General features: G+C 38.0%; 53 protein-coding genes, 1 tRNA gene, 1 rRNA gene, 1 other RNA gene and 1 riboswitch. Of the genes, 51 read left to right on the top strand and 5 right to left on the bottom strand.

Translation table 11 applies throughout. The annotated features are described in order from the left end of the window. Window positions 1-271 precede the first annotated feature (271 nt). Window positions 272-1,570: a helix-turn-helix transcriptional regulator gene (locus tag N7603_RS00280; RefSeq protein WP_262095307.1), complete on the bottom strand. Its 1,299-nt coding sequence runs from the start codon at window positions 1,568-1,570 to the stop codon at window positions 272-274. A 166-nt stretch (window positions 1,571-1,736) separates the two neighbouring features. Between N7603_RS00280 and N7603_RS00275 the strand changes: the two genes are divergently transcribed. Further along, window positions 1,737-3,029, top strand: coding sequence for a DUF2130 domain-containing protein (locus tag N7603_RS00275; RefSeq protein WP_262095306.1), 1,293 nt, complete (start codon window positions 1,737-1,739; stop codon window positions 3,027-3,029). Window positions 3,030-3,081: 52 nt separating this feature from the next. On the opposite strand, the gene N7603_RS00270 is transcribed toward N7603_RS00275, so the two are convergent. Next, complete coding sequence (locus tag N7603_RS00270) at window positions 3,082-3,996, bottom strand: hypothetical protein (RefSeq protein WP_262095305.1); 915 nt, start codon at window positions 3,994-3,996, stop codon at window positions 3,082-3,084. A gap of 83 nt (window positions 3,997-4,079) precedes the next feature. Here N7603_RS00270 and N7603_RS00265 point away from each other — a divergent pair, with 83 nt between their 5' ends. The 9 genes from N7603_RS00265 to N7603_RS00225 all read left to right on the top strand — a co-directional run bounded on the left by N7603_RS00265 (window position 4,080) and on the right by N7603_RS00225 (window position 10,557). Beyond that, window positions 4,080-4,226 carry a hypothetical protein gene (locus N7603_RS00265; RefSeq protein ID WP_262095304.1) on the top strand — a complete coding sequence of 49 codons (147 nt, stop codon included), beginning with the start codon at window positions 4,080-4,082 and terminating at the stop codon, window positions 4,224-4,226. Window positions 4,227-4,253: 27 nt separating this feature from the next. Beyond that, a complete protein-coding gene (locus tag N7603_RS00260; RefSeq protein ID WP_262095303.1) occupies window positions 4,254-4,550 on the top strand; it encodes a hypothetical protein in 297 nt (98 codons plus the stop codon). Between the two features lie 99 nt (window positions 4,551-4,649). Beyond that, on the top strand, window positions 4,650-5,093 hold the full coding sequence (locus N7603_RS00255; RefSeq protein ID WP_262095302.1) for a DUF2975 domain-containing protein: 444 nt from the start codon (window positions 4,650-4,652) through the stop codon (window positions 5,091-5,093). Window positions 5,094-5,113: 20 nt separating this feature from the next. Then, entirely contained in the window at window positions 5,114-5,884 is a 771-nt protein-coding gene (locus N7603_RS00250; protein WP_262095301.1) for an inositol monophosphatase family protein, read from the top strand. Window positions 5,885-6,014: 130 nt separating this feature from the next. Next, window positions 6,015-7,130 carry an Ldh family oxidoreductase gene (locus N7603_RS00245; protein WP_262095300.1) on the top strand — a complete coding sequence of 372 codons (1,116 nt, stop codon included), beginning with the start codon at window positions 6,015-6,017 and terminating at the stop codon, window positions 7,128-7,130. 56 nt (window positions 7,131-7,186) lie between these two features. Beyond that, complete coding sequence (galE, locus tag N7603_RS00240; protein ID WP_262095299.1) at window positions 7,187-8,176, top strand: UDP-glucose 4-epimerase GalE; 990 nt, start codon at window positions 7,187-7,189, stop codon at window positions 8,174-8,176. 57 nt (window positions 8,177-8,233) lie between these two features. Then, on the top strand, window positions 8,234-8,680 hold the full coding sequence (locus N7603_RS00235; protein WP_262095298.1) for a VanZ family protein: 447 nt from the start codon (window positions 8,234-8,236) through the stop codon (window positions 8,678-8,680). A 160-nt stretch (window positions 8,681-8,840) separates the two neighbouring features. Further along, on the top strand, window positions 8,841-10,019 hold the full coding sequence (locus N7603_RS00230; protein ID WP_262095297.1) for a PrsW family intramembrane metalloprotease: 1,179 nt from the start codon (window positions 8,841-8,843) through the stop codon (window positions 10,017-10,019). Window positions 10,020-10,206: 187 nt separating this feature from the next. Then, entirely contained in the window at window positions 10,207-10,557 is a 351-nt protein-coding gene (locus tag N7603_RS00225; protein ID WP_262095295.1) for a hypothetical protein, read from the top strand. A gap of 35 nt (window positions 10,558-10,592) precedes the next feature. Here N7603_RS00225 and N7603_RS00220 read toward each other — a convergent pair whose 3' ends face one another. Both N7603_RS00220 and N7603_RS00215 read right to left on the bottom strand, forming a co-directional pair. Continuing rightward, entirely contained in the window at window positions 10,593-11,372 is a 780-nt protein-coding gene (locus N7603_RS00220) for a hypothetical protein (RefSeq protein ID WP_262095294.1), read from the bottom strand. Between the two features lie 65 nt (window positions 11,373-11,437). Next, entirely contained in the window at window positions 11,438-12,385 is a 948-nt protein-coding gene (locus N7603_RS00215; protein WP_262095293.1) for an NAD(P)/FAD-dependent oxidoreductase, read from the bottom strand. A gap of 284 nt (window positions 12,386-12,669) precedes the next feature. Here N7603_RS00215 and pflB point away from each other — a divergent pair, with 284 nt between their 5' ends. The 25 genes from pflB (at window position 12,670) to rpmE (ending at window position 43,649) form a co-directional block, all read left to right on the top strand. Further along, window positions 12,670-14,928, top strand: coding sequence for a formate C-acetyltransferase (pflB, locus tag N7603_RS00210; protein ID WP_262095292.1), 2,259 nt, complete (start codon window positions 12,670-12,672; stop codon window positions 14,926-14,928). Next, a complete protein-coding gene (gene pflA, locus N7603_RS00205; protein ID WP_262095291.1) occupies window positions 14,915-15,655 on the top strand; it encodes a pyruvate formate-lyase-activating protein in 741 nt (246 codons plus the stop codon). The genes pflB and pflA overlap by 14 nt, the downstream gene beginning before the upstream one ends. Before the next feature lie 288 nt (window positions 15,656-15,943). Continuing rightward, window positions 15,944-22,564, top strand: coding sequence for an InlB B-repeat-containing protein (locus N7603_RS00200; protein WP_262095290.1), 6,621 nt, complete (start codon window positions 15,944-15,946; stop codon window positions 22,562-22,564). Between the two features lie 129 nt (window positions 22,565-22,693). Continuing rightward, window positions 22,694-24,322: a formate--tetrahydrofolate ligase gene (locus N7603_RS00195; RefSeq protein WP_262095289.1), complete on the top strand. Its 1,629-nt coding sequence runs from the start codon at window positions 22,694-22,696 to the stop codon at window positions 24,320-24,322. Window positions 24,323-24,338: 16 nt separating this feature from the next. Next, window positions 24,339-25,184 (top strand): bifunctional methylenetetrahydrofolate dehydrogenase/methenyltetrahydrofolate cyclohydrolase FolD, encoded by an 846-nt coding sequence (folD, locus tag N7603_RS00190; RefSeq protein ID WP_262095288.1) that lies wholly within the window; start codon window positions 24,339-24,341, stop codon window positions 25,182-25,184. Continuing rightward, window positions 25,177-26,478 (top strand): adenylosuccinate lyase, encoded by a 1,302-nt coding sequence (purB, locus tag N7603_RS00185; protein ID WP_262095287.1) that lies wholly within the window; start codon window positions 25,177-25,179, stop codon window positions 26,476-26,478. The genes folD and purB overlap by 8 nt, the downstream gene beginning before the upstream one ends. Window positions 26,479-26,538: 60 nt before the next feature. Then, on the top strand, window positions 26,539-26,952 hold the full coding sequence (locus N7603_RS00180) for a flavodoxin domain-containing protein (protein WP_262095286.1): 414 nt from the start codon (window positions 26,539-26,541) through the stop codon (window positions 26,950-26,952). Window positions 26,953-27,084: 132 nt separating this feature from the next. Beyond that, window positions 27,085-27,184: riboswitch (purine riboswitch) on the top strand. Between the two features lie 112 nt (window positions 27,185-27,296). Next, window positions 27,297-28,670 carry an NCS2 family permease gene (locus N7603_RS00175; RefSeq protein WP_262095285.1) on the top strand — a complete coding sequence of 458 codons (1,374 nt, stop codon included), beginning with the start codon at window positions 27,297-27,299 and terminating at the stop codon, window positions 28,668-28,670. A 117-nt stretch (window positions 28,671-28,787) separates the two neighbouring features. Then, complete coding sequence (locus N7603_RS00170) at window positions 28,788-29,318, top strand: inorganic diphosphatase (protein WP_262095284.1); 531 nt, start codon at window positions 28,788-28,790, stop codon at window positions 29,316-29,318. Between the two features lie 18 nt (window positions 29,319-29,336). Beyond that, window positions 29,337-30,041, top strand: coding sequence for a YebC/PmpR family DNA-binding transcriptional regulator (locus tag N7603_RS00165; protein ID WP_262095283.1), 705 nt, complete (start codon window positions 29,337-29,339; stop codon window positions 30,039-30,041). A 196-nt stretch (window positions 30,042-30,237) separates the two neighbouring features. Beyond that, the gene (pyrR, locus tag N7603_RS00160; protein ID WP_305071951.1) at window positions 30,238-30,726 is read left to right on the top strand and encodes a bifunctional pyr operon transcriptional regulator/uracil phosphoribosyltransferase PyrR; all 489 of its coding nucleotides are present in this window, start codon (window positions 30,238-30,240) and stop codon (window positions 30,724-30,726) included. Window positions 30,727-30,775: 49 nt separating this feature from the next. Further along, window positions 30,776-32,011: a serine hydroxymethyltransferase gene (glyA, locus tag N7603_RS00155; protein ID WP_262095281.1), complete on the top strand. Its 1,236-nt coding sequence runs from the start codon at window positions 30,776-30,778 to the stop codon at window positions 32,009-32,011. A gap of 16 nt (window positions 32,012-32,027) precedes the next feature. After that, window positions 32,028-33,329, top strand: a complete 1,302-nt coding sequence (locus N7603_RS00150; protein WP_262095280.1) for an RnfC family protein — start codon at window positions 32,028-32,030, stop codon at window positions 33,327-33,329. 8 nt (window positions 33,330-33,337) lie between these two features. Then, the gene (locus N7603_RS00145; RefSeq protein WP_262095279.1) at window positions 33,338-34,414 is read left to right on the top strand and encodes an RnfABCDGE type electron transport complex subunit D; all 1,077 of its coding nucleotides are present in this window, start codon (window positions 33,338-33,340) and stop codon (window positions 34,412-34,414) included. After that, on the top strand, window positions 34,414-35,388 hold the full coding sequence (locus N7603_RS00140) for an FMN-binding protein (protein ID WP_262095278.1): 975 nt from the start codon (window positions 34,414-34,416) through the stop codon (window positions 35,386-35,388). The genes N7603_RS00145 and N7603_RS00140 overlap by 1 nt, the downstream gene beginning before the upstream one ends. 2 nt (window positions 35,389-35,390) lie before the next feature. Next, window positions 35,391-36,353, top strand: coding sequence for an FMN-binding protein (locus N7603_RS00135; protein WP_262095277.1), 963 nt, complete (start codon window positions 35,391-35,393; stop codon window positions 36,351-36,353). After that, window positions 36,350-37,015 carry an electron transport complex subunit RsxE gene (rsxE, locus tag N7603_RS00130; RefSeq protein WP_262095276.1) on the top strand — a complete coding sequence of 222 codons (666 nt, stop codon included), beginning with the start codon at window positions 36,350-36,352 and terminating at the stop codon, window positions 37,013-37,015. Before N7603_RS00135 ends, rsxE begins: the two co-directional genes overlap by 4 nt. Beyond that, window positions 37,012-37,593 carry an electron transport complex protein RnfA gene (locus tag N7603_RS00125; RefSeq protein ID WP_262095275.1) on the top strand — a complete coding sequence of 194 codons (582 nt, stop codon included), beginning with the start codon at window positions 37,012-37,014 and terminating at the stop codon, window positions 37,591-37,593. Before rsxE ends, N7603_RS00125 begins: the two co-directional genes overlap by 4 nt. Next, on the top strand, window positions 37,593-37,796 hold the full coding sequence (locus N7603_RS00120) for a hypothetical protein (protein ID WP_262095274.1): 204 nt from the start codon (window positions 37,593-37,595) through the stop codon (window positions 37,794-37,796). Before N7603_RS00125 ends, N7603_RS00120 begins: the two co-directional genes overlap by 1 nt. Continuing rightward, window positions 37,793-38,104, top strand: coding sequence for a (Fe-S)-binding protein (locus N7603_RS00115; protein ID WP_262095273.1), 312 nt, complete (start codon window positions 37,793-37,795; stop codon window positions 38,102-38,104). Before N7603_RS00120 ends, N7603_RS00115 begins: the two co-directional genes overlap by 4 nt. A 177-nt stretch (window positions 38,105-38,281) precedes the next feature. Beyond that, window positions 38,282-39,487: an FAD:protein FMN transferase gene (locus tag N7603_RS00110; protein WP_262095272.1), complete on the top strand. Its 1,206-nt coding sequence runs from the start codon at window positions 38,282-38,284 to the stop codon at window positions 39,485-39,487. Beyond that, the gene (locus N7603_RS00105; RefSeq protein WP_262095271.1) at window positions 39,471-39,956 is read left to right on the top strand and encodes a NusG domain II-containing protein; all 486 of its coding nucleotides are present in this window, start codon (window positions 39,471-39,473) and stop codon (window positions 39,954-39,956) included. Before N7603_RS00110 ends, N7603_RS00105 begins: the two co-directional genes overlap by 17 nt. Beyond that, on the top strand, window positions 39,956-40,465 hold the full coding sequence (locus N7603_RS00100; protein WP_262095270.1) for a Gx transporter family protein: 510 nt from the start codon (window positions 39,956-39,958) through the stop codon (window positions 40,463-40,465). Before N7603_RS00105 ends, N7603_RS00100 begins: the two co-directional genes overlap by 1 nt. Window positions 40,466-40,639: 174 nt before the next feature. Then, the gene (locus N7603_RS00095; RefSeq protein WP_262095269.1) at window positions 40,640-43,240 is read left to right on the top strand and encodes an immunoglobulin-like domain-containing protein; all 2,601 of its coding nucleotides are present in this window, start codon (window positions 40,640-40,642) and stop codon (window positions 43,238-43,240) included. A 193-nt stretch (window positions 43,241-43,433) separates the two neighbouring features. Beyond that, complete coding sequence (rpmE, locus tag N7603_RS00090) at window positions 43,434-43,649, top strand: 50S ribosomal protein L31 (RefSeq protein ID WP_262095268.1); 216 nt, start codon at window positions 43,434-43,436, stop codon at window positions 43,647-43,649. A 65-nt stretch (window positions 43,650-43,714) separates the two neighbouring features. Here the strand turns inward: rpmE and N7603_RS00085 are convergent, their stop codons facing one another. After that, window positions 43,715-44,677: a tocopherol cyclase family protein gene (locus N7603_RS00085; RefSeq protein WP_262095267.1), complete on the bottom strand. Its 963-nt coding sequence runs from the start codon at window positions 44,675-44,677 to the stop codon at window positions 43,715-43,717. 123 nt (window positions 44,678-44,800) lie between these two features. Between N7603_RS00085 and N7603_RS00080 the strand changes: the two genes are divergently transcribed. From N7603_RS00080 to N7603_RS00005, 16 genes are all read left to right on the top strand, one after another. After that, a complete protein-coding gene (locus N7603_RS00080) occupies window positions 44,801-46,294 on the top strand; it encodes a phytoene desaturase family protein (protein ID WP_305071949.1) in 1,494 nt (497 codons plus the stop codon). Then, window positions 46,287-47,225, top strand: coding sequence for a phytoene/squalene synthase family protein (locus N7603_RS00075; RefSeq protein ID WP_262095266.1), 939 nt, complete (start codon window positions 46,287-46,289; stop codon window positions 47,223-47,225). Before N7603_RS00080 ends, N7603_RS00075 begins: the two co-directional genes overlap by 8 nt. A 43-nt stretch (window positions 47,226-47,268) precedes the next feature. Then, complete coding sequence (locus N7603_RS00070; protein WP_262095265.1) at window positions 47,269-47,931, top strand: diacylglycerol/polyprenol kinase family protein; 663 nt, start codon at window positions 47,269-47,271, stop codon at window positions 47,929-47,931. A gap of 15 nt (window positions 47,932-47,946) precedes the next feature. After that, the gene (locus N7603_RS00065; RefSeq protein WP_262095264.1) at window positions 47,947-48,738 is read left to right on the top strand and encodes a DUF92 domain-containing protein; all 792 of its coding nucleotides are present in this window, start codon (window positions 47,947-47,949) and stop codon (window positions 48,736-48,738) included. A 130-nt stretch (window positions 48,739-48,868) separates the two neighbouring features. Next, window positions 48,869-49,462: a thymidine kinase gene (locus tag N7603_RS00060; RefSeq protein WP_262095263.1), complete on the top strand. Its 594-nt coding sequence runs from the start codon at window positions 48,869-48,871 to the stop codon at window positions 49,460-49,462. Then, window positions 49,452-49,913, top strand: coding sequence for a tRNA adenosine(34) deaminase TadA (gene tadA / locus N7603_RS00055; protein WP_262095262.1), 462 nt, complete (start codon window positions 49,452-49,454; stop codon window positions 49,911-49,913). Before N7603_RS00060 ends, tadA begins: the two co-directional genes overlap by 11 nt. Before the next feature lie 9 nt (window positions 49,914-49,922). Beyond that, window positions 49,923-50,017: signal recognition particle sRNA small type (gene ffs, locus N7603_RS00050), an RNA gene on the top strand. A 157-nt stretch (window positions 50,018-50,174) separates the two neighbouring features. Continuing rightward, window positions 50,175-50,804 (top strand): hypothetical protein, encoded by a 630-nt coding sequence (locus tag N7603_RS00045; RefSeq protein WP_262095261.1) that lies wholly within the window; start codon window positions 50,175-50,177, stop codon window positions 50,802-50,804. Between the two features lie 11 nt (window positions 50,805-50,815). After that, on the top strand, window positions 50,816-52,771 hold the full coding sequence (gene tkt, locus N7603_RS00040) for a transketolase (RefSeq protein WP_262095260.1): 1,956 nt from the start codon (window positions 50,816-50,818) through the stop codon (window positions 52,769-52,771). A gap of 92 nt (window positions 52,772-52,863) precedes the next feature. Next, a complete protein-coding gene (gene mnmG, locus N7603_RS00035) occupies window positions 52,864-54,711 on the top strand; it encodes a tRNA uridine-5-carboxymethylaminomethyl(34) synthesis enzyme MnmG (RefSeq protein ID WP_262095259.1) in 1,848 nt (615 codons plus the stop codon). A 1-nt stretch (window position 54,712) separates the two neighbouring features. Continuing rightward, the gene (rsmG, locus tag N7603_RS00030; protein WP_262095258.1) at window positions 54,713-55,399 is read left to right on the top strand and encodes a 16S rRNA (guanine(527)-N(7))-methyltransferase RsmG; all 687 of its coding nucleotides are present in this window, start codon (window positions 54,713-54,715) and stop codon (window positions 55,397-55,399) included. A gap of 9 nt (window positions 55,400-55,408) precedes the next feature. Further along, a complete protein-coding gene (locus N7603_RS00025) occupies window positions 55,409-56,200 on the top strand; it encodes a ParA family protein (protein WP_262095257.1) in 792 nt (263 codons plus the stop codon). Further along, entirely contained in the window at window positions 56,184-57,020 is an 837-nt protein-coding gene (locus N7603_RS00020) for a ParB/RepB/Spo0J family partition protein (RefSeq protein WP_262095256.1), read from the top strand. The genes N7603_RS00025 and N7603_RS00020 overlap by 17 nt, the downstream gene beginning before the upstream one ends. Beyond that, the gene (locus tag N7603_RS00015) at window positions 57,017-57,199 is read left to right on the top strand and encodes a DUF951 domain-containing protein (protein WP_308699551.1); all 183 of its coding nucleotides are present in this window, start codon (window positions 57,017-57,019) and stop codon (window positions 57,197-57,199) included. Before N7603_RS00020 ends, N7603_RS00015 begins: the two co-directional genes overlap by 4 nt. Window positions 57,200-57,280: 81 nt before the next feature. After that, window positions 57,281-57,365: transfer RNA gene (locus N7603_RS00010), tRNA-Tyr, on the top strand. A gap of 217 nt (window positions 57,366-57,582) precedes the next feature. After that, window positions 57,583-57,671, top strand: a 16S ribosomal RNA gene (locus tag N7603_RS00005); the annotation flags it as partial.

Below are 57,671 nucleotides of genomic sequence, written 5' to 3'. Positions count from 1 at the left end.
AAATGAAGTCTAAAACAACAAAACGGACATATCAGTCCGTTTTCAGACTGTAGACAAAGTATCTCATTTTGAGGTACTTTTGTTTTATAAGGAAAAAAACTAAAAGAAAGTGAATAATATGAAAAAACATCTCTATTTATATGTGTCAATCATGACTTTTAGTGACGTATCTATTGAATATAATTCAAAATATAGTACAATAAAAAAGGCCATTCAGGATCGGGGGAAACTGAACAGCCTATCGAAGGACGAAGCGAAAGCTGAGTCCTTTTTAGTTATAATAGAACTTTTCAGAACGGATTAAACCAAACTCATCAGCGATGTTGAGTTCAACAGACTCACCAGCTAAAAGTTCATAGACATTAAATACAGGATTACCAAGGATGCTAATGGATTTCACTTTTACAAAGCTATAAATCGCGTCAGGATTGATGTTGAAGTTATTCATATTGAGAATGTTATTGATGTTAGTGGATTCAATCAATTGATGGTTTTGATCGTATTCAAAAACATCGATTTCAGTTATGGAACTCACTTCTTCAAAGTAAAGAGTATAAGTAAATTCATGTGAATGATATAGGAGTGGGGCATTTTCATTTTCGTAATCAATCTCGCCACTATACTCATATTTGTTATAGGTTTTTGTCACATATTCAATACCATCGTCATATACGATGCCAATTTTGATCGGATGGATTAATAAATCTTGATTATAAAACACAGTGAACTGCATGTCTGTATGGGTATAAATGACTTGATCACCATACAGTTCATAAGAAAACTCAGAAGCAAAACGGTTATTAATAGTATTTGATGAAGATCCTAAGGTGTTTGATGTAGCATGATTTAAATGGAAGATTATACCTTTATCATTTCTGTTTTCAATGATATCATCGTAACTTTGATACGTCTTTCCATTGGTGACGACGATAACACCTAAAAAGTCACGTTCAACTTTATCATCTACTAAAATAACTTTTGTAATCCATTTTGAACTGAGTTCTACAGCGTATTCAATAATCACAATATCCCCTGTAGAAAGCTTCGATGAATCGATCTTTCTACCATCATATTGGTAAACCTTATTTTGAATTGGACCAAAGTCGAGTGTTACCTCTATTGGGTCTTCATTAGTACTTATATTAGATGCTTTAACGGTGATTGTATTTTCTGTTAAATCCCTAGTCTCAATTTTCGCGTTTATGAATCTTGGTGTCATATCTAACTGTGAAGCATTTGAGCTTGTGGGTCTTAGAAATACAAGAATACCTAAAGTAAGTAAACCAATGAATGTGACACTGGTTAAAGCGATGATTAATTTTTTGAATATTTGGTTTGCTTTAGCGTTATCAATCGCGAGTTCCTTAACTGCGTTTTCTTCAAAGATATCGTTGATTGATACCTCAAATACTTTCGCTAATTTTTCCATACTTTCTAAATCTGGTACAGTGATACCTTGTTCCCATCTTGAGATACACTGACGCGTTACATATAGTTTTTCAGCAACCTCTTCTTGAGTTAAGTTATGCTCAGTTCTAAGCCTTTTGATATTTTCGTGGATCTTGTTCATGAAATCACCTCGACTTAATTTTAAAGAATAATCAATAACTTGTCACGCAATATTTTGTAAACAGAATGTTGCGTGAGGGTATTAATGAAATAGAATTTAGATAATCAGTAATTAGGGCTCATTTTGATGTATAATATCCTTAAAGCAACTACAGGAGGCAAACTCGATGAACCAAATCAAATGCCCACATTGTGGTAAGGAGTTTACCATCGATGAAGCAAGTTACGCAGAGATTTTAAACCAAGTTAGAAACAAGGAATTTCAAACAGAAATCCATGAAAGACTTGAACAATTGAAAACTCAAAGTCAAAAAGACATTGAACTAGAACGTGCCAAAGTAGAGCATGTATTTCAACTGAGAATATCTGAAAAAGAAAAAGAACTGCTCTCTTTAAAAGAAAAAATCAATCAAAATGAACAAGCCAAATCCATCGCTGTGATGAGTGCTGAAGAAAAACTCAAAGAACGTCTTCAACAACAAGAAAAACGCATTATGGAGCTACAATCCAAGCTTGAAGGCACAATAAAGGATAACAAGTTAGAAACCCAAGAAGCACTTGCGAAAAAAGAACAAGCTCTGATTGAACTCTCTAGTAAAATCGAACTAGACAAAAAGCAAGCCGAACTGGAAAAGGCCGCCATTAAAGCAAGATACGAAGAACAACTCAAACAAAAAGATGAAGCCATTGCCTTCTACAAAGACCTTAAAACAAGACTATCAACCAAGATGGTCGGTGAAACCCTTGAACAACACTGTGAGTACGAATTCAACCGTTTAAGAGCTTTAGCTTTCCCTAAAGCAACCTTCGGTAAAGATAACGACACCCAAACGGGTTCAAAAGGCGATTATATCTACCGTGAAGTTGATGAAGCAGGAACTGAGATTTTATCGATCATGTTTGAGATGAAAAACGAACAAGACGAAACCGCAACCAAAAAGAAAAACGAACAGTTCTTAAAGGAACTTGATAAAGACAGAAATGAAAAGAAATGCGAATACGCAATCCTAGTATCATTACTTGAAAGTGATAATGAACTATACAACAATGGCATAGTCGATGTATCTCATCTATACCCTAAAATGTATGTAATCAGACCTCAATTTTTCATCCCAATGATTACTTTACTCAGAAACGCTTCGATGAACGCATTAGTCTATAAACAAGAAGCTGCTTTGATGCGTAAACAAAACATCGACATCACAACTTTTGAAGAAGACCTAAACGCGTTTAAAACAGCATTCTCAAAAAACTATGAACTTGCGAGCCGTAAGTTTACAGACGCGATTGATGAAATTGATAAGACCATTCGTTCACTTCAAAAGACTAAGGAATATCTATTATCCAGTGAGAATAACTTAAGACTTGCGAACGATAAAGCAGATAACCTAACCGTTAAAAAGTTAGTCAAAAACAACCCAACCATGAAAGCAAAGTTTGACGCACTAGACAAAGAATAATAAATGAAAATCTCTAGAATGACATTTCAGTCTATCTAGAGATTTTTTGTTTTCAGTAATTCTTTTTACGACTCGTCATTAAGGTTTCAAAATCGAAACCAAAATCACCGACGATGATTTTATTGTATTTCTCAAAGGCACTCATATTAGGTTTAACCTTTAACGCGTAATACATTTTTTCTAAGTAGTGATGGGCTTTTTCCATATCTTTTAAGTGTTTATAACTTAAGGATAAGTAATAGTAGGCTAAATCTAAGTTGTAATAAGAGTTATAGTTCTCACAAGAGCGAACAACTTGTTCGCACATCGGAATCACTTTATCAAAATCTCTTAACATACCGTATTCTCTAGCGAGTTTAAGTCTTACGAAATTTAAAGTATAAAAATCTTTATTGATGAATTCAAATGCTTTTTTCGTAACGATTTCATCGAGTTTATCCATCACAGGACGACGGTCTGATTGAGGAAGAAAGTTTAACATCATCGATAAACCACCAATTTCCACCGCACTGAGCATGTCGTGGTTTAAGATTTCTGGGTATCCAATTAACTTTGCACAAGCATTGGCATAGTGGTGATCAGGGAATTCTTTCTTATAAAAACTCATCAATAGGATCAAAAGCTCGAAATAAGTTTCATTTGCTTTATCGAGTAGTGTTTCTTCTCTTAACTGCTTGATTAAAAGGTTAGCTTGAGTGTAATCATTGGTAATTACTGCTCGATTTAGATCATCTAAAGTGGTAAGCTGTTCGATGCGCTTGCGTTCTAGTTCGAAGATTAAGTACTGCGGGTCGATATGAATTCTCGCACATAGCTCAACAAACATTTTAAAAGGCATCTCAGAGGTACCATATAAGTAGCGTTTATATTGTCTTAACGAAACAATCTCATCGGTGAATTTAATCATCGAGAGTTTTTTCTTTTGTCTAAAATCATCTAATAAAACACACATTTCCCGAGAAATCATTGAGTTCACCTCCGAAAGTGTCACATGTGCACTCACGTACCCCTTAATAATCCTTGTAAACTTTGCATGTCGAGGGAGAAGACATGAAAAAGAAAATCATCAGCGTCGTTTTAATGGGCGTATTGATGACAGGTTATTTAATACACCTTGTATCAAAACCTGTAAAAAATACCCCTGAGATCGTCTTAGAGTTTGATGAAGGCGATCCAATATTTAAAGTCGGTGGCTAGAAAAACAAAGGAAGGCTAATAATCTCTATGGATTGGACAAAATACCAAATTGAATTAACAGGCATGACCAAAACAGTGGAAAACATCACTAAGGATCCCTATATTATAGGATACATGGAAATCCTTAAAAATTCAATCTACGATCAAGAGATAAAGCTTGTCAATCTAACCTCAAATAAGATGGTAGATTGGTACCAAAGTCACCTAAATGACATATTGTGTGATCAATTTGTTTATGACAAGGAGAATCACAAGAAAACTTTCGCGTTATTGGTAGAACTCAAGAATGAATCTTCAAAGTTAATCGCGAACGCACTATCGTAAGTAAGACTTCCCCACAGGTCTTATGAAATTATCCCCACATTCCCCCAAATGTGGGGATTTTATTATCTTAATAACGTATAATAGAAAGTAGGTGATCGGATGAAAAAGACAACTTATCTTAAGATAATGACATGTTTAGGCTTAATACCAGCGATTCTGGCAGCATTTTTCATTTTACCTGTGTCGATGATGGACGCTTGGATTGAAATTGGCAACATTAAAACTTATCTACTCATTGTCATCTTTAGCATATATATCATACTGATACCTTATGTTTATAGCCTGTATTTAACGTTTAGACTATTGATGTTAATAGATGAGAATAAATACTACAGTGATCAATCTAAGACCTACCTGAGTCATATTGGTACCTCTGGATATGTTATCGGAACGATTTTATTGTTTGATTTGCCATTCATCTTTGGGTATGGGGATTATAGTGATGCACCAGGTATTATAATAATATTCGGATTCTTAGCTTTATTTTCGTATGCGATTGCGATATTCGCGAACCTATTAAAAGACTTACAGACTAAAATATAATTTGTAGAAAGAAGAAACCCATGAACTATTCAAAAGAATTAGAACTCCTCAAAACCCACGTACCTAGAATTTACCGCGAAATCGATTCAAACTTAAAAGAAGTCTCCTTTAAATCTGGAGATGAAATTGTTACGACCACCGATTTACACATTGAATCAGAACTCATTAAAGTCATTAAAGCACACTTTCCAACAGACACTTTTTTAAGTGAAGAATTTCATAAAGATGGCAAGCTAGTCAATCGTGCTTGGTTGATAGACCCAATTGATGGTACCAGTAATTACGCTGTGAATCTTGACTTATTCGTTGTTCAAATCGCGTTATACGATCAAGATGATCTCGCTTTAGCGTTCATATATAACCCAACGAACCAAAAGATCCATTACGCGATTAAAGGTCAAGGGGCTTATTTAAACGACAAGCGCATCCATGTACTTGATAACAAAAAACCTTCAAACTCAATGATGTCTATCGTGGGTTATACGAATAAAAATACCGATAAATCCTATTATGATAAACTCATTAAGTTTGTTTTTGATAAGCAGATTAAAATGCGGATTATGGGCAGTATTGGATTAGAACTCTCGTTAACCGCTGAAGGGATCTTTGGGATGTTTTATACCTCCGTTAAAAACTTATGGGACCTAGGTCCGGGTATCTTGCTTTGTAAAGAAGCAGGCGCCCTATTGTTTAATGAAACAGGGGCACCCTATCAAATCGGCGATAACCACTTATTTGTTTCAAAAACTGAATCTGAAAAGAAGGCTTTATTAAAAGCCATTCAAGGATAAAGAACTCCGGTTCTTTTTCTTTCTGTAGTCTAGAAACTTCATAATTCCTTATTTTCATCATTTTCTGACATCCTAAGTGTCCTAAATCGTTTACAATAAGAGTAGATAAGCAATTCTAATGGAGGTAAGTATGGAACGACCTTATATGTCTTGGAACGAAGCGAAAGCATTCATGATGGCCGCCTTTATGAAAGTCGGTGTACCTGAAAAAGACGCAGCGATTTGTGTAGATGTCCTACTTGAAAGTGATCGTCGCGGGATAGAATCGCACGGTATCAATCGGTTTAAACCTTTTTATATTGACCGTATAATAAAACACATTCAAGAACCCATCACTCAGATTGAAATACTCAAAGATACCCCAACCACAGCCGTCATTGATGGCCATAATGGTATGGGGATGGTCATCGCGCATACCGCAATGAAAATGGCGATCACCAAAGCGAAACAATTGGGTTTAGGCATGGTCGTTGTCAGAAACAGTACCCATTTTGGGATAGCAGGTTACTACGCAACTATGGCAACAGAGCACGGTTTGATTGGGATGACAGGAACCAACGCGAGACCATCCATCGCACCAACCTTTGGTGTAGAAAACATGCTAGGGACAAACCCACTGACTTTCGCTATTCCAACAGATGAAGACTTTCCTTTTGTTTTGGATGCCGCAACCTCCATCACACAACGCGGTCGAATTGAATATTATGCACGAAATAACCAAGAAACCCCAGCAGGTTTAGTCATTGGCCGTGATGGTACCCCTCAAACGCATAGTAAGCAGATTCTAACTGACTTAGTTAGTGGGAAAGCTGCTCTTACGCCCCTTGGTGGTATAGGTGAGGAACTCGCTGGTTATAAAGGCTATGGTTACGCAACCGTGGTTGAAATATTATCGAGTGCATTACAGGCAGGGTCATTTCTTCATCAGCTCAGTGGTGTTGCTGAAGATGGCTCAAATAAGCCAATTCCAGTAGGTCATTTCTTTCTCGCCATCAACCCAGATTTCTTCATGGGTTTAGAAAACTTAAAACACACCACGGGTGAAATACTAAGACAACTGAGGGCTTCAAAAAAGGCTCCGAACCATGATAAAATTTATACCGCAGGTGAAAAAGAATACCTTACTTGGCTAGAGCGTAAAGATAAGGGTGTCCCCATTGGTGATGACCTTCAAAAAGAGTTTAAACAAGTCAGAGATCAATTAAAACTCGATTTTGTATTCTCATTTGAAAACCGTTCGATATAAGAACAAAGATTGTGTATAATAATAGTATGATAAAAAATATAGAGAGGTTAAATCATATGAGAATTTTAGTATCTGGTGGACTTGGTTTCATCGGTTCACACACCGTAGTTGAACTTATTAATCACCACCACGAAGTGGTCATTATCGATAATTTCTATAATAGTCAACTCAGTACTTTATATAAAATTGAACGCATCACTGGAAAAAAGCCAGCTTTCTACGAAGTGGACGCAACTAATTTAGAAACATTGGAAAATGTATTTCAACGTTATGATTTTGATGGTATCATTCACTTCGCCGGGTATAAAGCTGTTGGCGAATCGGTTAAAAAACCGTTAGACTATTATTTCAATAATTTAGTTTCAACCATGAATTTAGCCCGTCTAGCAATAGAAAATAAAGTTCCGAAATTCATCTTCAGTTCATCTGCAACCGTTTATGGAGATGGGGTATCTCCGTTTAATGAAACCATGGAATTGTTAGAACGTACGAACCCTTATGGTGAAACCAAAGCCATGAGTGAGCGCATTCTAACAGATACAGTCAAAGCTAATCCAAACTTTAATGTTGTTTTATTGAGATACTTTAATCCAATCGGTGCACACCCATCTGGTTTAATTGGAGAAGTACCTAATGGTACCCCAAATAACTTAATGCCTTATGTTACGCAAGTTGCGAAAGGCATTCGCGAAAAACTCTTTGTGTTTGGTAATGACTACGACACAATAGACGGTACAGGTGTCAGAGATTATATTCACGTAGTCGATTTGGCGAAAGGTCATGTTGCAGCACTTGAGGCGAAAATAGTAGGGGTTGAAGCAATCAACTTAGGTACCGGTAAAGGGACTTCAGTATTAGAAATCATTCAAGCCTTTGAACATGCAAATAATATCCGCATTCCATATGAAATCGTAGACCGAAGACCTGGTGATATTGCAACCTCTTTCGCTGACACAACCAAAGCGAAAAGACTACTTAACTGGGAAGCGAAACTATCCATCTTAGATATGGTTAGAGATGCTTGGAATTTTGAAAAGAACTTATAATTAGTATAAAAGCACATATCCTTGCTTTTTTCACAAATATATCCGTGCGAGGTCTATATGAAAAGAAGAACAGTTGTTTTAGTCCTAGGCATCCTATGGCAAATCTTTATCTTTACCCAATCGATGTTAACGGGTGAGATTTCATCCAATCAAAGTGGGTTTATCGTGGATATCCTTTATCCCTTTGTACATAATATCGGAATTCCAATCGATGTGGATAACTTTTCATTACTCATAAGAAAACTCGCACATTTCACAGAGTACGCTATTCTAGGATTACTTTGGTACTATATCTACACGCTATTCAATTTGAATAAATTCCTACCTTGGATTGTTGTTATTCACGGCGTTTTAGCAGCCACCCTAGATGAGACTATACAACGATTCACACCGAACCGAAGCGGCGAACTTAGAGATGTCTTAATTGATACATTAGGCGTACTTACCGCTGTGATCCTTATATTATTAATACAAAAAATAAGAAGAAAAGAAGTTTTGATATAAAGTAATAGATAAGCCAAAATCTGCGGATTTTGGCTTTGTTTTCGATTAAACATAAAAGGATGGTTATTCAGCCAAATTATCTTAAAAAATAGATAATCTAGAAATTTCTTTAGATAAGATGCTAATCAAGTATAATTAAATTACGATTGTAGGTGAAATTATGACACAAAGAGAACGACAAGCCTTAATTAAAGAACGTCTCTTACAACAAACTCTAACACCCAATGAGTTTATGAACATGCTTGGGATTTCTAAAGATGAGCTTAATCAATACGTTTCTGGAAAACCCTATTTTGATGATATGAAGTATTTGAGTTTTCTAGCTGCATTAGATCTAAATAAGTATGCATTAGGATATATTGAACCAAAACTAGAAAAACCACTTCAATCTCCGATGGACTTGTTGAGACCACAGGATTCTAATCAAAACAAACCAATCAGTGCATTTAAGAAATTGCTCTATAACATGCGTCAAAGAACAACTAAACACTATCGTGAAGAAACTTTGAAGAATCATTTATTCGAACTTAACTTTGGGTACACCATTCCTTTTATGTATAAGTACTTTTTCATTGGTGTATTATTGGTCTTTATCACAAACTTATTGTTAGCACAAATGGTTGTGATTGATAATGTCTTACTCAGTTTTTCAGTACCGTTTACACTGTTATTACTGGTTTATGAACTTGATCAACATGACCAATTGAATCTTAAGGATATCTTATTCTTGTTTGTTGCTGGTGGCATCCTATCCATCGGTGTCACTTTCTTTATACGAGATATCACGGGTTATCCAACTGGAATGGTTGGAGACATCGTGACAGGATTTGTAGAAGAGACTGCCAAACTTCTTACGTGTATGTTTCTAGTCCGAAAAGTTAAGTTTAGAAATGTTTACACAGCATTTGTTTTTGGATTCGCAGTAGGTGCTGGCTTTGATGTCTTCGAAACCATGGACTATGGCATCAATGCGATTCTAACAACAGGGGTAGCAGAAACAGGTACCATGACCTTGATTACACGCTCTTTATTCGCACTTGGGGTAGGACATCACTTTTGGACAGGGATTATTTTCCCTTCACTCGTCGGTTTATCTAAAACCAATCAAATTGACTTCCAAAAGGTATTACATCCGACATTCATCGTGGTTTTCCTATTCATATCGTTATACCACGCACTATTTAATTACAGTGTTTATGTAGTACAAATTGGACTCGCAATACTAGGAGCATTCCTCTTCAATTATATCGGGTATCAATTCTACTTAAGACGATTTACAGAATTACCAAAAGAAGAAAAAGAAGACCTCTATGTCGAAAGTTTCTCATACTTCAATTAAACTGCCAATAAAGCCAATCAATTATACGTATATTGGGTGAGTGCCAATTGGACTAAATAATGACGCTAAAATCAATCATAATTTACCAAAATCCCATAGTATTACATAGATAGACTTCAGGGTTGATTATTTAATTTGGCGTGATATAATTTAAAATGTCGTAAAAAGTAAGAAAGAGGTTTTTCCTATGAGACTTAATAATAAATCTACAAATACCATTATCGCTGGAACGATAGCGATTTTACTCCTCGGAGTACTCCATATTCTATTGGAGTTTCCCATATTCGTTTTACTAGGGTTATTGGTAATCATCGGAGTAATCACTTCATTCATGGTCACATATTTTCAAAAAACAGAACAACCCGTTTGTAAGAAATGTAAGAAGCACATGGATTGTACGGATAAGATGTTATTGAGTCAAGAAGAAGAAATCAGAAATCGTCAGTTTGTATTCTTATATAAATATGAGTATACCTATACTTGTAGTCATTGTAATGAAGTAGTATACATTAATAAAACACAAAAAAACAAGTCGTAAGCTGTAAAAGCAAACGACTTTTCTTTTGGATAAATTTAGTTACTAGAACGTCTAGAGTTTTCTGAATACATAATGGAATATAACATACCTAAACCAAGCATCACAAGCATGTCATGGTACTGTTCATCCATGATTTTTATTAAGGATAAGCCATGGACATAGGTTGTTTTAAGCACCTTAAACTCAAATGTACCAATCAGGATTTTTTCTTGTTCAAGATTAATGGTATAAGCTTTAAAGACACTACCATCCTGTTCAAGTGAATAGTTGTTGGTCATTTCTATCGGTTTATAACGATATTTTTTCATGAAATAATCCAAACTAAACTTCATGATTTTTTCGTCATATCGGTAAAGTTCAACTTGTCTAACAAAGGTTTTAAGTTTATAAGAATTAAAATCTTGTGTGAAGTAGGCTTTATCTTTATTAATACTGGTTACGCGATCATCTTGAGTTGAATATACTTGGAAGGTTTTGAGGATTCTAAATGCACCTGATAATGCATTGGTAACCACAACTTGGTCATAATTTTTGGTGTACTTGGTAAATGTTGGAGAAAATGAAGAAGGTTCGATAGAGAGCAAACGAGATAAGTACTTTGGGGTATTGTATACCTTTAATATTTTCTTCTCTCGGTTCTTCACATATCGATAACCAGACAATAAATCAGCAATCATTTCGATATCTGATCCATTGGGTAGAAGTTCAGTTACTAACCTGTCAATTATATCTGGATAATAACGATCCCCATAGGGGTAATCAATTTGCTTGAGAAATGTTCTTATTTTGGTTAAGAATCCAGTTGTTACAATCATCCTCATCACCTATTAACATCATATCACAAATAGACCATAATGACTTTTTTATTAATCGAAATAGTTTAGTGTTTATAACCTTGGGTTTTCTCTGGAAATAGTAATGCTCCAATGGTTGATATTGCCGTAGCAGCTTCACCTAAGCCAGTCGAAATCATCTTTTTCTTACCATGATAAATGACACTGTTTCCTACTGCGAAAATCCCTTTTCTAGTGGTTTCCATATTAGATGACACTTTGATTAATCCTTTGTCTAATTCAAATCCCCATTCTGATAGATTGTGTTTGGCTGGACTGGATCCATAAAATACGAATAATGCGTCACATTTCACATCCATAATAGACTCGTTTTCAACATGTTTAATGGTTAAATACTCAACACGATCATACCCTAAAAAACCAACAGGTATGTAAGGTGTCAATATAGACCCAATAGACTTCATTTTCTCAACACTGTATTCGTGAGCTCTAAAGTCATTACGTCTATGAATGAGGGTTACTTTTTTCGCAACCTCAGCAAGGGTTAGAGACCAATCGACAGCGGAATCTCCACCACCTAGGACAATCAGTTCTTGGTCCTTAAAGTCTGAAATATTTTTGACATTATAGTAAATATTGCTCATAGAATCTGCATTAGGTACTTCTAATAAACGGGGTTCAAATGTACCCCCACCGTTTGCGAGTAAAATGGTTTTGGTTTTGAAAATCCCACGCGTTGTTTCTAGAACATAATGATCATCTACATAATCAATTGAAATGGCTTTGGTATTAAGATATAGTGGTACAGATTCTTGGTACTCACTGTATTGATTGTAAAGGTTTTGAATGAGTTCACCAGCAGATATTTTACTGTATCCCGGCATATCGTAAACCATCTTTTGTTTATAGAGGTTTAAAGTACCACCATATTCAAAAGCGGATTCAATCAAACAAGCATTCAATTTGTGCATGCCCGCCAAGGTAGCTGCGTATAATCCAGCTGGACCGGCACCAATAATAATAGTATCTAACATAATAAGACCTCACATACGGATTAGTATAACACCAAATATTCAATAAGAGAATAGGTGAATGTATTGAATATCAAAGTAATTGTTTTCATCGTGTACATTTAATAAATCGGTAATCTTATTTAGAGTATTTTCAAACTACAACAAGAGTGATAACGTTATCATAACTAAGCCTTTTTCTCAAAAACGTTTTCATTATAGAAACGAATGCATTTCAGTTGAAATCTCGATATAATGGCCTTGTCGCAAACGATAATAAAAAAGAATACTTTTATAGGAGGAATCTCATGAAGAAATGGGAAGGTTTTAAACTCGGTAATTGGGCAGAAAGCGTCAATGTCCGTGACTTTATCGTCGAAAATTTCGACGAGTATTTAGGGGATGAATCATTTTTAGTAGGTCCTACAGAAGCATCCACCAAACTCAATAACATGTTCATTGATTTATTGAGACAAGAAAAAGAAAATGGTGGGGTATTAGAGTGTGATACCGATGTGGTATCAAGCATTGTATCTCATGGTCCTGGCTATATTGATAAGAGCTTAGAAAAGATTGTCGGTTTACAAACAGACAAACCTTTAAAACGTGCATTCTTCCCTTATGGTGGGATTCAAGTAGCAGCTAAAGCTGCGGAATCGTACGGTTTCCATATCAATCCAGAATTAGTTCACATCTTTAATGAATACCGTAAGACACATAACCAAGGCGTTTTCGACGTTTATAACGACGAAATCCGTGCTGTCCGCTCATCTGGTGTTGTTACGGGGTTACCAGATGCTTACGGTCGTGGCCGTATCATCGGTGATTACAGAAGAGTTGCTTTATACGGGATAGATTTCCTCATTGAAGAAAAACAAAAAGAAAAGAAAACTTGGGTTTATCCAATGACCGAAGAAACCATTCGTGCCATTGAAGAAACCACAGAACAAATCAACGCATTAGAAAGACTTAAAAAATTAGGCGAAATCTACGGATTCGATTTATCCCGTCCAGCAGAAACCGCTCAAGAAGCAATCCAATGGTTATACTTTGGATACCTTGGTGCGGTTAAAGAACAAAATGGTGCGGCGATGTCCTTAGGTAGAACCGCAACCTTCTTAGACATCTACATTGAAAGAGATATTAAGAACGGTGTATTAACTGAAGTCGAAGCCCAAGAATTAGTGGATCATTTCATCTTAAAACTCAGAATGGTTCGTTTCGCAAGAACTCCAGAATACAACGAATTATTCACAGGAGACCCAACCTGGGTAACTGAAGTTTTAGCCGGTATGTGCGATGACGGCAGAAGCTTCGTAACCAAAACCACATTTAGATACTTACAAACTTTATATAACCTAGGTACGTCTGCAGAACCGAACTTAACGGTATTATGGTCTGATAGACTCCCTGAAAACTTCAAAAAATTCGCTGCGAAAGTATCCATTGATACGTCCTCGATTCAATATGAAAACGATGAAATCATGCGTCCGGAACATACCGATGACTACGCGATTGCGTGCTGCGTATCGCCTATGACCATTGGTAAAGAAATGCAATTCTTCGGTGCGCGTGCGAACGTTGCGAAAGCCTTATTATACTCCTTAAATGGTGGTAAAGACGAAATCTCAGGTAAACAAGTAGCGCCTAAGACTCCAGTATATCAAGGTGAAGTCCTCGATTACGATACTGTTATGGCACAATACGACAAGACTTTAGACTGGTTAGCAGAAGTCTATGTGAATACATTAAATATCATTCACTACATGCACGATAAATATGCTTATGAAGCGTTCGAAATGGCATTACATGACAGAGATGTTGTTCGTAATTTCGCAACCGGTATGGCTGGATTATCTGTTGTAGCTGACTCCTTATCTGCTATTAAGTATGCGAAAGTTAAACCAATCTACGATGAAACCAATGGCTTAATCGTCGATTTCGAAACCGAAGGCGACTTCCCAATGTATGGCAACAACGACGACCGTGTCGATGACATCGCTGTTGAACTTGTCCATAACTTCATGAATAAAATCAGAAAACACCCTACATACCGTAAGAGTGTTCCTACAATGTCTGTATTAACCATTACCTCAAACGTTGTTTATGGTAAAAAGACCGGTAACACCCCAGATGGTAGAAGAAAAGGTACACCGTTCGCTCCAGGTGCGAACCCAATGCATGGTAGAGATAAATCAGGCGCGTTAAAATCCTTAATGAGTGTGGCTAAGATTCCATGTGAGTCTTGTGCTGATGGGATTTCTAACACCTTTACGATTGTCCCACAAGCCCTCGGAAAAGAAGAATCCTATGACTTCGAAAACGTCATGAGAACCGATATCAAGAGTGAAAACTTAGTTTCCATTCTAGATGGATACTTCCTATCCGGTGGATACCATTTAAATGTCAACGTTCTACTCAGAGAAAAGCTGATTGAAGCGATGAATAATCCAGCTTTATATCCGAACCTAACCATTCGTGTATCTGGATATGCTGTAAACTTCAGCTTACTCACGAAGGAACAAAAACTCGACGTTATTGCGAGAACGTTCCATGAAACCATCTAATTTAAACGTTCATTCGATTGAAACCATGGGCGCTTTTGATGGTCCTGGCATTCGTTATGTTTTGTTTCTTCAAGGTTGTCCATTTAAATGCCAATTTTGTCATAACCGAGATACCTGGGATACAGCAATCAACAAAATCAAAACGCCTGAAGAAATATTTGCTGATTTCAATCGATACAAGTCCTTTTATAAGCATGGTGGAATCACCGTTTCCGGTGGTGAACCCCTCTTACAAATTGACGTATTGATTGAACTGTTTAAATTATTCAAATCCCATAATATCCATACCGCAATCGATACTGCGGGGGGGACATTTAATCCAAATAACACGGAGAAAATGGATATCCTCATGCAGTATACAGACTTAGTGCTTTTAGATATCAAACACATGGATGAATCGGCTCACCAAACCTTAGTCGGTGCTTCTAATAAAAATATTTTAGCTTTCGCGAAGTATTTGAATGCGATTGATAAAACAGTCTATATCAGACATGTCTTATTACCTGGGATTACAGGTACACAAAAACAATTATTCGCTCTAAGGGAATTCTTAGATACCCTTTCAAATGTTAAACAAATTGATATACTACCTTACCACACCAAAGGGATATCGAAATGGAAAACCCTTGGGTTTGACTATGAACTCAAAGATTTGAAAGAACCGTCTAAAGAAGAAATCTATGAAGCACATGATATTCTAAAGACTGCGTACATTTACAAGAAATAATTAACTTACAAACGATATTGGACTAATCCAGTATCGTTTTTTTCACAAATCGAACTGAATATGGACCATCGAAACCAAAACTGATGTTATTTATATTGAAAACTGGCCTGTTTATATCAATAATTGACAAAAATCCCTTCATTTTGTTATAAATAGGAAAAATGTTCCTCCTAAAGGGTTTACTTAAAATGAACGATGATATAATGAAGGTGAAAACACCATTCCTTACAATCGAATAGGGAGAAAGAAGGCAATCCAGTGAGAAAATCATTGTATTTTGTAGTATTGATGATTTTTTTCGTGTTAGTAGGTTGTCAGCCAAATCAAAAAGTCGAAGTCACCTTTGAAACCAATAGTGGGTCGACCATTAAAGCTGTTACCTCAATCACACAACTAAGAGAGGGTATGCCTACCACCACCAAATCCGGTTACGAATTTGCTGGTTGGTATACAGATGAAACATTGACTCAAGCATTCGATCCACTTACGAATCGAACGAACTGGGTATTTACCATTTATGCGAAATGGACACCTAACGATGCCATCTATCACATTGAACACTATCACGAATCACTTACAGGATCCTTCGTTTTATTTGAAACTGAAGACAAAGATACCGTCGTAGGGGCTTCGGTTTCGATTGAAACGAAGAACTATACAGGCTTTACGTATCAAACAGGAAACGCTTCAAATGTGAGTTCTGGTGTCATCCCGACAACCGGTGAACTCACCTTAAAAGCGTATTATGAACGTAACACATACAGTGTCATCATTGATGAAAATGGTGGCGATACGGTGTCTGATCTAGCCGTAAAATATGAAGATACAATCACACTACCTACTCTCAGTAGAGTGGGGTATACCTTTTTGGGTTATGAGTCGAACCCAACCACGATGGGGAGTTCAAACATAACTGTAAAAGCGCTTTGGGAAGCGATTCCTCAATATACAATCACCTTTGATTCTAAAGGTGGTTCAAATATCTCGAACCAAACGATTTATAAGAATTCAAAAGTTACACTACCAACCCCGCCAACCAAAGTAGGCTATACCTTTAATGGTTGGAAGAAGCTGGGTGAATCTACAAACTATAATTTCGATACCTTAGTTCAAGGGGCGTTTACCCTTGAAGCGGTTTGGGTTCCAGCTATGGTCGATGTTAAAACCGAAATCTATACTGAAGGTTTAGATGGGTTATACGTACTAGCTCAGACAATCACCCATCAAGCCTTAACCGAATCGATAACGAACGCGTCTAATCCAACCCTAAATGGATTCATTGAAGACCAAACCCACACCAACCGTAACGTGAGTGGTACGAGTTTAGCGGATGGGTCTTTGGTGCTCAAACGTTACTATAGCCGTTCGTCTTTCACAATTTCTTTTGAATCGAACGCAGCCGTATCGATTGAATCGATCACAGCGAAATTTGAAAGTGTGATTTCTAAACCAACAGACCCAATCAAAATGGGTTACACATTTAATGGTTGGTTTACAGATACCTTTTTAACTGTCGCGTATACATTTTCAACCATGCCTTCTGAAAATAAGGTACTCTATGCGAAATGGACGCCAGAATCGATGTCCTTGCATTTCAACACACTAGGGGGATCAACGATCGAATCGATTGTTGCGCCATATCAAAGTAGTGTATCTAAACCAACAGATCCAACAAAATTAGGATACACGTTTGATGGTTGGTATTTAGAAGCCACTTATGAAACTGCGTATAACACATGGGTCATGCCTTTAGGTAATATCACAGTATATGCGAAGTGGACACCAAATGATTACACACTCGTATTTAACACAAATGGCGGGTCTACGTTAGCGGATTTGGTTGCGCCATATTTAAGTGAAATCAACCCACCAGCTAACCCAACGAAACCAGATTACATTTTCTTAGGTTGGTATAGCGATATTTTACTTGAAACAGAATTTGAATTTGACGTCATGCCACTCAATGGTACGACGATATATGCGAAATGGATTTCAGTTGAATCTGAATTATCGCTTGCACTTGTTAAGGGATTAGATGATTATACAGAAGTTAAAGTCCGTGGTGAAATTGTATTACTATCCGAAAACGTGGATGGGTTCTACATTTCAGATGGTACTATAACGATGTTTGTTCTTTATTATGATGAAACCTTGGTTATGGGGGATACGCTCGAATTTGACGCGATTTTAACAACCGTTAGAGGTATCAGAATGCTCGCGAGAGTTCAAAACCTCTTACTTACAGAAGATACATTTGATAGTCTAACCCCTGAAATTCTCACCATTGATGAAATCAGCACCTTAAACATTCAAAGTGAAGGTAAAGTGATTCAAACTACCGGTATCTTAGCTTCAGAAAATGGATTGATGCTAATCGACTTAGACAATTATCAATCACTCATCATTTCTAGAAACTACAACTACCCACTTTATGCACAAGCGATTGGTAAATACGTGGAAGTAACCGGTATTTTACACGCCTACTCAGACACTTGGGTAATTGCGTTAACAAGCGTTGAAATATTACCATTAGAACAGTCCACAGTTGAAACGATGATTATCGATTATTTAGATACTCTATTTACAGGGCCATTCTATTCTAAAGATGAATTTAGTTTTGTGGATACCGACCCATGGTTCTTAACCTGGATTGAATTTATGGAAACCGCATCTTTATTAGATTACTATGAGCCAGTTGAACAACGATTCAATTTATTGACAGAATCCGTTGAAATCATCCTTGAAGCCACCATTCATATGGGCGAAAACACAGTAAGTTATAACAAAACGATTACGGTTCATGCACACGACCCGCTTACCATTTTAGAGTTTAACAACTTAGAAGAATCTGGACGTGGTGTCGTTACAGGGCTCATCACACTGGCTGAACCGGATCACGACATTTATGTTATTTTTGATGGTACGAATTACCTTTATATCGAAGGTAATGCTCAAATGAACTATGGCGATACGGTCGAAATATTACTCACAAAAGATACCTATCAAGGTATGCCTTATGGGTATTATCATGAAGACGACTATCTCGTTATTTTAAGTGAAAATAACCCAGTTCCTGTAGTGGAAAGCTACGGTATGGATGAATTAGATCATGCCTCAATCGGTGAATTTATTGAACTCAGAGGCTTTATGACCAATACAGCACCGATTGAATTCCATGGTGAGTTCGCTTTATTTGATGGAACGCACACGGTAGTCATTCAACCGGCAAGCTATTCTGGCTTTGAAAGTTTATTCCAGTATCAGGGTCTTGAAGTCATTTTAAGAGGTTATTTAGCATCCAATGATGGCGCGTATTACATCTATTATGCAGGTGAACGAAACGAAGTTAGAATACCTGAATACAGCGATGAAGAACGTGTTCAAATGATTTATACCGTATTTAGTAATCTCTATGGAGAACATCAATTTGAAGCGTATGAACCATTTGAATTAACCCCTTATCACCCATACTTAGGCGGAGAGATTACGTACACATTCTTAGAAGGTGGTTCGTATTATGACTATGAGCATGAATACTTTACCTATGCACATACAGATCAAACGATTAAGATTTCTATGGAGATTACAATCGGTTCAGTAAGCTCAACGTTTACTTACGAAACACACTTAAAGAAACCTGAAATTACCACAGTAGAAGATTTTAAATCCAGTGATTATGGATTCTATTATGTGAGTGGTTTAGTTGTATACAGAACACCAAGTTTCGCCTTTCTTGAAGATGAAACTGGCTTACTCATGATTGAAGGTTACGACCTACCACTCTATAAAGGTGACCGTGTGGTTGTTTATGGAAACGTATCGAAAGCCTATCCAGATTATGTGAATACCACACTATACTTCGATTCGAGAGACCGCGATATTCCACTAGTCGTGTACCGTTTAGAACCTGAAACCAATGTCGAAATGACGTCTACTCTAATGACTTGGGAAGATATCTTGACTTGGCGTAGTAACATGGGTGTAGTCTACCACCGTTATTTTGAAATCAGTGGTTATTTAACCGCGAGTGGTGATGAATACTACTTAACCTTTGGTAATCAAGTCCTTACAATCTACGCAGTGGATTGGTATACACAAAATAAACTCATTCCACATCTCAATCAATATGTAACGATTAAATTATTAACAACAAGACACGATGGTTCTGGTTTCGAATACCTCTACTTAGGCAATGAGGGTGATATCGAAACCATGAACTACAGTGAATCTGAAATGAACCAACTCATTAATGAATGGATCGATGCTTTGTGGGCATTACCGTTAAATGGCAATCAACAATTAAGAACGATGAAACAACCACAGAGCACAACCATTACGTATGAAATGGCAGAAGGCTATGAAACCTATATCGACTTTGATTTCTCATTTGTTAAACCAGTGAATGAACCAACAGAAGTTCACGTTATCGCAACCTATACTTTAGGTGAAACGGTATATACGCATCCAGTTACTGTGTTGATTATACCGACATCGGGTGCGACCTATCTATCCATTATGGATGCGAAAGCATCTATTGGACAAAAGGTCACCATTGAGGGTAATGTGATGGTAAACTTCCCATACGATTCTAATTATTCAGGCTCTATTCTATTTGATGGGTCAGATTATGTACTGGTTAAATACCCTAAGGGAACCTATTTATATGGTACATCTAATATCGGCTATAAATTAACGGCGACAGGTATTATGCGGTATGAACAAGACCGCTATACCTTTGAAATTCAATCTTCGTTAGTTTCCTACCAAACCTTTGATTTTGGTTCATTAGATGTGTGGTTTAGTTTAGAAACACTTTACACAACCGACCATACCCTAGATACTTATTTAGGTAAGTTCGCTGAAATAGAAGGCTACTTAACCTATGACAACGCGTACTATTACCTCACTCGTGACGGTATGACCATTCGTTTAGAAACCTTCTACGATACCGATTATTTCTTATACCCATTAACGGGATTGAAAGTACGTGTAAAAGGCTTTGTTATTGGTAGAGCACAAGACGGCAGTGACAACATCAGCTTAGCGGTGAGCCATTATGCGTATATCTATTCTGAAAACAGCATCGAACTTGCGGAAACAGACATCCTTACTGTATTAGATAAGATTGCGGATCAAATGGTAGGTAATCGCTACGATGAACCGTATATACCAGGAGAATACATCAGTTTCACGACGTATCAAACCGTTTTACCGGACGCGACGATTACATATGAACCTGTAGTTGCACCAAAAGAATCCACAGTGGATATGTATGATTCTTACTGGATTTATATGGGCGATTATGAAGATCAAATCATTGATGTATTACTCACTGTTTCATATAATGGTGAATCGGTTTCGAGAATCTTTAGGATTGAGCTTATTGGCTTGACCCCGACCAGTCTAGATGCCTTATTCGATCCGACTCTACCATTTGAAGACATCACATTAATCGCTACAGTCTTGTATGAAGGCTTTGATTTCTCTTATTATGAAATTGATGGCGATGTGTACTATTACAATGGGTACATAGGTGGCTACTCTGAAATTGGCACCATCGTACTTATCAATGGTAAGAAATCGACTTTAGATGGTGTGACCAATTACAGCTACAATGTCATAACTTCAACACTATTTGATAATGAAATACCAAACTACTCTGTTATCCAACTTGATATCGAAGACATTCTTAATATCAATTTATCAACTCAAGATATTAGGAAAAATGCCATCTTGGTAATGGGTAAATTGGGTTATGACCCTTATTCAGACTACTTCACACTAACCGATGACTTAGGCCATATGATTTACATCAGACACCATATTGAAGACGAATATGAAACTAAGAATGATGATCGAGATGGCACGAACTTCTTGCATAGGTATTTGGATGACTATATCATCATCGAATTGTTCTATCCAAATATGTATACCCAATATGATCAAGTTCTCATGGATTTCTTAGGTGGTAAAGACGCAGTTATGTTACCAGAATGGACCATTGAAGAAGAACTAGATATCGTTGAAAGTATCATTAAGACTCGATACGATGGCAAAACGTATATGTCAGGCGAATCGCTTGATCTGCCGCACTACAATGAGATTCATGATATTGAACTTACCTACACTAAAAAGAATTCTTTAGACACGGGTATATATCTAGAAACCTATTATTCATGGGCTCTATGGGTCGAACAAGAAACCAGTGTCGATGTAACGGTAACGATGAAAATCTATAACCCATTGACACAATTAGATGAAACTAGAAGTTTTGACATTACCCTAGTCATTCAGCCAATCGAAATCAGTACGATTGTTGAAATCCTATATGGTGTGACAGGAGATACTTATGTATTTGAAGGTATCGTCGAAGCGATTGACCCGACAACATTCATGATTATCAAAGACGACACAGGTAGAATCTATATTGAGCTCAACAGCAATCGTGATTTACCAACCTTATCGATTGGTGATGAAGTACGTATCCTTGGTTTGAGAAATCTATACGATTATGAAGATTATATTCCAGTCATCAGTGAAATTTATGATCTCCAAATATTATCCACAGGACACATAGTTAATCCAGTATACATACCAACTACCATGGCAGATATTCTAGCCATCGATTACTTATTACCGGATGTCTATAATCAAACGGTATCGATCACAGGTACGGTCATTTTTACAGGAAATAGTTGGTATCCATCCTATGATTTAGTCATCGATGATGATTATTCATCGACTTATTCGATTCAATTGATCGGTCAAGATTACGACACATTTAACGCCTATATGGATCCACTCGTTGGACAAACCATGACGATTGAAGGCTATTTGATTGGATTTACTTACATTTATGATTTATTTGACTGGAAAGTCGTCGTCATAAACAGTACTGTAATCTCTTAAGGAACTAACTTAGATTTTGGGGGTGCCACTTGGCACCTTCTTTATTTTGGCTTTATCATAAAGGGATTAAACCCACACCTTCGGTATGTTATAATTAAATTAGAAAACTAAAAAAAGGATGGCGATACCATGAAAGACGACGTAACAATTTCTTTAGAAGCAGAAAAACTGCACGTCCGTGAGATTGCGAAAAAGTATGATATCTTTGAATCCGAATTAGAACCCTTCGGCAAATGGGTTGCGAAGATTGAATCTTCCGTTTATGACCGCTTAAAAGACAAACCAAATGGCAAACTCATATTAGTCACTGCGATTACACCGACTCCATTTGGTGAAGGTAAAACCACCATGACGGTTGGTTTAGTCGATTCCCTAGCCCGTATTGGGAAAAAAGTAATGGGGGCTTTAAGAGAACCTTCTTTAGGACCAGTCTTAGGGATGAAAGGTGGCGCAACCGGAGGCGGTTATGCTCAAGTTTTACCGAAAGAAAAAATCAACTTACACTTTACCGGCGATATTCACGCCATTACCACAACACATAACTTTTTATCCGCAGCGATCGATAACTCGATTCACTTCGGTAACCCACTAAAACTCGATTTAGAGAAAATCACATGGCCAAGAACCCTGGATATGAATGACCGTGCCATTCGTGAGATCGAAACGGAATATAGAAAAGACAAATTCATCATTACGGCCGCCTCAGAAATCATGGCGATTTTATGTTTGGCTAAAGACATCAAAGATTTAAGATCACGTTTAGGTGACATTCTCATTGGGTACGATACAGAAGGTAATGAAGTCCATGCGAGAGCATTGAACATCATCGATTCGATGATCATTCTATTACAAGATGCGTTAAAACCGAATCTTGTTCAAACCTTAGAACACAATGGTGTTTTAATTCATGGTGGACCTTTCGCAAACATCGCACATGGGTGTAACTCAATCATCGCTACACAAACGGCCCTTAAACTCGCCGATTATGTCGTTACAGAAGCTGGCTTCGGTGCGGATTTAGGTGCAGAAAAATTCATTGATATCAAAACCCGCTATTTGGGTGAAACCCCAAGTGCCGTGGTTGTGGTAGCGACGCTTCGCGCTTTAAAATACCACGGAATGGTGGAAGGCTTAAGTGATTTAGAAGCCCTTAAAATTGGGGTATCTAACCTAGAAAAACATACCCAAAACTTGAAGAACTTCAATCTACCTTATATCATCGCGTTGAATAAGTTTGAAAATGATTCCAAAGAAGAACTCGAATGGTTACTCAATTGGGCTAAAGATAATAATCACCCAATCAGTCTTGCAGAAGTATTCTTAAAAGGCTCTATAGGCGGTGAAGATTTAGCGAATCAAGTGGTAAAACTCGCGGAAACTAAACGTGAAGTAAATCGTGTTTATGATTTATCCGATGACTTATTTACCAAAGTAAGTAAGATTGCAACCAACATTTATGGTGCGACTCAAGTGGTGTATTCACCCAAAGCAGAACGTAAGTTAATAGCGTTAAATGAAATTTATAAAGACTATCCAGTCTGTATTGCTAAGACGCCATTATCCTTCTCAAATGACCCTAAACGAAAAGGTTTACCACATGTCTTTGATTTAGCGATTGAAGATGTCAGAATTTCACGTGGTGCTCGTTTTGTAGTTGTACTCACTAAAGGGATCATCACAATGCCGGGTCTTCCTGAAGTCCCGAACGCCACTAAGATGTTTATTGACGATTTAGGCAATATTTCAGGCAAATTATAACAAGGAGGGTTTACCCATGATTTTAGACGGAAAAGGCTTAGCCAAACAAAATGAAATAACCCTCAAAAATCGAGTCATAGAATTAAAAAAGAAGTTCGGAATTACCCCGAGTCTTCGGGTTATCTTAGTGGGTGAATCCCCTGCGAGTATCGCGTATGTGAACTCTAAGAAGAAAGCTTGTGACCGAGTGGGGATTGATGGGGAAATTATCCGATTACCTAGTGATATCTCTGAAGAAGTATTAATCGATAAAATCGAATCCTTAAACCATGATGATGCTGTCGATGGGATTTTAATCCAATTACCCCTACCCAAGCACATCAATGAAACTTTTGTTTTAAACAAAGTCTCGCCAAGTAAAGATGTCGATGGTTTACATACCATCAACGCTGGGAAACTGTTTACAAAACAGCCAGGTGTTGTACCTGCTACCCCACTCGGGGTGATAATGTTACTCAAACACTATCAAATCCCTCTAGAAGGAAAATACGCAGTGGTTGTCGGTAGATCGAATCTAGTCGGAATGCCGCTTGCGAAACTCTTAAATGATGCCGATGCAACCGTGACGGTTGTTCACCGTAAAACAGAAGATATTACCCGATTCACCAAAGAAGCGGACATCCTTTGTGTCGCGGTTGGTAAACCCAATTTCATCACGAAAGATATGGTCAAACCCGGTTCGGTTGTAGTTGATGTTGGAATTAACCGTGTCGGTGAAAGTCTAGTTGGCGATGTGGATTTTGAAGAGATTAAGGATATCGCTTCTTACATCACACCAGTTCCGGGTGGTGTGGGTCCGATGACCATCTCAGCCCTTCTATTTAATGTCTTATTTCAGTATGAGGTAAAGTATCATGATTGATCGCTATTCACGTAAAATAATGAAGGACTTATGGAGTGAAAAATCGCGCTATGATGCGTTATTACTGGTTGAACAAAAAGCATCTGAAGCTTGGTATAAACTAGGATTAATTACGCAAAGCGAACTCCATGATATCCTAAAAGCAACCTATGATTTAGAAGCCGTAAAAGCCCTTGAATTAGAAACCAAACACGACATCATCGCGTTTACGAGAAACCTATCCGAACGGATGGAAAGTGATGCGAAAAAGTGGATCCATTATGGGCTCACCTCAACCGATGTGGTCGATACAGCATATGGGGTTATTTTTAAACAAGTCAATGAAGTCCTCACTAAAGATATCGAAGCTTTTATGAGTGTTTTAAAACAAAAAGCTTATGAATATAAAGATACGATTTGTGTTGGTAGAACCCATGGCATTCATGCAGATTTAACATCATTTGGACTTAAATGGGCTTTGTGGTACGACGAGATGGCTCGTAATCTTAAACGATTTAAAGCTGCTTGTGAGGAGATTGAAGTGGGTAAAATTAGTGGTGCAGTAGGCAATTTCGCCAATGTGCCGCCGTTTATTCAAGATGACGTTTGTGCATCGTTAGGCTTACAATCCGCTGCGATTTCTACCCAAGTTTTACAAAGAGATTCCCACGCGCACTACATCCATGTTCTCGCTTTAATCGGTTCTACTTTAGAGAAGATTGCTGTCGAAATTAGACACTTATCCAGAACAGAAGTCGGAGAGGTCCGTGAACCGTTTGGTTTAAAACAAAAAGGATCTTCTGCAATGCCTCATAAAAAAAATCCAATCACTTCTGAGAATATTTCAGGGTGTGCAAGACTCCTTCGAGGCTATACCATTCCTGCATTTGAAAACATCGCTTTATGGCATGAACGAGATATCTCACACTCATCTGCTGAAAGGGTCATTTTCGCGGATTCCACAACACTTTTAGACTATATGCTTAATCGGTATGCAGACACGCTAAAGAACTTAAACGTGTATCCTGAAAAGATGTTACAAAATATCGAACTTACCCAAGGTGCCCTTTATGCCCAACGCTTTATGAATGTTTTGATTGAAAAATACCATTACCATCGTGAAGAAGCCTATGACTTCATTCAAGGGGTTGCGGCTTATGCGATTGAACACCATATTCATATGAAAGATTTGTTACTAAAACATGAAGATTTTAAATTGATTCATCCGATGTCCGAAGGCGATATCGAATCTGCAATGGACAACCCATATTATTTAAAACAGGTGGATACCATTTATGCAAGGGTCTTCCAATAGCATATCTTTTGACTATGTAGAGTCTAATTTATATAATGTATGCGAAGAGGTGAATAACGTATGAGTAATGTATTAGTAGTATATTGGACTGCAACAGGCAACACACAAGCTATGGCTGTTAAGGTTGCTGAAGGCGCTAACGCAGATTTAAAAGAAATTAGTGAAATTGCACCTGAAGATGCACTTAAATATGAAAAAATTGCATTCGGATGCCCTGCAATGGGAGACACATTTGAAGAAGCAGAAGAATTCCTAGAATGGTATCTTCAAGTTGAACCAGGCCTAGAAGGCAAGAAAATTGCAATTTTCGGTTCTTTCGGTTGGGGATCTGGGGAATGGATGGAAGACTGGTCTGAAAGAGTAAGCCAAACCACCTCAATTCTATTCGAACAACCATTAATGGCAAACGAAGCACCAAGTTCTGATGATGAAGAAGCTTGTGTCGCATTCGGTCAACGTTTCGCAAAATTCTAATTCAAATTGAACACCTTAGGGTGTTCTTTTTTTGTCGGTGTAAACGTAAAGTTAACCAATTCTTAAGATGATTGACTTTACATTCACTGAAAGCGTTTTAGGGGTTTACAACCGATTATGTATTGATATAATAGGGATGTATTCAATAGATATCGTATAATCGGCCTAATATGGTGGCCAAGTTTCTACCGAAAGACCTACTCTTTCGACTACGGTATGAAAACTCGTTTTTTATTTTTGTTTTCATATGTAGAAATGCCACCTTTAGCAATAGAGGTGGCTTTTTATATATACCGTTCGATGATATGAATACATCCATTTAAGAGGAGAAAAGGAGAACAAAAATGGAAAAGTTTTTCAATTTGAAAGGGAATAATACATCCATTTCGACAGAAGTGTTAGCTGGTCTAACTACATTCTTCGCGATGGTATATATTATTTTCGTCAACCCATCCATGCTCGAAATAGCAGGCATGCCATGGGGTGGTGTATTCTTAGCAACCATTTTCGCAACTGCAATTGGTACGCTTGTTATGGGATTATTTGCTAATGTCCCATACGCATTAGCACCTGGGATGGGACTTAATGCTCTATTCACTTTTACTGTCGTTGGTACATTCGGATTCACTTGGCAAGAAGCCCTCGCCATCGTCTTCATCTGTGGTATTATCAACATTGTAATTACTGTGACTAAAGTGCGTAAGTCTATCATTGTGTCTATTCCAAAATCGCTTCAAAATGCCATTTCCGGTGGTATCGGTCTATTCATCGCATACATCGGATTGAACAATGTTGGCTTCATTACATTTGGTAGTGTACCTGATTTAACAACTTTCAATAATTTACCAGCAGCTTTAACTTTAATCGGGATTGTTATGACCATTATATTGTTACTCATGAAGGTCAAAGGTGCGATTCTTATTGGGATCATCGCAACCACCATCATCGGTATTCCTATGGGAGTAACAAACCTTGAAGGGATCAACATCAGCTTCAGTGCAATCGGTGCACCATTCAATGATTTAAGTACTACTGTGTTCGCTGCATTTAAAGGCATGGGCACACTGTTCTCAGACATCAGCAGATTGCCACTTGCATTACTCGCAATCTTCGCATTCTCACTTTCCGATACTTTCGATACCATTGGTACATTCGTTGGTACAGGTAGACGTTCTGGCATCTTCACAGATGAAGATTTATCCACATTACAAGTTTCAAAAGGGTTCAAATCCAAAATGGAAAAAGCCTTATTCGCAGACGCCATCGCAACCTCGATGGGTGCCTTACTGGGTACCTCAAACACAACAACCTATGTAGAAAGTGCTTCAGGTATAGAAGAAGGCGGTAGAACCGGTCTAACTTCAGTTGTTGTTGCAGTATTATTCTTATTAATGATTTTAGTTTCACCTCTTGTGGGGATTGTTCCAGCAGCTGCAACCTCACCGGCTTTAGTCATCGTCGGAATCATGATGGTTTCAAGTTTTGGAGAAATCAACTGGCAGGATTTAGAAGAATCCATTCCAGCGTTCTTTACAGTCATGGTCATGACCGTTGCTTATAACATTTCTTATGGTATCGCATTTGGTTTTATCGCTTATGTGATTGTTAAATTAGCTAAAGGTAAAGCGAAAGACATTCATCCAATTCTATGGGGCGCAACCGGTCTATTCGCCATCTATTTCATTTTAACTGCATTTAATGCAGCGAATATCCTATAATCTGAATAAATATTCATATTTTCAGCGTAAATTATATAATTATAGAAAACACCTATCGATAATGGGTGTTTTTTTTAGATAATAATGATAAAATATCTAATGACAAGGAGGGCGTTTATGAATATTTGGCACGATATTGACGAAAAACGAATTTCAAAAGAACGCTTTGTTGCATGTATCGAAATATCTAAAGGTAGTAAGAAAAAATACGAACTCGATAAAGAGACGGGTATGATTATTCTAGATAGAGTTCTCTACACCTCCGCTCACTACCCCGCAAACTATGGATTCATACCGAGAACCTACGCAGGGGATAACGACCCCTTAGATGTCCTCGTTTTATGCCAAGAAGATATTGAACCATTAAGCTTAGTGAACTGTTACGCGATTGGTGTCATCAAGATGATTGACTCAGATCAAGTTGACGAGAAGATTATCGCCATCGCGATTGGAGACCCATCGCTGACCCAATATAAAGATATTTCAGAACTACCGGCCCATTTACTCAATGAAATGGGACACTTTTTTGAAATTTACAAGTCACTCGAAGGCAAAAAGACATACATATTAGATATAGGCGACAAATCTGTTGCTGAAGAAATTATTCAAGATTCCATGAAACGTTACGACGAAATTTTTAAAAAATAATAGAAGGGATTTAATACAATGGGAAGAGCATTTGAAGTAAGAAAAGCATCCATGGCGAAAACCGCGGCTGCGAGAAGTAAGGTATACGCAAAGTACGGTAGAGAAATCTACATGGCAGCGAAAGCAGGTGTACCTGACCCGGAAATGAACCAAGTTTTAAAACGCGTCATCGAAAGAGCGAAGAAAGACCAAGTCTCTGCCGATGTCATTCATAGAGCGATTGAAAAAGCGAAGGGCGGATCGGACGATAACTATATCGCTGTTCGTTACGAAGGCTTTGGACCAGGTACTTCACAATTGGTTGTAGAATGTCTAACAGACAACGTAAACCGTACAGTTTCTGAAGTTAGAACCTGTTTCAATAAAACAGGCGGTAAACTGGGGTCTGTATTACATATGTTTGAATCCAAATCGGTATTTACATTTAAAGGCACAGAAGATGAGGTCTTGATGATCTTATTAGATGCAGGCGTGGATGTCTCAAACTATGAAATTGATGAAGAATACATCACCCTTTATGCAGAACCTACTTCCTATAGTGAAGTTAGAAACGCATTAAAGAATGCGATGCCAGATTTAGAGTTTGAAGAAGACGGCGTTAAATGGTTGCCACTAGCAGCTACTGAACTTACCGATGAGAAAGAATCCGAACAATTCCAAAGATTGCTCGATATGTTAGACGAACTTGATGATGTTCAAGACGTTTATCACAACGTTAAATAAGGTTATGAAAACTTGCACACCCTAGCGGTGTGCTTTTTCTTTTAGATATCTTTTTTTCCTAATGTAAAGTAAAATGCACCAAAATATGAGAAAAATTATAAAAAGGTAGTGGTTTTAAATGAAAAAATCATGGTTTAGGTAGATTATTTGACAGACCTAATATATAATATTACAAGGTGATAATGTGAAAGAATTAATGGATTCAATCCAAGTATCCAAGACGCTTAAAAGAATCTCGCATGAAATCATTGAGCGACATAGTTCACTTGACCGTGTTGTATTGATGGGTATAAAAACCAAAGGTACACCGATTGCGAAAATGATTGGAGCTTATATCGAAGAGTTTACCGGCAAAGCAGTACCTATCTATGAAATCGACATCACGGCTTATCGTGATGACGATAAAAAACAAGCATCTGACAGATTACACGCCGAAGCTGAACAAAAAGAAGTGATCCTAGTGGATGACGTTCTATTTACAGGAAGAAGCGCGAGAGCCGCTTTAGATGCAGTCTTAGATATTGGAAGAGCGTCCCGTATTGAACTCGCCGTCTTGATTGACCGCGGTCATCGAGAATTGCCAATCCGTGCCGATTATGTGGGTAAGAACTTACCTACAGCCTTAGATGAAATAATCTACTTTGATACCCAAGCACTCAAAGTATACATCAAAAATAAGGGGTAGAATTGATGCCTTATTATGATATAATAGCCGTGCTTATGAGAGGAACGTTATGCTAAAAGATACTGCTGTATTAGAAGCCATTCGTCTTGAAAAACAAAGACAAGAAGAACACATCGAACTCATCGCCTCAGAAAATTTTGTCTCTGAAGCGATTCTCCTTTTACAAGGATCTGTCTTAACCAACAAGTATGCTGAGGGTTATCCAGGTAAAAGATATTACTCTGGTTGTGAATATGTCGATATCGTTGAGACACTCGCTATTGAACGCGTTAAACAGTTATTTGGGGCTAAATTCGCGAATGTTCAACCACACTCCGGTTCACAGGCCAATATGGCTGCGATTCGAGCGCTCATCAAACCAGGAGAAAAGATTTTAGGGTTAGGCCTCGCCGATGGCGGACACCTTACCCATGGGTATAAACTTTCTTTCTCAGGGATTGATTACGTCGGTGTTACTTATGGGGTAGACCCTAAAACAGAAACCCTCGATTACGATCAAGTCTTGGAGATTGCTAAAAAAGAACAACCAGCCTTAATCATTGCTGGAGCGAGCGCGTATCCTCGCACCCTCGATTTCAAAAGATTTAGAGAAATCGCCGATGCAGTAGGTGCGAAACTCTTAGTCGATATGGCACACATCGCAGGTTTAATCGCTGCGAGGGTTCATCCAAATCCAATGCCTTACGCCCATGCTGTAACCTCAACGACACACAAAACATTAAGGGGACCACGTGGTGGACTCATCTTAACCAATGACCCTGAACTTGCTAAGAAGATTGATAAAGAAGTCTTCCCAGGCATTCAAGGTGGACCACTCATGCATGTAATTGCTGCTAAAGCAACTGCATTCTATGAAGCACTAGATCCAAGTTTCATCACGTATCAACAGCAAGTCGTAAAAAACGCAATTACGATGGCGAATAAACTTCAAAGTTTAGGCTACCGTATCGTTTCCGGCGGTACCGATACCCACTTGATGCTCATTGATGTCAAAGCATCCATAGGTTTAACTGGTAAACAAGCTGCAGATATATTAAGTTCAGTAAACATCACATGTAATAAAAACAACATTCCATTTGACCCAGAAAAACCGATGGTTACCTCAGGCATTCGCTTAGGTACGCCTGCAGTAACTACTCGAGGGTTAAAGGAAGCAGACATCGAATTGGTTGCGATATTGATCGATAAAGCCTTACGCAACTATCAAGATTCAAATGTATTGAATGAAGTCAAAGAATCTGTCATTTCATTGATGAGTCGGTTTCCGATTTATCAGTCATTATAATGAAGGGGTGAACTAAATGATTGAGAAAACAAGACACATTCCCGATGGGAAAAAAGAACGCAAGAATCAACCAGTCAATCACTACCTAGAAGCAGAATACTTATATTTCCCGACCACAGACTTACGCTGCCCAGCTGGCGAGTCCTGTGTAATCGATGGACAATATGTTAAAGTAGGCGAACTTATTGGTACGAGACACGGTGGATTTTTCGATCAACCGATCCATTCAACAGTGAGTGGTTACGTGGTCGGATTTGAAAAGAAAGTGCACTCGTCAGGTCAAACTGTCGACTGCCTCATCGTTAAAAACGATAAGAAGTATGTATTACACGAATCCTGTGTTTCTAGAACAGATGAGGAGATTGCTGCATTAACTAAAGCAGATTATGTTCAAATCATTAAAGATTCAGGATTATCTGGTTTAGGTGGGTCTGGATTCCCAACCTACATCAAACTTGAAACCAAACACCCAATCGACGTGGTCGTAGGGAATGGTGTTGAGTGCGAACCACACTTGATTTCTGACTACAAGTTAATTCTTGAAAGATCACACCGCATCATCGAAGGCTTAACCTACGCTATGAGAGCAACTGGTGCGAAAAAAGGGATCATCGCAGTTAAGAAAAAATATCCTGAACTGTATGAAGTCTTAGAAAATGCTAGACACAGCTTCACTGAATTCGACATCGAAATCAAACGTGTTGGCAACCACTACCCACAAGGTTGGGAATTGGACACCATTAAACACGCTACCGGCATCAATGTACCAATTGGTAAATTACCTGCTGAATACGGTGTTACGGTTTTCAACGTCGCAACCCTTTACGGATTCTACCGTGCAGTAAAACGTAGAATGCCAATCACAGAACGCTTCGTGACCATCTCCGGTAACGGTATTAAGACCGAACGTAATTTCTCCGTTCGTATTGGTACCCCAATGAGAGACTTAATCGAAATGTGTGGTGGCTACAACGAAAACGGTAAGAATAAAGTCGTGATTTGTGGTGGACCTATGATGGGAACAAACCTTCAAAATGATGATTTAGTCATTACGAAGACTGTTACCTCACTCATCGTATTAGATGAAGAACCCATTCAAACTGAACCTTGTATTCACTGCGCATCCTGCGTTTACTCTTGCCCAGTTGAAATTCAACCTGTTCAAATCATGAATGCTTATAAAGATAGAGATAAAGACGCCATTGCAGCGCTCAATGTTAACAAATGTATCGAATGTGGCTTATGTTCATTCACTTGCCCATCCAAGATTCATTTAACTGAAACCATGAGACAAGCTAAGCGCTTTATCAGAAAATAGGTGACCATATGAACTACGCAAAACAAACCGCACCTTATGTGCGCAAGGAAGCAAGCACAAAACGCATGATGGTCGATGTCCTCATCGCCCTTACACCCGTTGTTGTGTTCGCTATTTATCAATTTGGTTTTGATGCAATAGCGCGTCTTTTGGTTTCAGCGATTGTGTTTGTTTTAGGGGAAGTTGTCACAACACTTTTCCGCACTAAACCACATCCATCCATTAAAGACAAGAAAGAACGTTTCAAAGTACGCTATAAAACACTAACTGTCAACAACTTCACAGCACCGCTTGTTTCTGCTGTCATCTTCGCGATGATTATTCCAAGCACATTACCACTTTACGCAACCGCTATTGGTGCCTTATTTGGAATCTTAGTAGCGAAAGCAGCCTTTGGTGGACTTGGATCAAACATCTTCAACCCAGCGGCTGCTGGCCGTATCTTCATTGGCTTATCTTTCACTAGTCAGTTCAACTATACGGGTATTGATGCGAATGTAGGTGCGACTCCACTAGGTGCAATCAAAGATGCTTTAGTGAACATTCCAGTAGTATTAAAAGACTACTCTGTTCTCGATTTATTCTTTGGTAATATTCCTGGCTCCATGGGTGAAATCTCAGCAATCCTAATCATCATCGGTGGTATTTACTTAATTGTGAGACGTGCCGCTGATTTCAGAGTGATCGTATCCACACTATTAACCTTTACTGTATTTATGTTTATTGCAGGACTTGCAGTTAAACCAAACGCAGTTTGGGATATCGTAACGTATCAATTATTATCTGGCGGTTTACTATTTGGTGCCATCTTCATGGTCACAGACCCAGTCACTTCACCGGTAACCAAACCTGGTCGTTGGATTTATGGTTTAGTGGTCGGTTCAATTGTAGCTCTCATTCGCTTATTCGGTTCTTACCCAGAAGGCATGGCTTTCGCGATTTTATTAGGTAACATCTTTGTGCCATTAATGGATTACTATAAATGGGCTAAAGTTCGCTACTCAGTTAAATTTGTCGTTGGCTACATTGTCGTATTAGCGATTTTAGGATTCATCGTATTAATTGGTTTAGGAGGGCTTAACTAATGAAAATATTTAAAACAGCCTTAGTACTAACCCTAATTGGTATTGTCTGTGGTATTTTGATCGGGTTATCCCATCAAATCACAGACCCAATCATTCAAGAAAACCTTAGAAAAAAAGAGTTAAAGGCATTCTCATCCTTGTATCCGGATTTAGATGAAGCGAATAAGATTGAGGACTTAACTCAAGGTTCAATCTTTGAAGCGTTTGAAATTGTCGAAAATGGCACAGTCGTTGGTTATGTTTACAAAGGCTTCCATAACAATTCCTACAGTTCATCCGTTGAAGCATTAGTAGGTATCAATGTAGATGGTACATTCGCAGGGGTTGAATTACTTGCGTTAGTCCAAACTACCGCAGCACATAGTAACGTTGTTATTGACAATGCGAAAGTATTCAAAGGCAAAAACGTCTCTGAAATCGATTTAGAGAAATTGATTGTGTTACAGAATGCAAGTAACATTTACGATACAGCTGCAGGGGCTTCTTACGGATCACAATCCATGAGAACCATCGTTAGAGATGCCATTTTATTATTTAACGAAAATACACCTCCTGTCGTATCCACACCGTATAGTAAGATTTTTGGACCAGATGTCACTAACACTTTAGATACCACATTCACAGCTACCGATAAAGTCATTAAAAAAGAAATCATTAAGAATGCTTCTGATGAAGTCATCGGTTATGCTTATACATTAAGTTCAATAAAGAACACAGGTTCAAGTGTAGATTATCATGAAAGTGAAGACTGGAAATTAACCTTACTCGTCGGTATCGATATGAGTAATAAGATTGTTGGTGTTGAAACTGTTGAATCAGATCATACGAACAACTTCTATAGCAACCACTTAGCTTACTTCACATCGTTAAAAGGTGTCGATTCCAAAACATTCCCTGTGGATGCAGTTACGGGTGCAAGTTTCTCAAGATCACACATTAACGAATTGTTAGACGCATTGAAAGGGGTATTGTAATCATGACACGCGAAAATCGTAATCTCATTATTAATGCCCTATCGGCTATCCTATTTGGGGTTGTATTCCTATTTGGATACAATGCCGTAATGGATTTACAAACTAAGAATCAAAATGTTAGTATGTTAAAAACAGTCTTCACAGCCGCAAACGGTTATGAAGTCGTGAAAGAAAATCAAACCGAATTAACCTCAAAATGGTTAGTTAAACAAGGGTCAACCACTATTGGGTATTATTATGAAGGTGAAGGCACTGCCATCATCACACCAATGGACCCAACCACACCAAAGAAATTGGTCATTCAAGTATTTGTCAGAAGTGACAAACAAGTGATCAATGTTTCTGTTAAGTATTCAGAACATACAGAAAGCTATATCAATGATAATTTGAAACCAGACTTAGCATTGATCAAGAATGTACAAATCCAAGACTACTTAAGTATCGATTTAGCTGGGGGAGCTTCTGCATTCTCCATGCCGATCGTTCATAACATCTTAGCAGCCGTTTCTAGAGACTTAACAGGTGCGAATCCAAATCCTGCGGTCACTGTGGATCCAATTGAAGAAATCTTTGGTGAATATGGTACAGCTACAGTAGATACAACCTTTGTAGCAACCGATAAAGTCATTAAGAAAGAAATTGTAAAAAATGCATCCGATGTGGTCATTGGTTATGCATACACTTTAAGTTCAACACGTAACACAGGCTCAAATGTTGATCATCACGAGGATGAAAACTGGAAACTAACCTTGATGGTTGGTGTTGACTTAGATGGTAAGATTGTCAGTGTATATACTGTAGAATCTGATCACACATCTAGTTTCTATAACAATCACCAAACATATTTCACATCCATAGAAGGCTTAGATGCCAAAACATTCCCTGTGGATACTGTTACAGGTGCAAGCTTCTCAAAAGCACACATTAATGAATTATTAGACGCGTTAAAGGGGGTACTCGCATGAACGAAGCTGTCGTATTAAAGAAAAAAGACATTTTCATGACGGGTGTCATTAAAGAAAATGCAACATTCAAAATGATGTTAGGGATGTGTCCAGCACTTGCTGTTACAGGTTCCTTCGAATCCGCATTTGGGATGGGTTTAATGGTTATATTAGTTTTAGGACTAACCAACGCAATCATCTCGGCACTTAGAAATTTAATACCGAACGATGTGCGTATTCCAGCCTTCATTGTCATCATCGCCTCTGTCGTTACAGCATTATCCATGTTTGTTAACGCATTTGCGGGTGAATTAGCAAATTCATTAGGGGTTTTCATCCCCTTAATCGCGGTTAACTGTATCGTTTTAGGACGTGCAGAAGCGTTTGCTGCGAAAAACTCAGTATTAAATTCATTTATTGATGGTTTAGGTTCTGCAACAGGATTCACCTTATCGATTTCCTTAATCGGTTTAATCCGTGAAGTACTTGGAAAAGGTTCACTATCATTAGGTGTTTTATTACCATTACCGTTCAAAACTACACTCAACATTTTCCCAAATGATTTCGCATTAGGTGTGCTTGTCTCACCTCCTGGTGCATTCTTGGTAATTGGATTGTTATTAGCATTATTCGCTGCCGTTGGTAATGCGAAACCTAAAAAGAAAGTGGTGGCTAAAAAATGACATTAGAAGTATTTTTCGTCTCATTGATTAGCTCCATGCTGATCAATAACATCATCGTTATTAAGTTCTTAGGGATTTGTTCATTCTTAGGGGTTTCTAAGGAGATGTCCAACGTATGGGGTATGAGTGCCGCAGTCATGTTCGTCATGATGGTCTCCACTGGGATTACTTACCCTCTATACTATTATGTACTTGACCCACTAGGGGTTGGTTACATCGATACCATCGCCTTCATCTTAGTCATCGCAGCCGTTGTTCAATTGGTTGAAATGTTACTCAAGAAATATGTCGAAAGCTTATATCGTGGTTTAGGGGTTTACCTACCACTGATCACCACAAACTGTGCTGTATTAGGGGTTGCACAAACCAATATTACTGAAGCTAAAAACTACGCAGACGCATTAACCATTACATTCGGTACGGTTTTAGGTTATACCCTAGTCATCGTTGCATTCTCTGCAATCCGTATTCGTTTAGATTCAGCTAACGTACCAAAAGCATTCAAAGGTATGCCAATCGCGTTAGTCACTGCAGGTTTAATGTCACTTGCATTCTTAGGTTTATCCGGGTTAATCTAATGAATTTATTGATTGGATTAGCGTTCTCGTTGGCCTTCATGGCTGTATTTGTGGTCATCTCTGTATTAAACAAGAAGACACCAATCCCAGAAAGTTGCCAACACGCCTATATGGAAGCACAAAGTTGCGAAACCTGTGCATTAAGTGGTGGATGCTCATTTAAAGAAGCGATCGAAATTATGAAGGAGACTACTAAAAAATGATACAAGCAATTCTCGTATTAGGTGGCCTTGGATTACTTTTAGGCGTCGGCTTAGCTGTCGCTGCTAAATATCTTGAAGTATTTGAAGATGAACGTATTGCCGCAGTTGAAAAAATGTTACCAAACTACAACTGTGGTGCTTGTGGAACGCCTGGCTGCCATGCTTTCGCAACTGAAATTGTTTCTGGTAGAGCCGGAAATGTCTCTCGTTGCAAACCTGGTAAACCAGATAAGAACTTCAACCCAATTCTTCAGTACCTCAAAGACCATCCAAATCCAGATGGAACACCTGTAAACATCAAGTTATAATTCTAAAACACGAGCCTGTCCGGTTCGTGTTTTTTTTTTGCGTTTTTTTTCCCACAATTGATCTATTTGAAAACACTTACTTCATAGATAACCTCTTACCATAAGACCCTCCACTTAAAAATACTTTTTTCTTAACCCAAAGCATGTTATAATAACGTGGAAAAAGGACGATTACATATGAAAAAAATACTAGGACTATTGTGCATCTTAAGCACTGTCGTTTTATACAACTCAAACTTATCATTAAAAGCGGAAACGTTCGTTTTAGAACAGGTCTTCAACTACATGAATACAGATATATTGGTAACCCTATATGAAGGAACACAAGAAGATATGGATGCGATTGAAGATATCTTAAAAACCTATAGTCATTTAGCTGATAACTATAAAGGACCTGATTTAGACCATGAAGATACACTTTATCACCAACCGAATGTCGTTTCAATCAATGAAGCTAGAGGACAAAATGCCGTGGTTGTAGATGAGAGACTTTACGATTTATTGAAACAATCGATTACATATTATGAACAATCTAATGGGTACTTTAATCCAGCGATTGGAAATGCTATTGACATATGGAAAAGTGCGATATTTAGCGATTATATGTACGATGAAATACCAGACTCTGAATTCCAAAGAGTCACAAATGAACTCGCATTAATCTCTGAGGATGTGGATCCGAATGACATCGTCTTTAATGATGAAGAGCACTCTGTATTTATTACCAATGAAAATTTAAAAATAGACTTAGGTGCGGTTGCGAAAGGCTACGCGAACCAACGCATTTATGAGTATCTTCAAAGTAAAAATATTACGAAGTTTAAAATCAACACAGGTAACTCAAGCTTAATCTTAGGTACACATCCAGATGATAGTGAAACTTTTGATAGACCTTTCCGTGTAGGATTAGAAGACCCACTTAGAAAATCCGATTCTGGCTATTTTGGTATTTTAGAAGTCCGTAATAAAGCGGTCGTTACTTCGGGGAATTATCTTCAATATGTGACTTATAAAGGTAAAGTCTATCACCACATCATCAGCCCATTTGATTTCGTACCTAAACAATACTATACCGTCATTACGATTATTGGGGATGATTCATCCTTATTAGATGCGATGTCAACAGCGATATTCTCGATGCCTCTAAATGAAGCGAAAGCGATGGTAGATGAACTCGGTATTGAAGCTATTTTCTATATGAATGATGGCTCAATTGAAACGGCGAATTTAACCCATAACCTCATTGTGGATGATAAACCAAAAGATTCAAAAGGTCTTTATTATATCTTAGGTGGCGTTGTCATAGTCGGTGGAGCTATTATCCTTGGCTTATCCATATATGACAAACGTAAAAAGGGGGATGACCGTGCAGACCAAGTCTAAATCGGATATCCTTGTGATAGGCATCTTACTTATTTTGTTTGGAGCCATTTTAATCATAACGATGGCGACTCGCAAAGCGGGCGAACAGGCGTTTGTGAAGTTTAAGAATGAAATACTATTTACGATTAATCTTGAAAATGGCCGCTTTACAAAAGCAGAAAGCCAAACCGTTTATGAAGTTGACAGCTTACCGGATATTAAAGGAGATGAACTCGTAATCGATGGGACACCATTTACCAATCTTGACTTGGGTAAAGGGATTGTTAAATACGAAGATCATTATTTCATTTTAGGGAATTTGGGATTCATCTGGATTGAATACAGTAATCATAAAGTGCGTGTTAAGGAAGAAACCAGCCCATATAACATTTGTAGTAGAGTAGGCTTTTCAGATGTGCAACCTATCATCTGCTTACCGAATTTTGTTACGATAGAATTTCGTGACTTAGGATTGGATGTGATTATCTAATGACTGTAAAAAAAATGGCGATGATCGCTATTTTCACCGGTGTCGCATCCATCATTAATATTCTAGAATCGTATGTACAATTGGTTCCAGGGACAGCCTTTAAAATTGGGTTTTCGAACATTGTGACCTTGATCATATTATACGTATACGGACCCAAAGAAGCAGTTATGGTTGTTTTATTAAGATTGGTTGTAACTGCATTGTTCGCGCCTGGCACATTCAATGGTGTTACCTTTACGCTTTCAATATCTGGAGCAATATTCTCGCTTTTAACTCTGATTATTCTAAAGAAAGTTAATATTTTAGGTATCCTTGCTGTTTCATCCGTCTCATCGGTCATGCATGTCATCGGCCAAATTGTAGCGGCGATGTATATTATTGCTGAAACGGCACTGTTCTACGCACCTATTATGTTATTTTTATCGGTACCAGCAGGCATTTTGACAGGCTTACTTGCTAAACGATTCTTAGATGGTACGAAAGATTTATTTATCGAGAAAAAATTTTAATAAATAGGACAAAACGGGATTATATCGTCATAAAGCGATAAAGTCCTTTTTTTTCTAAATCGTTTCAAAAAAAAGTGTAAGCCTTTCCATATTCTGTGTAAAATATGCTTTTATATGCAAAATATCTATGCTATAATGAGCATACGCAAAAAAATCGGAAGAAGGTATTTTTTAATGAAGTTTTCAAAGATTTTAGTTTTACTCTTCATCTTGATCTTGGCCGGATGTACCGAGTCAGACATCCCAAAAATCAAAGATGATATTCTGCTTCAATACACCAGTAACAGCACTCAAAACGCAGTTACCAGTGACATCATTCTCCCTAGTTTAGTGAACGATTTAGCAATCACGTGGGAAAGTGATAGCGAATTCGCAAAAATCGAAGGTTCAAGAGTGGTTATTAACCGTCAAGATTCTGACGTTAAAGCAACCCTTACCGCTTCATTTAAAGTGGGCGACAAAACCCATGAAAAAGCATTTGAAATCACAATTTCAAAGTCTACTTTTGACTTTAATAGTCTTTTCAATGCAATAAGTGTTCCACTAGAGACCAGCACATCTATCTTTTTACCTGCAAGTATCAATACCTATGATATCGTATGGGAAAGTTCAAATGAAGCTTTCTTAACCTCTACAGGTGTTGTCACCCCAGGTAGTACAAATCAAAATGTATCCCTATCAGCAACCATCAAGGCTGATAACGCAAAAAGAACACATACATTCCAAATTACGATTCTTTCACCAGAATCCTTTGATCTTAATGCATTTAGATCCTTTTTAAATATTCCAAGCTCGACTGAAGTAGACCTTACTTTACCGGTATCCTATGAAGGCAATACCATTACTTGGTCCTCATCATTGGTGAATGTCTTAAGTAATCAAGGTTTAATCACAAGACAATCAGTAGATACAACCGTCGAACTCAGTGCCAGCGTCACTGTCAACGGTCAAGTTCATCAAGTAAAATTTGATGTAGTTGTCTTAAAAGAAGACGTTGTTAAACCAGATTACCAAGCTATTTTAAACAAAATAACGATTCCATCTGTGACTTCAGTTAATTTAACATTACCAAGTGTGGTTGATGAGGTTGAAATTGTATGGGAAAGCAATAATGCAGCTATCTCGAATACGGGTATCGTAACCAGACAAAATAAAGACATTGTGGTTACGTTAATCGCCTCAATCAAAGACGAATCAACCATCACGAAGTCATTCTCAGTAACTGTACTACAAATCACAGATTTCCCAGTTAGCGGATACATGTCGATTGCTGATGTGAGACAAATGGCACAAGCTACAAAGGTCACTGTACAAGGGGTTATCACCAGTTTAATGACCAATGGTAACTTCACCATTCAAGATTCAACCGGCGCTATTCCTGTTTATATGAATAACAACACAGGTCTTAAAGTTGGTACAGAATATATTATTGAAGGTACACTAGGTGCCTTTAATGGCTTAATTCAAATTTCAGCACCAAAAATTATCGAAACTAAAGGAACCGTTACTCTAAGTGAAGGTATCGATTTAACAGGGTATTCACTTGATTTTGAAGACGTACTCGCTTATGAAGCACACGTGATTACATATAAAGGTTTAGAGGTTACATCGAAAACCACACCAAGCAACGCAACGGAATTATATTTAAAGAATGCTTCTGGTGAAACCACTTTTGTAAGACTAGATACACGTGTAAACGCGACAAACCCCTTCACCAATATTAACGTGGGTGAAATTGTCGACTTATTTAATGTGACTGTCGGACAATATAACAGTAAAGCCCAATTACTATTCTCAAGTAGAAGTACTGTTGTTGCTAGACCAAAGAATCCAGAAATTATTAGTATTTATGGTGCAGGCAATAGAAACTTTATTATCGGGGACCCAACACCAAATCTATTAGAAGGTATCACGGCTAAGAATGGCTATAATGTAGACTTTACATCTCAATTAGCATATGATGCTCCAAATTTAGATTTAAGTAAAGCCGGCGACTATGAGATTACAGTTTATCTAACAGGTCATTCAGATGTTTATACGACCTACACATTATTTGTTAGAAAAGAAATTGAAGTCGGTGTCTATGAAGGTTATTATGCAAGCCTAAGTAATTTAAGTGGTTCAAGCCTAGTTAACGCAATTAAAGCATTAATCGTAAATACAGGCCGTTCAACCGGTTCCACAGGGGAAGTTCAATCGGTAGACAAAGTCGGAAGTTCTTACTATCTAATTTACGATGGTATGGGTTCCTATGGAAACCGTGAACACGTTTGGCCAGATTCCAAATTAGGTTCGGTTAAGTATGACTTACACAATTTAAGAGCAGCGAACTCTGGTACGAATTCAAGTCGCGGTAATATGCCGTTTGTTGAAGATGGCAAGACTTTCACAGGTAGCCAACCTTATGGTAAATTCTCTGGCGGATGGTACCCAGGGGATGAACACATCGGTGATGTTGCGAGAATCGTACTATTTGTCGCCATTCGTTTCAACTTAGATCTTAAACTCGTAGGTGATCTCCAAATGTTCTTACAATGGCATCAAATGGACCCCGTCAATGAGTTTGAAATCAATCGTAATGATAAGATTTTTGGTATTCAAAATAACCGAAATCCATTCATTGACCACCCAGAACTAGTCAATGCTTACTATGGTGGTGGAGCTCAAAAACTTCAAGTATCGATTACAATGGTATCCCATACAATCGAGCTGTTAGTTGAAAATGATTTAGCTTTAATTACAGAAATTAAGAGATTCGAAACGCTATTACAATAAGTCTAATACCACCACATTTTGACTCAAAGTGGTGGTTTTTCTCTGAATTATTTGTATAAAGCCACAAATAAATGCATTGCGGATCGTCTCTAAAGAAGATTTGAAGAAAGTGTTTGTATATTTGATTTAACTATGTTATAATACCTACGCAAACTTACTATGGACGTATGTCTATGGCGGAAGGAGAATGGAAATGAAAGCTAAAATTCATCCAAAATACCAAGTGGCTAAAGTTCACTGTGTAACCTGTGGTAACGAATTTGAAGTTGGAACTACTGCGAAAGAAATTCGTGTGGATACTTGTTCAAATTGCCACCCATTTTACACTGGCGTTGAAACATTCAGTCAGGCAGCAGGCCGTGTTGAAAGATTCAATAAGCGCTATGGTGTTGAAAAAAACTCAAAATAATAGAGAAACCAAACACGGGAAACCGTGTTTTTTCTTTGTATAAGCAAAAAAGCCCACAGGGGCTTTTATTTTTTCATGATTTCAATTCCGGCTTCTAGACCAGTATCTTCATATATCAATTGATTCTTGTAGTATAACTTTACATTGACTCTACCGGACAAGCCTTCCTTAATGGTGTGAATCATCGCGCCGTTAATTGGGGAGGGGAGTTCAATTTGATCTTCTTGAATCGCTTCCATCTCGAGCATATATCGACCTTTTTTCAATTGATAGAAAGCCCGTTTTGGACTAATCTCTTCCTTTTTTACTTTAGTGAAGTTATAGGTTGCGAAACGATATTCTTTTTTGTTGTAGTAAAGGGTACAAATTAGTCCTTTAAAATAGAAACCTAAGAAAGGAATATCTGCGTATGAGAACATCAAACTCGTGTTATTGTCTTTAAAGTGATTGGTTTGCGTCCAGACATAAGCCCTAGGAAAACTTTTACCCCAGTCTTTTTCAATATAACCCTTACCACCCTCAAAGGATATGGTTTCACCATCAATCTCTAAACTACCTGATAACGATGAGGTCATTGTAATAACGCCATGGTAACATTCCATAAAGTTTAGATAGCCAAACGGACCCATGATGTTGGGTTGCCATAGACTTTTTTCTAGAGGAACAAGCCCATTAATCGTGATGTTGCCAGTCACAGATAGGTAAGCATCTTTTAAAGAAACATTTATCGAGGATTCACTGAAAATATTGTTTCCAATATGAACTTCAAACGGTGTATTCTCAAAACTAAAGTCTTTCGAATCATATCTAAAATAGAATGTTTTTAATGTTGGTGAAGGTTTTTTCTTTGAGAGGAAAACTTGTACAAATGTATGGGATTGATCACCAGCCATACTGATACCAGGAATGAACGCGATTTTCACTTGCTCATCTTTAGAGACCATCTTGTAATACCAACCTTCAAAATAGCGATTTTTCTTCTTATAACCTTGGAATAATACAGGATTTAAAATATGTTTCAAGCCCATCGTTGAGACCTCCATTTAAAATCAGTGTAATGATTCTTATTATATCATTAAGTAACAAGATATCACATTTTGATGCTAGGTTAAAAGTGTTAAAAATGTTACAATAAAAAAGAGGTGTTACTTATGAAAAAAGTGATTATCATCGGGGCCGGCGTAGCCGGTTTATCCGCAGCCATTCGATTGAAAACCTTAGGGTTTGATGTTGAAATATATGAAAAAAATGAAAAGGTTGGCGGTCGAATGTTCTCTATTGAAGAACGCGGGTTCAAGTTTGATGTTGGCCCGACTATCGTCATGATGCCTGACTTTTATAAAGAAGTGTTCTCTTTCTCAGGGGTTAATCCAGACGACTATATTAAAATGGTTCAAGTAGATCCTTTAAACGTCATCCACTTTCAGGATGGAACCTCAGTCAGAGTGTCCTCAAATTTACCTAAGTTGATGTCTGAACTCGAACAATTTGGTATGAAAGAAACCGATGGATACTTAGCGTACCTTGCAGATGTTTATGAACGTTACGCAATCGTTAAAGAAACTTTTTTAGATAAAAGTTATCGAAAACCTCGTGAGTTCTTTAATCCAAAGACACTTCACTCTGTATTAAAACTCAGAACATTAAATAGTGCCTACTCATCCATATCCAAGTTTGTTAAAGATGAAAAATTAAGACAAATTCTATCCTTCCAAACCCTATATATTGGTGTTTCCCCTTTTTCAGGACCTTCAATTTATACCATCATCCCTATGATTGAACTCTTATATGGTGTATGGTACATTCAAGGTGGGATGTATCAAATGGCGAAAGCCATGGAACGTCGTTTCATTGAAATGGGTGGAAAAATCCGATTGAATTCGCCTGTTGATGAAATTTTGACACTTTCTGGCAAGGTAACTGGAGTATTGGTGAACAATAAACCAATTTATTCGGACATCGTATTATGTAACGCAGACTTTCCGTGGGCTTTAAATAATCTCATTAAAGACGATAATATCAAGGGTAAATATGTACCTAAAAAACTGGATAAAATGGACTATGCAGCCTCATCGTTTGTCATTTATCTAGGTCTTAAGAAAAAGTACAAAACGTCGGTTCATGCGATACGCTTCGCGAAAAACTTCAAACAGAATATTGATGAACTTGACAAGGATATTCTCCCTGATGACCCATCCTTCTATATGTATAGCCCGTCTCAAATTGATTCAAGTGTCGCACCGGATAATAAAGAGTTGATCTACGTACTTGTACCAGTTCCAAACATGAAAAGTGGTCAGTTTGAATGGGATTTCGGGATGACAGAATCTTATAAAGATAAAATTATCGATCTAATCGAAAAGATACCAGGCTTTGAAGATATAAAAGCAAACATCGAAGTACTTAAAATATACACACCAAAGACCTATGGCTACAAGTTTAATCTTGAACATGGTGCAACCTTCGGATTGAAACCAACTTTATTACAAAGTGTCTATTTTAGACCTCAACCTAAATTTAAGACGATTGAAAACCTGTATTTCACAGGCTCATCGACCCACCCTGGTGCAGGGGTGCCTATTGTGATGGCTGGTGCTAAACTGGCTGTAAATGAAATATTAAAGGACCACACAACCCATGAATAATGTGATTTCGTTTCTATCAGAAAATATGTATTTGGTTTACATTTATATAGGTATCGTAATTCTCTTGATTTTATTACAAGCGACTAGACCCTACTTTGATGACCGTAAATGTAAAAAAATTATTCAAAAAAACTCATTAACATTTTATAAAGCATTTTCGAAAATTGGTGATAAGAAGAAGCGTAAAGCCATTTATGCAGTGTATGCATTTTGTCGATACGCAGACGATTTAGTCGATGAATATCAAGACGAAAATAGACTCAATCGACTTGAAAAAGAACTCACTATATACATTGAAAAAGGTCGTACACCGAACTTTATTTGGCGAGCACTCAAACGACATACAAAGGGTATCTACAAAGATCATCACTTTAAAGCATTTTACGATATGATTGAGGGTCAAAGAATGGACCTGCATTTTATTGGTTACGAGACCTTAGATGATTTATTGAAGTATTGTTATCATGTTGCGGGAACGGTTGGTTTGATGTTGAACCCTATCCTAGCCCCTGAAGACGATGAAAAACTATACTCCTTTGCAGTACATTTGGGTCACGCCATGCAAATCACCAACATTTTAAGAGACATTGGTGAAGATTATAAGCAAGGCCGTATCTATTTACCAAAAGCCATTCTTAGAGAAGCAAACTACTCACTATCTGAATTAGAAAATGGTAAAATCAACAATGAATTGGTTCTCGTTATTGAGACACTTTCTAAAGTAGCTGAGAACTATTTTGACCAAGCCCTCAAAGACTTACCAATTTACCCAAAAGATACCATGAAACCACTCGGTTTATCGATAGTATTCTACCGTGCTATATTGGACGCGATTAGAGATAACGGGTATGACGTATTTAAAAAACGTGCAGTGGTATCGAATGAAAAGAAAGAACATATCATGAAGGAATTTTTAAAGAAACTGTCATAGACGTTTTCCGTTAAAAATCAAATATTACAAAAGGAGATTCTATATGAACTATTGGGGTTTAGTATTGTCTTATGTTTTAGTATTCTTGATTATCGGGATTTCAACCGTTTTACAAAAAGCTAAACTGGTAGGCGATGAGGGTGCGCGTAAGTTTATCCACATTGGGGTATCCAATTGGTGGATCTTGGCGATGATTGTCTTCGAAGGTGAAATGGCGATTTGGTTCGCGATTGTTCCCCCGATCACCTTCATTTTATTAAACTATTATTCATATAAAACCAATTTGATTAAGTCGATGGAACGTAGCGGTAATGGTAATCTTGGTACTGTTTATTTTCCAATTTCATTACTGATATTGGTTATCTTAACCTTCGGTGTTATCAACAAACCAGAAGTTGGTGCAGTTGGGATTCTCGTCTTAGGTTATGGGGATGGACTCGCAGCCGTTGTCGGAAAAGCATTTGGCAAACACAAATTGGTAGATAATAAATCCTTAGAAGGCTCTCTAACCATGGTGGTTGTTAGCTTCGTTGTGGTCACCCTAATCTTGAGCTTTTCTGGTTATAACATTATAACAGCATTGTGGGTCGCAGTGGTCGTTTCGATTATATCTACTGTGATTGAATTATATACACCAAAAGGACTAGATAATCTCACGGTTCCGCTATTATCTAGTTTACTCGTCTATTTATTATTACTACTCTAAATCTAGGAGGTGCCTATGGCGATTCAATTTCTTTTAGGCTTCATATTCAGTTTTATCGTCGGGTTTGCAGCTTATAAAAAACACTCATTAAATCAATCAGGACTTATTGCAGCAACGCTATCGGGTACACTCATCTATGGTTTTGGGACATATATCGTATGGGGTTCGTTGATTCTATTTTTCATTTCATCTTCGTTGATTACCAAATTTGGTGAGAAGAAAATTAAGCATCATTCTGAAGGACGTAACTACATTCAAGTATTATCGAATAGTTTTATCGCGACCCTATTTTCGATTTTCTACTATTTTACAAAAAATGAATTATTTATGGTTGCAGCCGTTATTTCAATTGCATCCTGCAATTCAGACACCTGGGCAAGTGAACTTGGAGTGTTATCTAAAGGGAAAACCTATTCTATCTTAACCTTTAAAGAAGTGACAAGAGGTGTGTCAGGTGGGGTTTCACGATTGGGTACTCTAGCATCTGTTGGGGGTGCACTATTTATTGGATTCTCATTTATGGGCTTATATGCGTTCTCACCGATTTATAACCCAAATAAACTGTTCTTATACTTCAGTGTTGTTTCGTTTGGCGGTTTTGTGGGTTGTTTAGTGGATTCCTACATGGGGATTTTATTACAAGCCAAATACCGCGGGGAAAAATCTGGAAAGTATACTGAAAAACCATTTTTGGAAAATGAAAAAGCGATTTTGACCAGTGGGCTAGCATGGATTACAAACGACGCTGTGAACTTCATTAGCGGTTTTGTCTCCACAGCGGTTTCCATGTTAGTACTCGTTTTCTAATAACTTTTTAAGCAATAATCACGACTTTTTTAGTCGTGATTTTTCTTAATTAAGATGTAAGTGACTTTCATCTTTTTGGGGGTTGAATCGGTTGTTGTAAATCCGTATACTAGTTGTAGGGAGTGATACTATGCATCAACCGTTATTTGGTGGTTGGATTGAAGTGGTCTGTGGACCGATGTTCGCAGGTAAAACAGAAGAAATTATTCGTCGCATTCGTAGACTTGAATACGCGAAAAAAAATGTCTTGGTATTTAAACCAACGATTGACGACCGCTATTCTTCGTCGGAAATCGTATCACACAATAAAACAAAAGCAAAATCGATTAATATCAATAAAGCCATAGAAATTCTAGATTATATCAAAGAAGGCGTTGACGCAGTCGTCATCGATGAAGCACAATTTTTGGACAACGATGTCATTTGGGTCTCTGAAACCTTAGCTGACCGCGGTATCCGTGTCATCATTGGTGGACTTGATCGTGATTTTAGAGGTGAACCATTCGGTCCAATGCCACAACTCTTGGCGATCGCTGAATTTGTTCAAAAATTAACGGCAGTTTGCGTAGTTACAGGCCAGCCTGCTACAAGAACTCAACGCTTAATCAATGGTAAACCAGCCTCTTATAATGACCCAATCGTCCTAGTTGGTGCATCCGAAGCTTATGAGCCTCGTAGCCGTGATAGCCACGAAGTTAGAAATAAACCGAAACATGACGAATAAAGACGACATCTATTACATGGGCTTAGCCCTTAAAGAAGCGAAAAAAGCTGCTTTAAAAAATGAAGTTCCCGTAGGGGCAGTCATCGTTTTAGATGACAAAGTGATTGCGAAAGCTTATAATAGAAGAGTTGAAAAAGAACAAACCCATGCGCATGCTGAAATGCTTGCGATCATGAAAGCCAACAAAAAGGTCGGTTCTTGGATACTTGAAGAGTGTAAACTTTATGTGACACTCGAACCTTGTCCGATGTGTGCAGGTGCAATCATTCAATCTCGAATCAAAACAGTCTATTACGGAGCGAAGGACCCTAAGGGCGGCGTTGCGGGATCAACAATCAATTTATTTGATGTGAAATTTAATCACCAAGTTGAAGTAATTGGTGGTATACTAGAAGAAGCCTGTTCGACAGAGCTAAAACAATTTTTCAAAAATTTAAGACAGCCTAAGTAGTATCCCTATGAGGCACCGTCATCCAATGCTATCGTGTGAACCTGGTCAGGTCTTGATCGAAGCAGCCATAAGCATGGGTAGGATGTGGGTGGCGGTGCCTGATAGGGATACTTTTTTATTTTTTAAACTGGCATTAGAGGTTTTTCTAGTTTTTGTTCCATTTGTAGTATTTTTATTGATGTGCTTAACGGTTTATTAAGGCGATTTTTATCTCTTATATATAAATATATGTGGTATAATTATTATCGGAGGAATTATTCTATGAAACTACAATACGGCATTTTTAAACAACTCAATAATCCTAAAGAAACTTACCAACTCGAAGGTAAAACCGTCGAGATTCACTCTATGAATGATACCAAATTCTTATCTCGATTCGCTGGTAAAGGCCAATTCGCCGTTTGGACAAGCGACTCTAAGAGCTATAAATTATTAATCGAAGACGGTTACTATCAAGTCATGAAAGACCTGTATTCCAAACGCGTGAATCAAGTTTGGATTACATTCTATGAAAAAGCGGATAAAGTTCGTTTTGGATTAATGTATAAAATGGTATTCCCAATGATTGCGGTATCTATGGTATTAGCGATTTTATTCTCAACCCTTGAAGCGTTGAGAGATTATCAAAACTTCGCGTTAATCGGTATCTTAGGTGTTGTTTTGGTAACTAATATGTTACAAACCACCATTATGCGTAAGAAGGTTGAAGAAGCGAGAACAACCGCAGTTAAAGATATTCAAATGATTATTGGTGAAAATAAATTCAATGATTTACTCGAAAAACAAGGTAAATACTACGAAGACTATTTCAAGTTTGAAGAAAAAGTAGAACCTGCAGTCGAAGTTAGCGAAGAACCAAAAGCTGAAGAAGAAAATCCAAAATCAAAATAGAGAGGTAAATTATGGAAAAGATGGATCATTTAAGTATTCAAACATTACGTTTCCTTGGTGTTGACGCGATTAATCAAGCGAACTCAGGACACCCAGGTATTGTATTGGGTGCTGCTCCTATGGCACACGTGCTTTATACTCGTTTTTTAAAAGCATTCCCTAAAAAATCAAACTGGTTTAACCGTGACCGATTCATTTTATCCGCAGGTCATGGGTCCATGTTGTTATATGGACTAAACCACCTATCTGGTTATCAACTAACCATGGATGATCTAAAAAACTTTAGACAAATTGGCAAGACCCCAGGTCACCCTGAATATGGTCATACAGATGGCGTTGAAACGACTTCCGGTCCACTTGGCCAAGGGATTTCTAATGGGGTGGGGATGGCGTTAGCGGAATCTCATCTTGCTGCGAAATTCAATAAAGAAAATTATCCTATCATTGACCACTATACCTATGTACTTTGTGGTGATGGTGACCTTCAAGAAGGCGTTGCTTTAGAAGCGTTGTCCTTAGCAGGACACCTTGGATTAGGTAAACTCATTGTTCTTTTCGACTCTAACGATATCCAATTAGATGGTAAAACGTCATTGGCTTTCTCCGATGACCACAAGAAAAAGTTCGAATCCATGAACTGGCATTATCAAAAGGTTTCGGATGGTAATGACTTAAATGCAATCACCAAAGCGATTAAAAAAGCACAAAAAGAATCCGATAAACCAAGTGTCATTGAAGTTAAGACCATCATCGGTTATGGTACTTCCTTAGCGGGTACTTCAAACGTCCATGGTTCACCAATCGGATTAGAAAAAGCAGAAGAGCTCAGAAAAAATTTAGGTTGGGATTACAAACCATTTGAAGTCCCACAAGATGTCTATAAATACTACAAGACCAAAGTTTACAATAGAGGATCTCGTTATTACCGTAAATGGATTCAAATGATTACGGAGTATCAAGAAAAGTACCCTGTTGAAGCTGCATTACTCAAATCCTTTATCGTCGAAAGCCGTGAAGTTGATTTTAAAGACCTACCGAAGTTTGAAGTAGGATCACAAATCGCGACGCGCGCTGCTTCCGGTAAAGTCTTAGATGAATTATCTAAACTCATGCCTAATATCATCGGTGGATCCGCTGACCTTACCGCTTCAACTAAAGCGAAAGGCGCCGATGGACACTTCTCAAAAGAAAACCGTCTAGGACGTAACATCAACTTTGGTGTTCGTGAACACGCCATGGGTGCGATTACGAACGGTATGCAGTTACATGGCGGATTAAAGGCTTTTTCAGGTGCTTTCTTCGTCTTCTCAGATTACATGAAACCATCCATTCGTTTGGCTGCACTTATGCAAATCCCATCGATTTTCGTTTTCTCTCACGACTCAATTGCAGTCGGTGAAGATGGTCCGACCCATGAACCGATCGAGCAATTAGCCGGTTTACGTGTTATTCCGGGATTAAACGTGATGAGACCAGCAGATGCGAATGAAACCAAAGCGGCTTGGTATTGGGCAGTTAAGCAACACAAGACCCCATCCGCAATCATCTTAACGAGACAAAACGTGAAGACTTTACCAGCAGTTTCTATGGATGTCTTTGAAAAGGGTGCTTATGTGGTATCTCCTGAAAAAGGTCCTCTTGATGGTGTATTATTAGCTGCAGGTTCTGAAGTTGGATTAGCCATCGAAGCGCAACAACTTCTAGAAAGTCATAATACATTTGTTCGCGTCGTATCGATGCCTTCACATTACTTATTTGAAAGACAATCTGTAGCCTACAAGTTAGAAGTCTTACCTAAAGGTGTTAAGACTTTAGCCATCGAAATGGGTTCCTCACAATCTTGGTATAAATATACCCCACACGTTTATGGTATTGACCGTTATGGGTTATCCGCCCCACTTGAAGTGGTCATCAAAGCGTTTGGATTTACCAAAGAGAAAGTCGTACAAGCTTATCAAAACATCTAAGAGGCGAGCAATCGCTTCTTATTTCTTTAGAGCGTTTTATGTTGTAAACATAAGGGGTTCTTGGTAGAATAATACATCGGGAAGTGATATTTATGTTAGATGTAATCGTGGTTGGCGGCGGTCATGCCGGAATCGAAGCAGCCCTCGCAGCGGCTCGTATGGGCGCGAAAACCCTTCTTGTCACAGGTAAACTTGATAGAGTAGGGACCATGAGTTGTAACCCTTCAATTGGGGGACCAGCCAAAGGTATCGTCGTTCGTGAAATTGACGCTTTAGGAGGTCAAATGGCACGAAGCGCTGATAAAGGACAAATTCAAATGAAAATGCTGAACCTTTCCAAGGGTCCAGCTGTTTGGGCTTTAAGAGCTCAAATTGATAAATTAGAATACCCAAAAATCATGTTAGAGGTACTACAAAACACCCCTAATTTAACCTTATTAGAAGCTTTAGTGGATTGTCTTCATGTTGAAAACAATGTAGCTAAAGGAATTATTTTAGAATCCGGTGAAAAAATTGAATCCAAGACGGTTATTATTACCACCGGGACCTATTTACACTCCCGTATTCTCATTGGTCACCAAACTAAAGAAAGTGGACCAGATAATCAACCAACAACCAAAGGCATCAGTGCACAACTAGCAGCATTGGGATTTGAAATCGTCAGACTAAAAACAGGGACACCACCCCGTATTTTGAAGAATTCAATTCACTATGAACTTACCACACCTCAATACGCGGATGACAAATTCCAAACCTTCTCCTATGATCCAGAAATTACGACCATGGGACATCAAGAACCATGTTATTTAACCCACACAAACTTAATCACCCATGGCATTATCAATATGCATTTAGGTGATTCCGCCATGTATGGGGGTATCGTCGAAGGGGTCGGTCCAAGATACTGTCCTTCAATTGAAGATAAAGTCGTTCGTTTTAGTGATAAAGAACGCCATCAAATCTTCCTTGAACCTGAAAGCATGAGCCTAGATGAAATCTATGTTCAAGGGCTCTCATCCTCGATGCCACGGGATGTTCAAGAACGTATCGTACACTCTATAAAAGGGCTTGAAGACGCGGTTATCGTGAAACATGCCTATGCGATTGAGTACGACGCTATCAATCCGACACAACTCTATCAATCCTTAGAAACACGGTTAGTCGAAAACCTCTTTTGTGCCGGCCAAATCAATGGTACAAGTGGCTATGAAGAAGCTGCCGGACAAGGCATTATGGCAGGGATTAATGCTGTACTAAAAGTACGCGGTAAAGCCCCTTTTGTACTTAAACGTAACGAGGCTTACATTGGTGTTTTGATTGATGACTTAATTACGAAAGGTACCAAAGAACCCTATCGCTTATTAACATCAAGAGCTGAACACAGACTATTACTCAGACACGATAATGCGGACCTCCGTTTACGCGATTATGGGTATCAATATGGCTTGGTGGATGAACAACGTTATCAACGCTTTTTACAAAAGAAAGCGGATATCGCCAAACTCATTGAAGAAATCAAAACCGTATACATTATGCCAAGTGAATCAAACAACCAAATTATCCGCAGTACAGGCTCATCAAGAATTAGCGACCGTACTTCATTATATGAACTACTCAAACGACCAGAAATTCGGTATAATATAATCAACGAGTTTTATAAGAATGACTATGCTGAAGCCGTCCTTGAACAAGTTGAAATTCAGGTAAAGTATGCTGGGTATATCGATAAAGCAGCTAAAGAAGCCGATAAAATGATAAAAGTCGATGAAAAACCAATCCCAAACGATATCAACTATGACTTAATCAAGAATCTCGCAAACGAAGCACGTGTCAAACTTAAAAAAATCAGACCAACTACACTCGGACAAGCCTCACGCATCAGTGGAGTCAATCCAGCTGACATTTCGATTTTATTGGTCTACTTAGAATCCTTGAGGTAATATGGATATATTTAAACCCCTTGGGCTCACACTTAGTGAGGCTCAACTTAAAAAACTCAACACATATTATGAATTTTTGGTCAAAGAAAACGCCGTTATGAATTTGACCGCGATTACTGACCTAGAAGGGGTTTATTATAAACACTTTTACGATTCATTAACGCTTTCTAAAGCCATTGACCTTAACCAGGTATCCACACTATTAGATATTGGTTCTGGGGCTGGTTTTCCAGGTATTGTTTTAAAGATTGTTTATCCGCACATCCGTTTAACCATCGTGGACTCACTCAACAAACGCATTCTCTTTTTGGGTCGCCTTTTAAAGGCACTTGATATCGAAGGGGTTGAATTGATCTGTGATCGTGCCGAAGTTTACGCCCTCAAAAAGCGTAATTACTTTGATTTGGTCACTGCTAGAGCCGTTGCTCCAATTGATATATTGGACGAACTCGCACTGCCTTTAGTTAAAGTAGGCGGGTACTTAATCGCGATGAAAGCTCAAAATTTTCAAGCAGAACTTGAAAAAGCAAACAAAGGCATCACCATTTTGGGTGGTGTAGTCGAAGACATCATTTCGTTAGAACTACCCAATGATTTAGGCGAACGCCATTTACTAAAGATTAAAAAGGTTAAAGAAAATAACGCCTATCCAAGGCCATTTAAAGATATAAAGAATAAACCATTATAAGGAGCTCACATGGGAAAAGTCATTTCGATCGCCAACCAAAAAGGTGGCGTGGGAAAAACAACTACATCCGTCAATCTCGCAGCTTCACTCGCTTTTTACAATAAGCGTGTATTGTTGATTGATTTTGACGCACAAGGCTCCGCAACGACCAGTTTAGGGATTAACCGCAGCCAATTAAAAGGAAACCTATATGACGCACTGATGGGGGATAAGAACCTCGAAGAAGTCATGTTAAGTATTCCTGTATTAGATAAGTATCATATGCACATGGTACCCGCTACCATCGATTTAGCTGGGATTGATATGAAATTAATCGGTTTAGATGACCACGTATACATCCTAGATAAACTCATTCGAAAAGTTAAAGACAGTTATGATTATGTATTGATCGATTGTGCACCAGCACTTGGCATCTCGACATTGAATGCTTTATATGCATCAGACTCGGTTTTAATCCCGATTCAATGTCAGTTTCTCGCAATTGACGGTTTAACTCAATTGTTGAATACCGTTAGAGTCGTCCAAAAGAATTTAAAGATTAACCACCGCGAACTCACCATTGAAGGTGTCTTACTAACGATGTTGGATAAGCGCACCAAAGCAGGATGGGCAATCGTAAACGAAGTTAAAGAGTATTTTCAAGAAGGCGTATTTAAAACGTTTATTACCAGCAATGTGGCAGCTCAGGTTGCACCGACGTATGGCGTACCCATTTTAACGTACGCACCGAAGTCGAGTGCGGCTTCGCTATATAAGTCATTGGCAAAGGAGTTAATCGAGAATAATGAAAACAAACACTAAAGTATTAGGGCGCGGATTAAGAGATTTACTCGTTGAAAACACCATCGATGAAATTCAAGAAGGGGAAAAGATTGTTGAAATTCCACTATCGGAAGTCACCCCGAACCCCTTCCAACCTAGACGTATTTTTGATCCAGAAAAAATCAATGATTTAGCCGCATCCATCAGCGAACATGGGATATTCCAACCTATCATCGTTAAACAAGTCAAAGATGGGTATATGATTGTATCCGGTGAACGTCGTTTTAGAGCGGCCAAACAAGTCGGATTAAAGACCATCCCTTCCATCATTCGTTCTTACGATCCTGCTAAAGTAGCAGAAATTTCATTGGTTGAAAACCTTCAACGTGAAAATTTAAGTCCAATTGAAGAAGCCGAAGCGTACGCCAATATCATGCGTACAATGGAGATTACTCAAAAGACACTTGCAGAAAGAATTGGGAAATCTAGAAGTTACGTAACCAATATCATCGGTTTGTTAAACTTACCAGATGAAGTTCAAAGCATGTTACTTACAAATGAAATCTCTATGGCGCACGCACGCGTATTATCTAAACTAGATGATCCACTTCGTATAAAGACCTTAGCAAAAAAGATTGTCAGTGAACAACTCTCTGTGCGTCAAATCGAAGCATTAGCTGAAAAAGAAGAAAAGACTAATAAGCAAAAACGTGAGCCAAAACCAAAGACCTTTGTCGTCTACGAGCAAAGTCTCAATCAAAAGTTTGGATTAAAGACCGTTGTCACAGCGAACAAACTCACGATTAAAGTGAAATCGGAAGCTGAATTGAAACAACTGGTAGAAAAACTACTACAATGACCACTTATGAAGTCGGGATGCAAATCCAAACTAAGAAGCCTCACGTATGCGGGAGTAACGCCTGGACTGTCATACGCACAGGCGCAGACATTAAAATAAAGTGTAACGGGTGCGCACGCGAAGTAATGATCCCAAAATTTGAGTTAGATAAGAAAATAAAGGCCGAAAAACAGCCATAAAAAAGAAAATGAAAAAAATGTAACAATAAGGGTTGCATTTTTTTATTGGTTAGGTTAGAATAAAAAAGCACACGGCAAACCGGAGGGGTAGCGAAGAGGCTAAACGCGGCAGACTGTAAATCTGCTCCCTAAGGGTTCGGCGGTTCGAAACCGTCCCCCTCCACCACTTTTCAACAGCCTTAAAACGAGGGTTAAAAAAAGTTAAACAAATACTTGACAACCCTGTTTTAGAGTGTTAAAATGAATGAGCACGAAATCCGTGTGAAGCAAAAAAATAGGTCTTTGAAAACTGAATGATGATGAGTGTATAAAGAATAAACAAAAGCAATTCTAATGAAAGCTTAGAAAAAAAAGATAAGAGCTAATTCTTACAATTCAAATATATTTTGGAGAGTTTGATCCTGGCTCAGGATGAACGCTGGCGGCGTGCCTAATACATGCAAGTCGAACGCACTAGCAATAGTGAGTGGCG

The sequence above is a fragment of the Paracholeplasma vituli genome (genome assembly GCF_025446935.1).
GTDB classification, from domain to species: domain Bacteria; phylum Bacillota_I; class Bacilli_A; order Acholeplasmatales; family UBA5453; genus Paracholeplasma; species Paracholeplasma vituli.
Note: the sequence above shows the minus strand (reverse complement) of the source record. Positions and strands in the feature narration are given on the sequence as shown.

Bases quoted from the DNA above. Each gene is read 5' to 3' on its own strand.
- N7603_RS00280 (WP_262095307.1), bottom strand. From the start codon at position 1,570: ATGAACAAGATCCACGAAAATATCAAAAGGCTTAGAACTGAGCATAAC.
- N7603_RS00275 (WP_262095306.1), top strand. From the start codon at position 1,737: ATGAACCAAATCAAATGCCCACATTGTGGTAAGGAGTTTACCATCGAT.
- N7603_RS00270 (WP_262095305.1), bottom strand. From the start codon at position 3,996: ATGATTTCTCGGGAAATGTGTGTTTTATTAGATGATTTTAGACAAAAG.
- N7603_RS00265 (WP_262095304.1), top strand. From the start codon at position 4,080: ATGAAAAAGAAAATCATCAGCGTCGTTTTAATGGGCGTATTGATGACA.
- N7603_RS00260 (WP_262095303.1), top strand. From the start codon at position 4,254: ATGGATTGGACAAAATACCAAATTGAATTAACAGGCATGACCAAAACA.
- N7603_RS00255 (WP_262095302.1), top strand. From the start codon at position 4,650: ATGAAAAAGACAACTTATCTTAAGATAATGACATGTTTAGGCTTAATA.
- N7603_RS00250 (WP_262095301.1), top strand. From the start codon at position 5,114: ATGAACTATTCAAAAGAATTAGAACTCCTCAAAACCCACGTACCTAGA.
- N7603_RS00245 (WP_262095300.1), top strand. From the start codon at position 6,015: ATGGAACGACCTTATATGTCTTGGAACGAAGCGAAAGCATTCATGATG.
- galE (WP_262095299.1), top strand. From the start codon at position 7,187: ATGAGAATTTTAGTATCTGGTGGACTTGGTTTCATCGGTTCACACACC.
- N7603_RS00235 (WP_262095298.1), top strand. From the start codon at position 8,234: ATGAAAAGAAGAACAGTTGTTTTAGTCCTAGGCATCCTATGGCAAATC.
- N7603_RS00230 (WP_262095297.1), top strand. From the start codon at position 8,841: ATGACACAAAGAGAACGACAAGCCTTAATTAAAGAACGTCTCTTACAA.
- N7603_RS00225 (WP_262095295.1), top strand. From the start codon at position 10,207: ATGAGACTTAATAATAAATCTACAAATACCATTATCGCTGGAACGATA.
- N7603_RS00220 (WP_262095294.1), bottom strand. From the start codon at position 11,372: ATGATTGTAACAACTGGATTCTTAACCAAAATAAGAACATTTCTCAAG.
- N7603_RS00215 (WP_262095293.1), bottom strand. From the start codon at position 12,385: ATGTTAGATACTATTATTATTGGTGCCGGTCCAGCTGGATTATACGCA.
- pflB (WP_262095292.1), top strand. From the start codon at position 12,670: ATGAAGAAATGGGAAGGTTTTAAACTCGGTAATTGGGCAGAAAGCGTC.
- pflA (WP_262095291.1), top strand. From the start codon at position 14,915: ATGAAACCATCTAATTTAAACGTTCATTCGATTGAAACCATGGGCGCT.
- N7603_RS00200 (WP_262095290.1), top strand. From the start codon at position 15,944: ATGATTTTTTTCGTGTTAGTAGGTTGTCAGCCAAATCAAAAAGTCGAA.
- N7603_RS00195 (WP_262095289.1), top strand. From the start codon at position 22,694: ATGAAAGACGACGTAACAATTTCTTTAGAAGCAGAAAAACTGCACGTC.
- folD (WP_262095288.1), top strand. From the start codon at position 24,339: ATGATTTTAGACGGAAAAGGCTTAGCCAAACAAAATGAAATAACCCTC.
- purB (WP_262095287.1), top strand. From the start codon at position 25,177: ATGATTGATCGCTATTCACGTAAAATAATGAAGGACTTATGGAGTGAA.
- N7603_RS00180 (WP_262095286.1), top strand. From the start codon at position 26,539: ATGAGTAATGTATTAGTAGTATATTGGACTGCAACAGGCAACACACAA.
- N7603_RS00175 (WP_262095285.1), top strand. From the start codon at position 27,297: ATGGAAAAGTTTTTCAATTTGAAAGGGAATAATACATCCATTTCGACA.
- N7603_RS00170 (WP_262095284.1), top strand. From the start codon at position 28,788: ATGAATATTTGGCACGATATTGACGAAAAACGAATTTCAAAAGAACGC.
- N7603_RS00165 (WP_262095283.1), top strand. From the start codon at position 29,337: ATGGGAAGAGCATTTGAAGTAAGAAAAGCATCCATGGCGAAAACCGCG.
- pyrR (WP_305071951.1), top strand. From the start codon at position 30,238: ATGGATTCAATCCAAGTATCCAAGACGCTTAAAAGAATCTCGCATGAA.
- glyA (WP_262095281.1), top strand. From the start codon at position 30,776: ATGCTAAAAGATACTGCTGTATTAGAAGCCATTCGTCTTGAAAAACAA.
- N7603_RS00150 (WP_262095280.1), top strand. From the start codon at position 32,028: ATGATTGAGAAAACAAGACACATTCCCGATGGGAAAAAAGAACGCAAG.
- N7603_RS00145 (WP_262095279.1), top strand. From the start codon at position 33,338: ATGAACTACGCAAAACAAACCGCACCTTATGTGCGCAAGGAAGCAAGC.
- N7603_RS00140 (WP_262095278.1), top strand. From the start codon at position 34,414: ATGAAAATATTTAAAACAGCCTTAGTACTAACCCTAATTGGTATTGTC.
- N7603_RS00135 (WP_262095277.1), top strand. From the start codon at position 35,391: ATGACACGCGAAAATCGTAATCTCATTATTAATGCCCTATCGGCTATC.
- rsxE (WP_262095276.1), top strand. From the start codon at position 36,350: ATGAACGAAGCTGTCGTATTAAAGAAAAAAGACATTTTCATGACGGGT.
- N7603_RS00125 (WP_262095275.1), top strand. From the start codon at position 37,012: ATGACATTAGAAGTATTTTTCGTCTCATTGATTAGCTCCATGCTGATC.
- N7603_RS00120 (WP_262095274.1), top strand. From the start codon at position 37,593: ATGAATTTATTGATTGGATTAGCGTTCTCGTTGGCCTTCATGGCTGTA.
- N7603_RS00115 (WP_262095273.1), top strand. From the start codon at position 37,793: ATGATACAAGCAATTCTCGTATTAGGTGGCCTTGGATTACTTTTAGGC.
- N7603_RS00110 (WP_262095272.1), top strand. From the start codon at position 38,282: ATGAAAAAAATACTAGGACTATTGTGCATCTTAAGCACTGTCGTTTTA.
- N7603_RS00100 (WP_262095270.1), top strand. From the start codon at position 39,956: ATGACTGTAAAAAAAATGGCGATGATCGCTATTTTCACCGGTGTCGCA.
- N7603_RS00095 (WP_262095269.1), top strand. From the start codon at position 40,640: ATGAAGTTTTCAAAGATTTTAGTTTTACTCTTCATCTTGATCTTGGCC.
- rpmE (WP_262095268.1), top strand. From the start codon at position 43,434: ATGAAAGCTAAAATTCATCCAAAATACCAAGTGGCTAAAGTTCACTGT.
- N7603_RS00085 (WP_262095267.1), bottom strand. From the start codon at position 44,677: ATGGGCTTGAAACATATTTTAAATCCTGTATTATTCCAAGGTTATAAG.
- N7603_RS00080 (WP_305071949.1), top strand. From the start codon at position 44,801: ATGAAAAAAGTGATTATCATCGGGGCCGGCGTAGCCGGTTTATCCGCA.
- N7603_RS00075 (WP_262095266.1), top strand. From the start codon at position 46,287: ATGAATAATGTGATTTCGTTTCTATCAGAAAATATGTATTTGGTTTAC.
- N7603_RS00070 (WP_262095265.1), top strand. From the start codon at position 47,269: ATGAACTATTGGGGTTTAGTATTGTCTTATGTTTTAGTATTCTTGATT.
- N7603_RS00065 (WP_262095264.1), top strand. From the start codon at position 47,947: ATGGCGATTCAATTTCTTTTAGGCTTCATATTCAGTTTTATCGTCGGG.
- N7603_RS00060 (WP_262095263.1), top strand. From the start codon at position 48,869: ATGCATCAACCGTTATTTGGTGGTTGGATTGAAGTGGTCTGTGGACCG.
- tadA (WP_262095262.1), top strand. From the start codon at position 49,452: ATGACGAATAAAGACGACATCTATTACATGGGCTTAGCCCTTAAAGAA.
- N7603_RS00045 (WP_262095261.1), top strand. From the start codon at position 50,175: ATGAAACTACAATACGGCATTTTTAAACAACTCAATAATCCTAAAGAA.
- tkt (WP_262095260.1), top strand. From the start codon at position 50,816: ATGGAAAAGATGGATCATTTAAGTATTCAAACATTACGTTTCCTTGGT.
- mnmG (WP_262095259.1), top strand. From the start codon at position 52,864: ATGTTAGATGTAATCGTGGTTGGCGGCGGTCATGCCGGAATCGAAGCA.
- rsmG (WP_262095258.1), top strand. From the start codon at position 54,713: ATGGATATATTTAAACCCCTTGGGCTCACACTTAGTGAGGCTCAACTT.
- N7603_RS00025 (WP_262095257.1), top strand. From the start codon at position 55,409: ATGGGAAAAGTCATTTCGATCGCCAACCAAAAAGGTGGCGTGGGAAAA.
- N7603_RS00020 (WP_262095256.1), top strand. From the start codon at position 56,184: ATGAAAACAAACACTAAAGTATTAGGGCGCGGATTAAGAGATTTACTC.
- N7603_RS00015 (WP_308699551.1), top strand. From the start codon at position 57,017: ATGACCACTTATGAAGTCGGGATGCAAATCCAAACTAAGAAGCCTCAC.